General features: G+C 33.4%; 56 protein-coding genes (2 of these 56 only partly in view). 17 read left to right on the top strand and 39 right to left on the bottom strand.

Annotated elements, in window-relative coordinates:
* Both BB050_RS18465 and map read left to right on the top strand, forming a co-directional pair.
* Positions 1-688 carry the 3' portion of an SDR family NAD(P)-dependent oxidoreductase gene (locus BB050_RS18465; protein ID WP_066034623.1) on the top strand. The gene continues 50 nt to the left of window position 1, outside the view, so only the last 688 of its 738 coding nucleotides appear in the window; its start codon lies beyond the left edge, outside the window; its stop codon occupies positions 686-688.
* 147 nt (positions 689-835) lie between these two features.
* Entirely contained in the window at positions 836-1600 is a 765-nt protein-coding gene (gene map, locus BB050_RS18470) for a type I methionyl aminopeptidase (RefSeq protein WP_066034624.1), read from the top strand.
* A 49-nt stretch (positions 1601-1649) separates the two neighbouring features.
* Here the strand turns inward: map and BB050_RS18475 are convergent, their stop codons facing one another.
* Together BB050_RS18475 and BB050_RS18480 are read right to left on the bottom strand one after the other, a co-directional pair.
* Positions 1650-2069 carry a serine O-acetyltransferase gene (locus BB050_RS18475; RefSeq protein WP_236940362.1) on the bottom strand — a complete coding sequence of 140 codons (420 nt, stop codon included), beginning with the start codon at positions 2067-2069 and terminating at the stop codon, positions 1650-1652.
* Between the two features lie 163 nt (positions 2070-2232).
* Positions 2233-2631, bottom strand: a complete 399-nt coding sequence (locus BB050_RS18480) for a VOC family protein (protein WP_066034626.1) — start codon at positions 2629-2631, stop codon at positions 2233-2235.
* Positions 2632-2750: 119 nt separating this feature from the next.
* On the opposite strand from BB050_RS18480, the gene BB050_RS18485 reads away from it, so the two are divergent.
* Positions 2751-3101: a DUF2200 domain-containing protein gene (locus BB050_RS18485; RefSeq protein ID WP_066034627.1), complete on the top strand. Its 351-nt coding sequence runs from the start codon at positions 2751-2753 to the stop codon at positions 3099-3101.
* Between the two features lie 35 nt (positions 3102-3136).
* On the opposite strand, the gene BB050_RS18490 is transcribed toward BB050_RS18485, so the two are convergent.
* The 15 genes from BB050_RS18490 to BB050_RS18560 form a co-directional block, all read right to left on the bottom strand.
* A complete protein-coding gene (locus BB050_RS18490) occupies positions 3137-3694 on the bottom strand; it encodes a DUF4256 domain-containing protein (protein WP_066034628.1) in 558 nt (185 codons plus the stop codon).
* A 12-nt stretch (positions 3695-3706) separates the two neighbouring features.
* Positions 3707-4084, bottom strand: a complete 378-nt coding sequence (locus BB050_RS18495; protein ID WP_066034629.1) for a DoxX family protein — start codon at positions 4082-4084, stop codon at positions 3707-3709.
* A gap of 5 nt (positions 4085-4089) precedes the next feature.
* A complete protein-coding gene (locus BB050_RS18500) occupies positions 4090-4557 on the bottom strand; it encodes an SRPBCC domain-containing protein (protein WP_066034630.1) in 468 nt (155 codons plus the stop codon).
* Between the two features lie 3 nt (positions 4558-4560).
* Complete coding sequence (locus BB050_RS18505; protein WP_008464153.1) at positions 4561-4878, bottom strand: ArsR/SmtB family transcription factor; 318 nt, start codon at positions 4876-4878, stop codon at positions 4561-4563.
* A gap of 322 nt (positions 4879-5200) precedes the next feature.
* A complete protein-coding gene (locus BB050_RS18510; RefSeq protein WP_066034631.1) occupies positions 5201-6253 on the bottom strand; it encodes a linear amide C-N hydrolase in 1053 nt (350 codons plus the stop codon).
* A 146-nt stretch (positions 6254-6399) separates the two neighbouring features.
* Positions 6400-7986, bottom strand: coding sequence for a ribosomal protection-like ABC-F family protein (gene abc-f / locus BB050_RS18515; protein WP_066034632.1), 1587 nt, complete (start codon positions 7984-7986; stop codon positions 6400-6402).
* A gap of 205 nt (positions 7987-8191) precedes the next feature.
* Positions 8192-8563 (bottom strand): hypothetical protein, encoded by a 372-nt coding sequence (locus BB050_RS18520; RefSeq protein ID WP_236940363.1) that lies wholly within the window; start codon positions 8561-8563, stop codon positions 8192-8194.
* Positions 8564-8779: 216 nt separating this feature from the next.
* Positions 8780-9712: a transglutaminase-like domain-containing protein gene (locus BB050_RS18525; protein WP_066034633.1), complete on the bottom strand. Its 933-nt coding sequence runs from the start codon at positions 9710-9712 to the stop codon at positions 8780-8782.
* Positions 9713-9731: 19 nt separating this feature from the next.
* Positions 9732-10583 (bottom strand): substrate-binding domain-containing protein, encoded by an 852-nt coding sequence (locus tag BB050_RS18530; RefSeq protein WP_066034634.1) that lies wholly within the window; start codon positions 10581-10583, stop codon positions 9732-9734.
* 230 nt (positions 10584-10813) lie between these two features.
* The gene (locus BB050_RS18535) at positions 10814-11290 is read right to left on the bottom strand and encodes a DUF4265 domain-containing protein (RefSeq protein WP_008464147.1); all 477 of its coding nucleotides are present in this window, start codon (positions 11288-11290) and stop codon (positions 10814-10816) included.
* Entirely contained in the window at positions 11290-11682 is a 393-nt protein-coding gene (locus BB050_RS18540) for a VOC family protein (protein ID WP_066034635.1), read from the bottom strand. The genes BB050_RS18535 and BB050_RS18540 overlap by 1 nt, the downstream gene beginning before the upstream one ends.
* Before the next feature lie 3 nt (positions 11683-11685).
* Positions 11686-12126 (bottom strand): DinB family protein, encoded by a 441-nt coding sequence (locus BB050_RS18545; RefSeq protein ID WP_066034636.1) that lies wholly within the window; start codon positions 12124-12126, stop codon positions 11686-11688.
* Positions 12127-12137: 11 nt separating this feature from the next.
* The gene (locus BB050_RS18550) at positions 12138-13007 is read right to left on the bottom strand and encodes a nucleoside phosphorylase (protein ID WP_066034637.1); all 870 of its coding nucleotides are present in this window, start codon (positions 13005-13007) and stop codon (positions 12138-12140) included.
* Between the two features lie 123 nt (positions 13008-13130).
* The gene (locus BB050_RS18555; protein WP_008464140.1) at positions 13131-13463 is read right to left on the bottom strand and encodes a translation initiation factor; all 333 of its coding nucleotides are present in this window, start codon (positions 13461-13463) and stop codon (positions 13131-13133) included.
* Positions 13464-13575: 112 nt separating this feature from the next.
* Entirely contained in the window at positions 13576-14526 is a 951-nt protein-coding gene (locus BB050_RS18560; RefSeq protein ID WP_008464139.1) for an isopenicillin N synthase family dioxygenase, read from the bottom strand.
* 189 nt (positions 14527-14715) lie between these two features.
* Here BB050_RS18560 and BB050_RS18565 point away from each other — a divergent pair, with 189 nt between their 5' ends.
* Complete coding sequence (locus BB050_RS18565; protein ID WP_066034638.1) at positions 14716-16692, top strand: alpha-ketoacid dehydrogenase subunit alpha/beta; 1977 nt, start codon at positions 14716-14718, stop codon at positions 16690-16692.
* A gap of 65 nt (positions 16693-16757) precedes the next feature.
* Here the strand turns inward: BB050_RS18565 and BB050_RS18570 are convergent, their stop codons facing one another.
* A complete protein-coding gene (locus BB050_RS18570) occupies positions 16758-17159 on the bottom strand; it encodes a glyoxalase (protein WP_066034639.1) in 402 nt (133 codons plus the stop codon).
* An 82-nt stretch (positions 17160-17241) separates the two neighbouring features.
* Here BB050_RS18570 and BB050_RS18575 point away from each other — a divergent pair, with 82 nt between their 5' ends.
* Positions 17242-17655, top strand: coding sequence for a hypothetical protein (locus tag BB050_RS18575; protein WP_066034640.1), 414 nt, complete (start codon positions 17242-17244; stop codon positions 17653-17655).
* 163 nt (positions 17656-17818) lie between these two features.
* On the opposite strand, the gene BB050_RS18580 is transcribed toward BB050_RS18575, so the two are convergent.
* Positions 17819-19066, bottom strand: coding sequence for a mechanosensitive ion channel family protein (locus BB050_RS18580; protein ID WP_008464125.1), 1248 nt, complete (start codon positions 19064-19066; stop codon positions 17819-17821).
* A complete protein-coding gene (locus tag BB050_RS18585) occupies positions 19059-19352 on the bottom strand; it encodes a DUF3817 domain-containing protein (protein WP_008464118.1) in 294 nt (97 codons plus the stop codon). The genes BB050_RS18580 and BB050_RS18585 overlap by 8 nt, the downstream gene beginning before the upstream one ends.
* Before the next feature lie 140 nt (positions 19353-19492).
* Between BB050_RS18585 and BB050_RS18590 the strand changes: the two genes are divergently transcribed.
* From BB050_RS18590 to BB050_RS18605, 4 genes are all read left to right on the top strand, one after another.
* Complete coding sequence (locus tag BB050_RS18590) at positions 19493-20026, top strand: DUF6155 family protein (protein ID WP_066034641.1); 534 nt, start codon at positions 19493-19495, stop codon at positions 20024-20026.
* Between the two features lie 109 nt (positions 20027-20135).
* Positions 20136-21671, top strand: a complete 1536-nt coding sequence (locus tag BB050_RS18595) for a DEAD/DEAH box helicase (RefSeq protein WP_008464114.1) — start codon at positions 20136-20138, stop codon at positions 21669-21671.
* Between the two features lie 151 nt (positions 21672-21822).
* Positions 21823-23157: a DEAD/DEAH box helicase gene (locus BB050_RS18600; RefSeq protein WP_066034642.1), complete on the top strand. Its 1335-nt coding sequence runs from the start codon at positions 21823-21825 to the stop codon at positions 23155-23157.
* Between the two features lie 80 nt (positions 23158-23237).
* Complete coding sequence (locus tag BB050_RS18605; RefSeq protein WP_066034643.1) at positions 23238-24503, top strand: NAD(P)/FAD-dependent oxidoreductase; 1266 nt, start codon at positions 23238-23240, stop codon at positions 24501-24503.
* 133 nt (positions 24504-24636) lie between these two features.
* On the opposite strand, the gene BB050_RS18610 is transcribed toward BB050_RS18605, so the two are convergent.
* Positions 24637-25866: a multidrug effflux MFS transporter gene (locus BB050_RS18610; RefSeq protein ID WP_066034644.1), complete on the bottom strand. Its 1230-nt coding sequence runs from the start codon at positions 25864-25866 to the stop codon at positions 24637-24639.
* A 144-nt stretch (positions 25867-26010) separates the two neighbouring features.
* Here BB050_RS18610 and BB050_RS18615 point away from each other — a divergent pair, with 144 nt between their 5' ends.
* From BB050_RS18615 to BB050_RS18635, 5 genes are all read left to right on the top strand, one after another.
* The gene (locus tag BB050_RS18615; protein ID WP_008464106.1) at positions 26011-26427 is read left to right on the top strand and encodes a hypothetical protein; all 417 of its coding nucleotides are present in this window, start codon (positions 26011-26013) and stop codon (positions 26425-26427) included.
* Between the two features lie 87 nt (positions 26428-26514).
* Complete coding sequence (locus BB050_RS18620; RefSeq protein WP_066034645.1) at positions 26515-26898, top strand: hypothetical protein; 384 nt, start codon at positions 26515-26517, stop codon at positions 26896-26898.
* 705 nt (positions 26899-27603) lie between these two features.
* Positions 27604-29520, top strand: a complete 1917-nt coding sequence (locus BB050_RS18625; protein ID WP_008464104.1) for a DUF294 nucleotidyltransferase-like domain-containing protein — start codon at positions 27604-27606, stop codon at positions 29518-29520.
* 3 nt (positions 29521-29523) lie between these two features.
* Positions 29524-30120, top strand: coding sequence for a 3'-5' exonuclease (locus BB050_RS18630; RefSeq protein WP_008464103.1), 597 nt, complete (start codon positions 29524-29526; stop codon positions 30118-30120).
* Positions 30121-30311: 191 nt separating this feature from the next.
* Positions 30312-30698: a hypothetical protein gene (locus BB050_RS18635; RefSeq protein WP_066034646.1), complete on the top strand. Its 387-nt coding sequence runs from the start codon at positions 30312-30314 to the stop codon at positions 30696-30698.
* A 72-nt stretch (positions 30699-30770) separates the two neighbouring features.
* On the opposite strand, the gene acs is transcribed toward BB050_RS18635, so the two are convergent.
* The 7 genes from acs to BB050_RS18670 all read right to left on the bottom strand — a co-directional run bounded on the left by acs (position 30771) and on the right by BB050_RS18670 (position 41426).
* Positions 30771-32681, bottom strand: a complete 1911-nt coding sequence (acs, locus tag BB050_RS18640; RefSeq protein ID WP_008464101.1) for an acetate--CoA ligase — start codon at positions 32679-32681, stop codon at positions 30771-30773.
* Positions 32682-33173: 492 nt separating this feature from the next.
* The gene (gene ilvC / locus BB050_RS18645) at positions 33174-34643 is read right to left on the bottom strand and encodes a ketol-acid reductoisomerase (protein WP_008464100.1); all 1470 of its coding nucleotides are present in this window, start codon (positions 34641-34643) and stop codon (positions 33174-33176) included.
* Positions 34644-34703: 60 nt separating this feature from the next.
* Positions 34704-35225: an acetolactate synthase small subunit gene (gene ilvN, locus BB050_RS18650; RefSeq protein ID WP_008464099.1), complete on the bottom strand. Its 522-nt coding sequence runs from the start codon at positions 35223-35225 to the stop codon at positions 34704-34706.
* Positions 35226-35276: 51 nt separating this feature from the next.
* A complete protein-coding gene (gene ilvB / locus BB050_RS18655; protein ID WP_066034647.1) occupies positions 35277-36965 on the bottom strand; it encodes a biosynthetic-type acetolactate synthase large subunit in 1689 nt (562 codons plus the stop codon).
* A gap of 160 nt (positions 36966-37125) precedes the next feature.
* Positions 37126-38799, bottom strand: a complete 1674-nt coding sequence (ilvD, locus tag BB050_RS18660; protein WP_008464097.1) for a dihydroxy-acid dehydratase — start codon at positions 38797-38799, stop codon at positions 37126-37128.
* A gap of 268 nt (positions 38800-39067) precedes the next feature.
* A complete protein-coding gene (leuB, locus tag BB050_RS18665) occupies positions 39068-40186 on the bottom strand; it encodes a 3-isopropylmalate dehydrogenase (RefSeq protein WP_066034648.1) in 1119 nt (372 codons plus the stop codon).
* Between the two features lie 64 nt (positions 40187-40250).
* Positions 40251-41426, bottom strand: coding sequence for a 2-isopropylmalate synthase (locus BB050_RS18670; RefSeq protein ID WP_008464093.1), 1176 nt, complete (start codon positions 41424-41426; stop codon positions 40251-40253).
* Between the two features lie 155 nt (positions 41427-41581).
* Here BB050_RS18670 and BB050_RS18675 point away from each other — a divergent pair, with 155 nt between their 5' ends.
* On the top strand, positions 41582-43126 hold the full coding sequence (locus tag BB050_RS18675; protein ID WP_066034649.1) for a hypothetical protein: 1545 nt from the start codon (positions 41582-41584) through the stop codon (positions 43124-43126).
* 173 nt (positions 43127-43299) lie between these two features.
* Here the strand turns inward: BB050_RS18675 and BB050_RS18680 are convergent, their stop codons facing one another.
* Complete coding sequence (locus BB050_RS18680) at positions 43300-44955, bottom strand: M1 family metallopeptidase (RefSeq protein ID WP_066034650.1); 1656 nt, start codon at positions 44953-44955, stop codon at positions 43300-43302.
* A 162-nt stretch (positions 44956-45117) separates the two neighbouring features.
* Here BB050_RS18680 and BB050_RS18685 point away from each other — a divergent pair, with 162 nt between their 5' ends.
* Positions 45118-45819 carry a carbohydrate-binding family 9-like protein gene (locus tag BB050_RS18685; protein ID WP_066034651.1) on the top strand — a complete coding sequence of 234 codons (702 nt, stop codon included), beginning with the start codon at positions 45118-45120 and terminating at the stop codon, positions 45817-45819.
* An 89-nt stretch (positions 45820-45908) separates the two neighbouring features.
* On the opposite strand, the gene hisIE is transcribed toward BB050_RS18685, so the two are convergent.
* From hisIE to BB050_RS18735, 10 genes are all read right to left on the bottom strand, one after another.
* A complete protein-coding gene (gene hisIE / locus BB050_RS18690; protein WP_066034652.1) occupies positions 45909-46505 on the bottom strand; it encodes a bifunctional phosphoribosyl-AMP cyclohydrolase/phosphoribosyl-ATP diphosphatase HisIE in 597 nt (198 codons plus the stop codon).
* Between the two features lie 101 nt (positions 46506-46606).
* On the bottom strand, positions 46607-47362 hold the full coding sequence (hisF, locus tag BB050_RS18695) for an imidazole glycerol phosphate synthase subunit HisF (RefSeq protein WP_066034653.1): 756 nt from the start codon (positions 47360-47362) through the stop codon (positions 46607-46609).
* Positions 47363-47436: 74 nt separating this feature from the next.
* Positions 47437-48162 carry a 1-(5-phosphoribosyl)-5-[(5-phosphoribosylamino)methylideneamino]imidazole-4-carboxamide isomerase gene (gene hisA / locus BB050_RS18700; RefSeq protein ID WP_066034654.1) on the bottom strand — a complete coding sequence of 242 codons (726 nt, stop codon included), beginning with the start codon at positions 48160-48162 and terminating at the stop codon, positions 47437-47439.
* 85 nt (positions 48163-48247) lie between these two features.
* Positions 48248-48829 carry an imidazole glycerol phosphate synthase subunit HisH gene (gene hisH / locus BB050_RS18705; RefSeq protein WP_008464086.1) on the bottom strand — a complete coding sequence of 194 codons (582 nt, stop codon included), beginning with the start codon at positions 48827-48829 and terminating at the stop codon, positions 48248-48250.
* A gap of 150 nt (positions 48830-48979) precedes the next feature.
* Positions 48980-50116: a bifunctional histidinol-phosphatase/imidazoleglycerol-phosphate dehydratase HisB gene (hisB, locus tag BB050_RS18710; RefSeq protein WP_066034655.1), complete on the bottom strand. Its 1137-nt coding sequence runs from the start codon at positions 50114-50116 to the stop codon at positions 48980-48982.
* A gap of 54 nt (positions 50117-50170) precedes the next feature.
* Positions 50171-51217, bottom strand: a complete 1047-nt coding sequence (gene hisC, locus BB050_RS18715) for a histidinol-phosphate transaminase (RefSeq protein ID WP_066034656.1) — start codon at positions 51215-51217, stop codon at positions 50171-50173.
* Positions 51218-51314: 97 nt separating this feature from the next.
* Positions 51315-52598 carry a histidinol dehydrogenase gene (hisD, locus tag BB050_RS18720; protein WP_066034657.1) on the bottom strand — a complete coding sequence of 428 codons (1284 nt, stop codon included), beginning with the start codon at positions 52596-52598 and terminating at the stop codon, positions 51315-51317.
* Positions 52599-52752: 154 nt separating this feature from the next.
* On the bottom strand, positions 52753-53610 hold the full coding sequence (gene hisG / locus BB050_RS18725; RefSeq protein WP_008464079.1) for an ATP phosphoribosyltransferase: 858 nt from the start codon (positions 53608-53610) through the stop codon (positions 52753-52755).
* Positions 53611-53921: 311 nt separating this feature from the next.
* Complete coding sequence (locus BB050_RS18730) at positions 53922-55322, bottom strand: sensor histidine kinase (protein WP_066034658.1); 1401 nt, start codon at positions 55320-55322, stop codon at positions 53922-53924.
* A gap of 3 nt (positions 55323-55325) precedes the next feature.
* Complete coding sequence (locus BB050_RS18735; protein WP_008464075.1) at positions 55326-55988, bottom strand: response regulator transcription factor; 663 nt, start codon at positions 55986-55988, stop codon at positions 55326-55328.
* Between the two features lie 197 nt (positions 55989-56185).
* On the opposite strand from BB050_RS18735, the gene BB050_RS18740 reads away from it, so the two are divergent.
* On the top strand, positions 56186-57671 hold the 5' portion of the coding sequence (locus BB050_RS18740) for an LTA synthase family protein (RefSeq protein ID WP_066034659.1). 653 nt of this gene lie beyond the right edge of the window; only the first 1486 of its 2139 coding nucleotides appear in the window; it begins with the start codon at positions 56186-56188; its stop codon lies off the right edge, out of view.

Raw genomic sequence — 57671 nt, forward strand, 5'->3', positions numbered from 1 at the left:
AGCGAAACAGCTTTCAGAAAAAGGATTATTTGTTTATCTAGGAACAAGAGATCTTGCAAAAGGAGAAGAAGTTGTAAAAGAATTAAATGCGAAAGGATTTCAGAACATACAAGCTATTCAAATTGATGTTACAGATGCAGAAAGCGTTTTGGCTGCAAAAAACATCATTGAAAAAGAAAAAGGCAAATTGGATATTTTAATAAATAATGCTGGAATTTTAGGAGATATTCCGCAAAATCCTTCTACAACTTCTATAGAAGATATTCAACAAGTTTTTAATACCAATTTCTTTGGAGCAATAACAGTTACGCAGACTTTTATTGAACTATTGAAAAAATCAGACAGTCCAAGAATCAGTAACATTACATCTGGGCTTGGTTCTCTTACTTTACACAGTGATCCAACTTGGAAATATTATGCCATAAAAGCAATTTCGTATGTATCGTCTAAAACAGCTTTAAACGCATTTACAGTTACTTTAGCGCACGAATTGAAGGATCTTGCATTCAAAGTTAATTCAATTGACCCAGGTTACACGGCAACAGATTTTAATCATCATAGCGGTCCAGGAAGTGTTGAAAGCGCAGCAAGTTTCATTATAAAACATACTTTAGTTGATGAAAATGGACCAACTGGAAAATTCTTCAGCAACGATATTGAAGACGAAAGCGAAGAAAGTCCGTGGTAAAAAACTTTTAATACCGAATAAAAACTCCAAAGTCAAAAGATTTTGGAGTTTTTATTTTGGATTATGATTGTTTTTAAAACTTAAATTACGGTTAATAAAAAGTAAAAGCGGTAAATTAGCAGTCTGAAAATTTCTAAAACGAAAGTTATGTCTATTACTACAGAAGCAGAATTAGCCGGAATGAAAAAAGCCAGTGAGGCCGTTGCATTTACTTTAAAAGAAATGAGAAAATTTGCCAAAGCAGGTATGTCAACCAAAGAATTAGACGAATATGGCGGGCAGATATTGAAAAGTTTCGGAGCTAAATCTGCGCCTTATGAAACTTATGGTTTTCCGGGCTGGACTTGTATTAGCGTTGATAATGAATTCTGCCACGGTATTCCTTCTGAGAAAAGAATTCTTCAAGAAGGAGATTTGATCAATATCGATGTTTCTGCCGAATTAAACGGTTTCTGGTCTGATAATGGAGGCTCTTTTGTGATTGGAGAAGATATAAACGAACATCAAAAATTGATTGAAGCTTCTAAACAAATTTTGCATAAAGCAATTCACAACATAAAAGGCGGCGTCCGAATTTCTGACATCGGATTTTTAATTGAAACAGAAGCAAAGAAAAAAGGCTATAAAGTCATTAAAAACCTAACGGGACATGGAGTAGGGAGAAGCCTTCATGAAGCGCCTCATGAAATTGCCAACTACAGAGACCGTTTTAATGTGACGAGATTTAAAAAGAACTCGGTCGTAGCAATTGAAACTTTTATTTCAACGATTTCTACTTATGCAGAAACAATGAAAGATGGCTGGACAATGGTTGGAAATAAAGGCGGCTTTATGGCTCAGCACGAACATACAATTGTCGTGACAGAAGGCAAGCCGATAATTTTAACCGAAATGAATGAAATTTGGAATTAATGATTCCCAATACGCAAAAACTCCATTAGAAATAATGGAGTTTTGTTTTTTAGGAGGTTTTATTTTGCGCATTAAATGCTGCAACTAATTTTTTATTTGCTTCAATGATTTTCTGAGGATTAATCATATTTGAGTTAAATATGAAATCATAATTTTCATCTTTTGGCTTAAACTGATTCACACCAAAAGCCACACTATTTGCAGGTATATTTTTGGTTATAATAGCTCCCGCGCCAATAACCGAATTTTCCCCAATAACTATTGGCCCTAAAATTTTGGCGCCATCAGCAATAATCACATTTTTAGCAATAATAGGATTTCCGACATTCTCCCATTCGTCATTGATTTTATTGTACTTCAAATTGGCTCCAATTGAAACGTTTTGAAAAATAACCACATTCTCACAGATTTTAGACGCCACAATTGTACATCCGCGTCCGTGATGTGCAAACAAAACAGATTTAGCCATCTCTGCACAATTTATTTCGCAACAATATAATTTCTCCAATAAATTGCCCGCAATGAGTTTTAAAAAACTATTTTTTGAATGACAATTGATTCTAACTAATGTACTAAACATATTGTTTTTGAACGTTTAGCAATAACTCATAATTCATAACTTACAACTCAATTTAAGGTTCCCAAAGTTCAATTTTATTACCCTCCGTGTCCATAATGTGCACAAACTTGCCATATTCATAGGTTTCGATATCGTCGAGAACCGTAACTCCGTTTGCTTTCAGTTTTTCTACAAGGCCTTCAATATTCTGAACACGGTAGTTTATCATAAATTCTTTTTTAGATGGAGAAAAATATTCATCTCCTTTCTTAAAAGGGCACCATTGCGTAGATTCTATCTTTTCTGGATTTTCCAGATTTCTAGATTCAAAACTTGAAGAACCCCATTCATTGATTTCTAATCCTAAATTTTTAGCATACCATTCTTTAGTTTCTTTCGGATTATCCATAAAAAAGAAAACGCCGCCAAGTCCTGTCACTTTTGGCGTTGTGTCATTTGAATTGTTTTCCATAGGAGAGTTTTTTGAGGTTATTTTTCGAAAATCTAAGATATTAAATATTGCTTGTATTTTATTCTATTTGCTTTTGAATTATATTTACATAAACGTATTTAGACCTAAATCTAACTAAAATGAAAACGGAAAGAATCTACAAAATCTTATTTTCTAGCGTATATCCTTTATACATTCAAAAAGTCGAAAAAAAGGGAAGAACTAAAGAAGAATTAGATACGGTAATAAAATGGCTTACAGGATATAGCGACGAACAAATTAAAGAACAGATTGAAAATAAAGTGGACTTTCAAACATTCTTTGCTGAAGCTCCAGAAATCAATCCGAATGCTTCTAAAATTACGGGGGTGATCTGTGGTTATCGTGTAGAAGAGATTGAAGATCCATTGATTCAAAAAATGCGATATCTAGACAAACTAATTGATGAAATCGCCAAAGGAAGAAAAATGGAAAAGATTTTAAGAGAATAAAAAGTCCTTCAAAAATATTTGAAGGACTTTTAGTTTTAAACTCTTAATAAACCGCGAAAACCTCTCGCAGCATAATATGATTCTGCACCGTTATGATAAACAAAGACGGTATTATATCTAAAATCTGAAAAAATAGCACCGCCCAGTTTTCTAATTTCTGGCGGAGTTAAAATCCAGCTTGAAGTTTTGGCATCAAATTTTCCTAATTTTTGCAGCTCTTTATATTGCTCTTCGTTTAAGATTTCAATTCCCATTTGTTCCGCCATGTTTATAGCGCTGTCAGCTGGTTTATGCTCTTTTCTTTTTTCCAGAGCTTCATGATCATAACAAACACTTCTACGCCCTTTCGGACTTTCAGCAGAACAATCCACAAAAAGATATTCATCCGTTTTAGCATCATATCCAATTACGTCCGGCTCGCCTTCAGTTCTTTCCATTTCGTCAAGAGACCATAGTTTTAATGGATTAGCTTTTAGTTTAGCTTCAATTTTTGCCCAATCTAGATTTTCGTGACGGTTTTTATTCTTTTCAAAACGCTTTTCGAGTATGCTCAATAATTCGTCTTGTTCGTTTATGGTAAGTTGCTTTTTCATTTTATTAAGTTTTTAATTAGAACTGCATCTTCTTGTTTCTGGTCTGAAATACCAGGAAACAACTGTTAGAACAATTAGCAATATTGGTCCAAAAAGTGCTGACGCGTCATCTTTTATAGCCAAATGCGAAAACACAGCTCCAGACATTGCAAAAAAGAAACCTGCATAAGCCCATTCTTTCAGTAAACCAAATTTCGGAATCAGAATTGCGATTACTCCCAAAAGCTTCCAAACGCCCAAAAGAGCTAAAAAATAAAGCGGATATCCTAAATGCTGTATCATTTCTGCTTCTTCTTTGATAGGAATAAGCTGTACAATTCCTGTTGATGTCATTCCTAAAGCCAACCATAAAGTGGCAACCCAATAGATAATTTTATTTCTTTTGCTCATAATTTTTATTTTAGTTTAGTTACAATTTCTTCCAATCGGTTGTGTGCCATATTTAATCCTTGTGCAAATGGCAATTTTAACTGCGTTGTTCTATGTTCGATAGATTTGTAAATGATCTGCATAGTCAATTTGCTGGTATCATCTGTTAGATTTTCAAACTCTAAAAATTCCAATTGAGGCGCAAAATTGGCGTTATCCATTTCAAAAGTGCGCACTATTTTTTCATTCGGAACAAAATCATGAAAAACACCATTTGCTTTAAAAACTACATTCCCATTAGGATCGCTGGTTTCATATTCCCATCCACCATATTTTTTACTTTCCAGTTTCAAGACTTTTGTGCCCATCCATTGTGCTACAATTTCAGACTCGGTATGAGCTTTAAATAATAATTCAACTGGCAGATTAAATTCTCTAGTAATCACAAGATCTAGTCTGTCATCTTCGGCATGAATTTCTGTTTTCTTTTCCATGGTTTATTTTTTATAGTTTTTCATAATTGATTCTAACTTATTAAAACGATCGTCCCACATTTTTCTGAATGGTTCGATGAACTTGTCAATTTCTTTCATTTTTTCTGGGTTTAAATGATAATAAATTTCTCGTCCGTTTTGCGTTTGGTGCAATAGTTCACATTCGTTCAAAATCTGAATATGCTTTGAAATAGTCTGTCTTGACGAATTAAAATTCTCGGCAATTGCCCCAGGCGTCATAGCTTGAATGGCAACTAAACTTAAAATAGCTCTTCGGGTAGGATCGGCTATGGCTTGAAAAACATCTCTTCTAATTTCCATTATGCAGTTATTTGACTGCAAATATAATGAAGTCATTTGACTGCGCAATATTTTTTTTCATTTTTTTTCAAAAAGAAACCTTCAAACTTTTCAATTTGAAGGTTTTAAATATATTTTTTATCTAATTAACTCTTTAGGTGAAATGAAACAAAATTTAATTTAAACACATAGAAACATAGATCTTATATAGCCTCTGCTTAAGATCACAGAAAAAGCAAGCTTTAACACATAGTTCTATGTGTGATATTTTAAGTGAAACACCTTTTTTAACCCTTAAAAGCTATGTTTCTATGTGTTAAAAAGTCTCATCTAACCGGTTTAATCAATCTAATCCAGCAAACTGAAATGGCTTTGTTTCCTTAAAATTCAGAAGTGAATCGCCAGAATAATTCTCATTATTGGCCAAACTTAATTTTTTAATTTTTCCTTTTTCACTAAAATCAATCTTACTGAATTCAACCCAAATCACATTCGGATTCAAAACATTATCAAAATAATAAACCAGATTTTTTTGATCGGCCACCGTTCTCCAGCGGGTAGAGGAGATGTTAGGTTCTGTTTCTGAGGAAATTCCTAAAGGAACAGAACAATTTCTAATCACGCCAAAAACACTTGACAAGGCTGTTCTGATATTATCTGTCTTCGGAATTGCATCAATATAATAAGAAGCTCTTACAAAGCGATCTGCAGCACGATTAGTGCCTGGTAGCATAATTGTACCCGGAATCCCTTTCCAATACGCATTGATAGCCAATTGCTGCTCAAAAATAGGAGAATTGGTCATTGCCACATATTTTCTATCATGGTGAATAACCAACTTGCCGTTTATATATTCAAAAATAGCATTATCTCCAGTAGAATCAGAAATAGAAAGATGCACTGTAGCATAAATATTCGTTCCTGGAATATGTGAAGAGGTAATTACAAAATCATTCCTTCCAAGAGCCGCAACTGTTTCTGCAACAGTAGAAAAATTATCTAAAACATATTGAAGCCATAAAGAAACAGCCAGACCTTTTACTTTTCCATTTTTTTCAAACGGAGGATATTGCGATTCTACCAACCACAAAAGATTGCCTACAAGTCCTTTTTCGTTCATACCATCAGAAGAAGCAATGTCCCAAGAACTGGTAATAACGCTTCCGTATTTAGATTTCCATTTAATCGAACTGGTTCCAACTTCACCAGATCTTTCAATTCCACGGGGAAAAATCCATAAATTGGCGGGAATTTCACCTTTCCAATCCATCGATCGTGCAGTAATAATTGTTCCGTTTAAACCTTCGTAAACTATCCTTGTACATGGAAGTACAGTTTCAGTCATTAATAAAGTAAAAGCAAGTAGGGCGGGAAAAATTCTGTTTTTGGGTTTCATAAAATTTTAGATTTTAATTAAACGTTTAACTTGAATTTATCAGTTTTTACTGCAATTTACGGAATTTTTATTTTAATTATTTGAAAATGAAATTAATAGTAAAAGAAAAGCGCCAAGATAATTCTCAACGCTGATAGTTATTTATTTTAAAGCGAAATACTTTTCTCTATATTGATTTGCTCCAAAAAAGATTGATCATGCGAAATCACAATCAAAGTTCCTTTGTATTCATTGATTGCAGCAGTTAATATTTCAATATTTTGAATATCGAGATTATTTGTTGGCTCGTCCAGAATGATAATCTCAGGCGATTCGTTGCTAATAGTTAAACAGCACAACATTAAACGCATTCGTTCGCCTCCGCTTAGTGCATTGCAAGGTTTGTCCCAGTCATTTCTAGAAAACAGAAAGCGATTCAGTCTCATTTTTATTTCATGCTCCTCTAAACCGCAGTCATTAAAAACCTGAGCCTGTTCATAAATTGTAAGATTCTGAATCAATAATGAATAATCCTGATCTATATAAATTGCTTTTTTGGTTAATGAAGTTGCTTGTCCTTGCGTTGGATTTAATTCTCCTAGAATAATTTTGATCAAGGTTGTTTTTCCAGAACCATTCAAGCCTTTTATAGCAAGTCGTTCTCCAGAAAGAATTTCAAAATCGAGATTTTCTTTCCAAAGAAGTTTATCTCCATAAGTATAATTAATATCTGAAGCCTCAAAAAGAGTTTTTCCTTTAAGAAAAGAATTGTTTTCAAATCCAAATTTCATCTGATCTATAGTCGGAAGAGACGATCGTAACTGTCTTAAATCCTCAGAAATACCGCTAATTTTTTCAGCGTGAACGTCTTTGAGTTTAGAACTGCTGTTTTCCGCTTTATTTCGAAGCGTATTCATCATAATTCTGGCAACACCAGACTTTTCCTGTTTCTTTTTGCCTCTAGAATCCAATTTATTTTGGCGTTCAATAGTTTCTCTTTCTTTTTCTTTGGCTTTTTTCAATGCCTTTTCTTTGCTCTGAACATCTTGTTCTAAAGCATTGTTTTCAATTTTCTTCTGTTCACTATAAAAATCATAATTGCCGCCATAGACCGAAATTTCATTTTTTGTCATTTCTAAAGTCTTATTCAAAAGATTGAGCAGTTTTCTGTCGTGACTAACCACTAAAAGTGTACTAGAAGTAGATTTTATAAAATCATATAATAATGTTCTGCCAGCAAAATCTAAATGATTGCTAGGCTCGTCCAATAAAACTAAATCAGGTTCATGAATCATAATTCCGGCCAAGAAAACTTTTGTTTTCTGGCCTCCGCTTAAAGTTCCCATTTTTTGGTCCAAATCCAAATCATGAAGTTGCCAATAGGACAAAGCTTCATTACACCGTTCCTCGATTGTCCAATCGTCATTTAGAAGCTGAAGATTTTCTTCGGTTACAGTGCCTTCAAGTATTTCTTTAAATGAAGTTATTTTTTCCTTTATCTGCAAGGCTTCTGAAATAGTCAAGTCATTAAACTGTCCGAATAATTGCGGAACAAAATAAGGCTTCGAATTATGAATGATCTGCCCTGAAAAAGGCTGTAATTCACCTGCAATAATTTTTAATAAAGTAGATTTTCCAACACCATTATTTCCGACCAAAGCGGTTTTATCGTGATGATTTAGTGTAAAACTAATATTTTGAAACAGCATGTCTTTATTCTCATGCTGATATGAGATATTTTGAAGAATAAGCATAATTCCTTTCTTTTATAGATAAATAATCTAGCAGCCACAAAAGAGTGGTTGCCTACTACATTTTCCTGAAAGAAATTATTTTTCACATAGAGCCTGCTTATTTTAAAGAGATGCAAAGATATTTATTTTAGTCTTAAAAATCAAAAAACCATTCACTACAATTGTAAAGAATGGTTTTTTGAGTAGAATTACTAGTAATTCTTGTTTAAATTTTATCAAATGTTAGTTTGGCTTCTTTGGTGTCTAAAATTAACTTATCGTCTGTGATAGTGCTTTCACATACATAAGGTGTTCCAACTTCGTCTTTAATAACTAGTTTTTTGCCTTTTTGAGTTAAAGCATAAGTTCCGTCTGTGATTTCACGAAGCAGATATCCTGTTACATGCCCGTCTTCTGTAAAAGTAAGCATACCATTGGTTAAAATCGCATTTTTTGTAGAATCAGAAACAGCTTCTTTTGGTTCTACGGCAGTAACTTTCCATGAATTCACAAGCTTGTCTCTTTTACGATGGCATGAAACAATTAATACTACGATAGCAATGGCAATTACGAGGGTAAATAATTTAGAGTTTTTCATGATTTTGTGATTAAAAGTTAAACAGGAAAAAGTTACAAAAAAAAACAACATTAAAATATTCGAAATCAAATATTTATAAAGATTTTTTTTACTTCTTAAATTGAATTGCTTTTAATACTAAAGGCCTCTATTTTCGGTACTTTTACTGATAACCAGCTGTTTATAAATCAGCACTGGTAAAAGTCAAAATTAGTCTGATTGGCTTTCTAAGGCTAACTAATTTAAGGTTAAAGCCCCTAAAATTTCTTCATACATGAACGGTCCGCCTGGGTAAGTCGCGGTATAATCCAAATTCATCCAGACTTGCCCGCGTTCGTCTATATGATAATGCAGTTTTTTGCCGTAGCTTTCTTTTACAAAAAGCACGTTTTTAATCAAGTAATTGACTTTTTCTAAATCAATCATTGAACCAATTAATATTTCAGGATAAATATGTCCTTTCGTATGGATAAGACGCGGAGTTCCGCCAATGGAACGCACGGCTGCTGCCATCAAAATAGAGTGATCATCGCAATCGCCAGAGAAATATTCTAAAGATTCGCTGGCGGTTGCAATATAATCACCGTCTTTTGGATCGTTTACATAGTTCCACCTGCTGTTTATTTCTTTAAAAACAGCAAAACATTGAATTATAGTTCGATAATCTGAATACCCTCTAATGCCTTTAAAATGCTTTGAAGTTGCCATAATAGCAAAATTTCGCACTTTCGGATTCTGATATTCTATAGCATTGATAATCTTTGTTTTATTTGGAAAAGGAAGCAGTTTTGCCACAATAATATCCTGCGGATAGGGATTATCGGACATGGTGTAAATCATAGAATTATAATCTTCTGAGATTTCGTTAAAACCATAATTTCCAATCACAGATCCATAAAACAGAATCAATAAATAAACTGCAACGCACAGAATAATAATTGTTCTGAGATACATCAGAAGAAAAAATACAGCTGCAAAAACAAAAATAAAGATGAATATACGATCTAGATTGAATGCCCATTCCAAATCGATCAAATTTTGATGCAGTATGATGAAAATCGGAATCGTAATTAAAAGACTTAGAATCGAAATAATAATCCTGTCCCACGGTGATTTCACCTGTAGTTTAGATTTTAATCTCGGTAAGTCAATTTTAGGGAATTTCATCATACGAATCAAAAAGCAGTATTTACAATGCTTTTACTGTTTCTACAAAAATACTTTTTTTATCAATAATTCCCAGATCAAATAATTGATTTTGAATTTTATTAAAAGATTTTTCTGTCAAATTTTTCTGCGACCATTGGGTCAATTTCAGCCATTCCTTAATATCTTCTTCTTTTTGATTAAACAGTTTAGACAATTTCTTGTCTATCTCTGGAATCTCTTTAAAATCAACTGTTGTTTTGTTGATTATTTTAAGAATTGTTTCGACCGTTTTGGCATTCTTTTTTAAGAATTCGTCTCGTACCACAATAATAAATGATGGCCAAGGAGTAGGGCAGTCTTCAATACGTCTAAAAACACCTTTATCTACAAGCGGTTTCGTCATAAAACGTTCCCACATAAAATAATCAGCTTTTTTATTGGTCAGAGCATCTACAGCACCATCAATTGTATTAACAATCTCGAATTCAAGATCATCCATTTCCCAGCCTTGTTCATTTGCATTTACATAAGCCATTAATTGTGATCCCGAACCGACTCTGGAAATCGCAACTTTTTTATTCTTAAGATCTTTCAGCGTTTGAAAGTCTGATTTTGCATCGACGTGAATTCCCCAAATTAATGGAGATTGCACATAAACCTGAACAATCTTACTCGGATTACCAGCAGCAATATCTTTAAGAATTCCTTCGGTTAGAATAACAGCCAAATCTGTTTCTCCGTCACGAAGCATTTGACACATCTTCCCGGTTCCTTCGGGAACATTTGTCCATTGTAAATCGATGTTCTCTTCTTCAAATTCGCCATTTTCAATGCATAGGTGCCACGGCAAATTGAAGTGTTCCGGAACACCCGCAATTTTGACAGTTTTCATTTATTTTAAGTTTAAGTTAAGTTGCTTGGTATGCGTATGCGTAATCTTATGGTTAAATTTGGTTAGTTTATTTGTTATTCTTTTTTTACACATAGAAACATAATCTTTTAAGACGCTAAAAAAGGCGCTTCACTAATTTCGGTAAATAGCTATGTGTTAAAGCTTGCTTTTTCTAAAATCTTAAACATCTTCAATAAAAATCTATGTTTCTATGTGTTCAAATTTTAAGTTTAGTTTTTCAATAAATCTGCCCTATGTTTTTCTGAAAGGCAAGGCTCTGCAAATTCTATAATGTCTTGAGATTCGTATTCATTTAAAAGGCTTCTCACCAAAGAATAATCAACATCTTTGGCTATTTCTACGGCAAAAAAGGTTTCATTTAGCCCTTCAGATAAACAATTGATTGCTTTCAATTTTTCTCTGATAATTTCTTTGTCAAAACCTTTTTCTAGAATAGCAACCTGAACAATCGAATTTCCAGAATTCTGAATCGTTTTTCTATGCATAAAACGTTCTTCTGTTTCATCATATTCTGCATAAAAAATGTCATCTGTAGCAATCAAAGGCCCGAAAAAAGGGATATTATCCAGCCTGAAAAGACCTTTCTCCAGATCGATAATTTCTGCCCACATGGTTTCAGACACTACTTCATCCAGATAATCGCTATAGTATTTAAATAATATTTTTTTATGAGTTTCCTGTTCCATTATTCAATTTCGCTTATTACAGCTTTTAAGGGAGATATTACGATTCTATAGCCATCTGGATCCTGAATCATTTTTCCGTTTTCATTCCAGAAAGGATTCAGCGATGGTATAACTGCAATATTTTGCTGTGTTAATTTATTCACTAATTTATCGTAATCTGCAATAGTTTTTGGGTATAAGACCATAACATCGTCTTCATCAAAAGTATGTTTGGCTTCAACATCAGATTGGGTAAACTCAAAATGCCAGTCTAAACCTGGTTTTCCAATAAAAACGCCATCATAATTATTGTGATGTTCAAATCCGCCTAAACGTTCAAATCCGAGTACATCAACATAAAAATTTTCAATTTTTGCTAAATCATTCGTATGTCTGGCTACTCTCAAAAACATAATCTATGCTCTTATTTGATTAATATGATGTTCTAAATGTTCAACATAATCGGTCATTAAAAACCTCAAATCTATTTCAGATCCGTCGGCCAAAATGATTTTGTAATCTAAAGCTTTTTCATCAACAGACTTCATTAATCTCACCATCTGTTTGTTTATGGTAAACCATAGCTGAGTCAGCTCCTGGATATCTATTTTTTGGTACTGATTTAAATTTACTAAATCCATTTGATTATATGGTCTGTGGCGATATGGTTTTTCTGCATAATTAATCTCCGTAAAACGAACCAGATTATGAATTGCAGAATCTACCAAATGCCCTAAAATCTCTTTTTTAGACCATTTTCCAGGATTTTTTACTTCTAAAATTTCATTGTTTATTGTCGGAATATAATTGACATTTTCGTTCAATAATTCTTCAAATTTAAGAATAGCGTTTTGCATAAAATCTCTAATTAATTACCTGCTAATTTATTCAACGTATAAGCAATCAATTCGTCAACAGCTTTGTATGGATCTGCACTGAAAGTTCCAGAAGCACGATTGGCAATAATAGCATTCAACGATAAAGCATTGTGGCCTAAAAGAGCAGAAAGTCCGTAGATTGCTGCTGTTTCCATTTCTAAATTAGTGATTTTAGTTTCGTTAAAACTAAAATTATCCATTTTATTATTTAATTCCTCATCTTGAATATTCAGACGCAAAACTCTTCCTTGCGGACCATAAAATCCTCCAGCAGTTGCTGTAATTCCTTTAAAAATTCGATCAGATTCGATTAATTTTTCCAGTTTTTCAGAGCATTGCGTAACATACGGTTTTCCTTTTTTTGGATCCCAATTGGTATGTTTTACAAATGCATTTTCAATTTCTGTAATCGAAACGTCGTCGATTAAGTAGGAGCGAAGCATATTGTCTAATCCCAAACCAAATTTCGACATTACAAAACTGTCAACTGGAATGTCTTCTTGCAGAGAACCTGAAGTTCCAATTCTGATAATGTTCAAAGAGGTTAATTTTTCTTTTGGCTGACGCGTTTCTAAATCAATATTTACCAAAGCGTCTAATTCGTTTAGTACAATATCAATATTATCAGGTCCAATTCCTGTAGAAACTACAGAAATTCTTTTGCCTTTATAAATACCGGTTTGGGTTTTAAATTCTCTTTTTTGAGCAGAATATTCGATTGAATCGAAAAATTGAGTGATTTTTTCTACTCGGTTTTGGTCACCAACAAAAATAAAGTCGTGTGCTATATGTTCAGGACGAAGGTTTAAGTGGTAAACGCTTCCATCTGGATTTAATATCAATTCTGAAGATTGTATCATTTTTTTAAGTTGCTAAGGTTCTGAGATGCTATCCCGATAGTTATCGGGACTAAGTTAAATCTAAATTTCAAAAAGAAAATTCCAAATTCCAATCTTAAATCTAAATTCTGAAATCTAAAATCATTATCCACCTACACGTTTGGTTTTAAATCCTTTTTCTTTTAAGATTGCCATTATTTTATCTCGGTAATCGCCTTGGATTATAATCGAATCGTCTTTGAAAGTACCACCAACGCTTAATTTGGTTTTGATCTCTTTGGCTAAGATTTTAAAATCTTCATCAGAACCTTCATAACCTTCAATAATAGTGGTTGGTTTTCCTTTTCTTTTTTCAAATTTACAAATCATAGGTTCCTTCTGAACGTAAAGAACGTGTTCTTGCTCTTCAACTTGTTCAGGCTCATTTGATTCAACATGATCTGGAAACAGATTCTTTAATTGATCTTTTAAGTCCATATTTTTTTATTCTAAAAATAAATTTTCAAGCATAAAGATATCTAAAAATTAAATTCCAAACCCCAAGAAAAACTTGGAATTTGGAATTTTTATATCTAGAAAATATTTAAGCTTATTTTTTGATTAAGCCTAACTCTACTAAACGTTCGTATAAGAACTCTCCAGCTGTAATATCTTCGTATTTCTTTGGGTTTTCTTCATCAATGCAATTTTCAAGACAATCCAAACGCATATCGCTTACTGGGTGCATGAAAAACGGAATTGAATAACGTGAAGTTCCCCACAATTCTCTTGGCGGATTTACCACTTGGTGAATTGTAGATTTTAGTTTATTATTGGTGTGTCTAGACAACATATCACCAACATTGATTACCAATTCGTCATCTTCAGCAATGGCATCAATCCAATCGCCGTTGTGGTTTTGAACCTGTAATCCTTTTCCTTGAGCTCCCATCAACAATGTAATCAAGTTGATATCACCGTGAGCCGCCGCGCGAATGGCGTTTTCTGGCTCAGAAGTAATAGGAGGGTAGTGGATTGGCCTTAAAATTGAGTTTCCTTCTTTTGCGTATTCATCAAAATAAAACTCATCTAAACCTAAATGTAAAGCCAAAGCTCTTAAAACATAAACACCCGTTTTTTCCAATTTTTGGTACGCTTCTTTACCAACCGCATTAAAACGAGGCAATTCGGTAACTTCAACATTGTCTGGGTATTCAGAAGCCCATCTTGAATCTTTGTCAACGTATTGGCCAAAATGCCAAAATTCTTTTAAATCTCCTTCTTTGCGTCCTTTAGCATGTTCTTTTCCAAAAGAAACATAACCTCTTTGTCCGCCGATTCCAGGAATTTCATATTTATGCTTAGTTTCTATTGGCAAGGCGAAAAAGTTTCTAATTTCACCATAAAGTTCGTCTACCAATTGATCATCAAGAAAATGACCTTTTAAGGCTACGAAGCCAATGTTTTCAAATGCACTGCCGATTTCATTTACAAATTTTTGTTTACGTTTCGGGTCGTCCGAAAGGAAATCACGTAAGTCTACACTAGGAATGTTTTGCATACTTTACATTTTTTATTTTAAAGAAGAAAGGTGTCATAAGTACCTTTCGCTAACAAAGGTAGATAATATTTTAGAAAATAATCTTAAGCTCAGGCATTAAAAGCAGATTTCTGATTAAAATTTTATTTTATAATCTAATAAAACACCCGCAATTTGTTATATTTGAAACACTAAAAAACAAAAAATTACATGATCTTTTACCGCCAAAACCTGACTGACGCGCAATTACTAGATTTATATAAAAAAATATTAAAACCACGACTGATCGAAGAAAAGATGCTTATCTTGATTCGACAAGGAAAAGTTTCCAAATGGTTTTCTGGAATAGGACAAGAAGCCATTGCTGTTGGGGTAACAGCTGTTTTAGATCCGTCTGAATATGTGCTTCCAATGCACCGAAATCTTGGTGTTTTCACAACTAGAGAAATTCCGCTTCACCGTCTATTCTCGCAATGGCAAGGAAAAGCAAACGGTTTTACAAAAGGCCGAGATAGAAGTTTTCACTTCGGAACGCAAGAATATAATATCATTGGAATGATTTCGCATTTGGGACCTCAGTTAGGAATTGCTGACGGAATCGCTCTTGCGAATAAACTTCAAGACAATAAAAAAATTACCGCTGTTTTTACCGGAGAAGGCGCCACAAGTGAAGGCGATTTCCATGAAGCTCTAAATATTGCAGCTGTTTGGAAACTGCCTGTAATGTTTGTTATTGAAAATAATGGTTACGGACTTTCAACGCCAACCAACGAACAATATGCTTGTGAAAATCTTGCCGATAAAGGAATTGGCTACGGAATTGAAAGCTGGATTATTGACGGAAATAATATTGTAGAAATTTACAATAAACTGTCTCAGCTAAAGAAAGAAATGCAGGAAGATCCGCGTCCGATTTTATTGGAATTTAAAACTTTCAGAATGCGCGGGCATGAAGAGGCGAGTGGTACAAAATATGTTCCTCAGGATTTAATGGATCAATGGGAACTGAGAGATCCTGTTACGAATTACAGAAAATATTTGACCGAAAACGGAATTCTAACGGCTGAATTAGATGAACAATTTCATGCCCAAATAAAACAGGAAATCGATGAAAATTGGACGATAGCAAATGCCGAACCTGAAATTGAACCAACTTATAGCGGAGAATTAGATGATGTTTATGAAGAGTTTCAATATGAGGAATATAGTCCTAATTCTGAATCAGAAAATATTCGTTTTATAGATGCCATCAGAAATAGTTTAGAGCAGTCCATTTGGCGCCATAAAAACCTTGTGATTATGGGGCAAGATATTGCTGAATATGGAGGAGCTTTTAAAATTACAGAAGGCTTTGTTGATGCTTTTGGAAAAGATAGAGTACGCAACACGCCAATCTGCGAAAGCGCCGTAATTTCAACCGGAATGGGACTTTCTATAAATGGTTATAAAGCGATTGTAGAAATGCAATTTGCTGATTTTGTTTCATCTGGTTTTAATCCGATAGTAAATCTTTTGGCTAAATCTCATTATCGCTGGGGCGAAAAAGCCGATGTTGTCGTTCGCATGCCTTGCGGCGGAGGAACTCAGGCTGGACCATTTCACTCCCAAACCAATGAGGCTTGGTTTACTAAAACTCCAGGTTTAAAAGTTGTTTATCCCGCATTTCCTTATGATGCTAAAGGACTTTTGAATACTGCAATCAACGATCCGAATCCTGTTTTATTCTTCGAACATAAATTATTATACCGCAGTATTTATCAAGATGTTCCAAAGAACTATTATACTATTCCTTTAGGTAAAGCCGCTTTAGTAAAAGAAGGAAAATCGGTAACGATTATTGCATTTGGAGCAACTGTTCATTGGGCTTTAGACACTTTATCGCAACATCCAGAAATTGATGCTGATGTAATCGATTTAAGAACTTTACAGCCTTTAGACACTGAAACTATTTTTGCTTCGGTTAAAAAAACAGGAAGAGCTATAATCTACCAAGAAGACACTATGTTTGGCGGAATCGCAAGTGATATTTCGGCTTTAATTATGGAAAACTGCTTCGAATATCTAGATGCTCCTGTAAAACGTGTAGCAAGTTTAGATTCGCCAATTCCATTTACAAAAGCACTTGAAGATCAGTTTTTACCTAAAAGTAGATTTGAGGAAGTTTTGTTAGAGTTACTAAGATACTAAGACGCTGAGTTGCTAAGTTGCTAAGAAGAAAAACTTAGTATCTTAGCAACTTAGAAGCTCTAAAATTATTTCGCATTCACTTCAAACAATTGCACCTGATTTTTCAATCGGTCAATCAATAAATTCATCATTCTTTTATTTAAATCAGAAGAATTTTGGATGTAAGTATTGTATTCATCTACTGTAAAAAGCGCCATTACGATTCCTTTTAATGAATTTCTGAATTTAATATCTTTTTGAATGGAATTTTCTATGGTCTGAAGTTTCTTTTCAACCGAATAAGAATAAAAATCGGGTTTGTTTTTGTTTACGTAATTGATAAAAACGGCAATGAACAAGTCGTTTTGAAGTTTTAAAATCGGCCTGATGGTCTGGTTTTGAAAGATCTCATCGGCTGAAGATTGAGCACTTACGGTTCCTAAAGTTTCGCCTCTGAATTCTTTTAAAAAAGTGTCTCTATCTTCCATGGGGTTTTGTTTTTAGTTTTCTTTAAAGTTAAAGAAATAATCCCACAGTAAAAACCTATTTTTGTTTTTCTAAAAATAAATTATGCGATTATTTCTGTTTCTATGCTTATTATTAGCTTCTTGCAATTCTAAAGAAGATAAAGAAAAATATAACCGTCAATTATATCGCGCTGTAAATAATAAAGATACAGCTGTTTTGGACATTCACATAAATGACAAACGTTTTTATGGACGCTACGAAATTTCACATTACGGAACCGGAAAAGATTCTGGCGATGTCAGAGGTGATTTGCGTGGCGATACGCTGAGAGGCGATTTTCATTATATTTCTTTTGGTGGCGGATGGAAAAGAGTCCCTTTGGCGCTTTTAAAGAAAGATGGCAAACTTTATTTAGGAAAAGGAGTTATCGGAACGTATTTCAATCTTCCGTGTTATGTTCCAGAAGTTCCTATTGAATATAAAAACCCTGAGTTTCTTTTTGAAAGGATAGAGTAGGGATTATTAAAATTCCAAACTGAAATGGCATGTGTGTTTTACCGCAAAGCACGCAAAGTCTTTTTGATATACTAAACCTATAAAAACGCAAAGTTCGCAAAGCTTTGTGAAAAAAAACCTTGCGAACCTTGCGTAAATCTTTGCGAACTTTGCGGTTAAAAATCTAACCAATACTCGACGGTAATTCAAAAATTTCAAGATCAAAATATCTTACTGACGCCATTACGTGGTCGAAAATATCGGCCATAATATATTCGTAATTTGCCCAGCGTTTGTCGCTTGAGAAAACATAAATCTCCAACGGAACTCCATGCGCCGTCGATTGCAACTGTCGGCATATGATATGCATATTTTTATTTAATCCGGGATGATCAGTCAAATATTGAATGATGTATTTTCTAAACAATCCTAAATTGGTCATGTTTCGGCCATTTAGCGAAAGCGTTTTATCAATTCCTCTAAGATCATTGTATCGGTCAATTTCCGCTTGACGGCTGTCAATATATGATGTTATCAACTGTACTTTTCGCAATTGACGCAAATCTTCATCATTTAAAAAACGAATGGTGCTGCTTTTAATCAAAATATGTCTTTTGATGCGTCTCCCTTCAGATTTCTGCATTCCGCGCCAGTTCTGAAAAGAATCTGAACTTAAAGCATAGGTTGGAATTGTGGTTATGGTGTTATCAAAATTTCGAACTTTTACAGTTGTCAAATTGATTTCGATAACATCTCCGTCAGCTCCAAATTTATCCATTGTAATCCAGTCGCCAATACGAACCATATCGTTTATGGCAACCTGAACACTAGAAACAAATCCAAGAATCGTATCTCTGAAAATCAAGATGATAATTGCCGAAAGTGTTCCTAGAATAGTTAAAAGTTCACCTTTCTTAATTCCGAATAAAGTCGAAATAATCATGGCAACTCCAAAAATCCAAAGCACGATCATAATAACCTGAACAAAGCTGTCAATTGGTTTGTCGCTGTATTCTGGTTTTTGTTTTAAATAATCACGTAACGAATTAAAAACAGTTCTAACAATCCATAATCCGAGTAATACAATATAGATGCCGACTATTTTTCCAAACATGGATTCCCAATATTCGTATTTATCCAGAATAACGGGAACGGCTTTGTAAATAAAGAAAAACGGAATTAAATAAGCGGTATATCTAGTGGTTTTATTTTGAATTAAATAATCGTCAAACTTTGTCTTAGTTCGCTGAGCGAAAATAGCGGTCAAAGTGACTAAAATAAATTTGGCAGCGTAATAAATTACATAAGCCAATGCTATTAAAATAGCGATGTTAAAGATCAAGCTGGTATAAGACGCCACATTGCGACTCATTCCCCAATCTCTAAAAACGGGATATAAAAAATTAAATATTTTCTCCAAAAACTTATGCATTTGCTTTAGTTTCTAAATATTTTTTCTCAATGTAAAAAGTTCCAAACGGAATAAGAGAAGCCACTAGAATGATTGCAAAAGTTTTTAAATCCCAATTCATTGATTTTTTCAATAAAAAAGCTAAAAGAATGTATCCGATAAATAAAACACCGTGTGTCATTCCTAACGGACGTAATAATGTATGGTAAAGTTCAGGATTATTGTTTTTGATAATTAACATATTAGCAAATAATACTAAATAAGAGATTCCCTCTAAAATGGCAGTAACTTTGAAAATCTTGAGCATGTATATATTTTTTAAGTTTTATGCCAGCAAAATTAAGGATTCTGGATTGATTTTAGAATTTAAAACTCACAAATTAAATCAATCCGATGGGCTGAAAATTGGAATTTGGAATTTAAAATTTTGAAAATTATCTTTACTCTATGAGTAAAAGAGATTTAAAAAAATATTTAGGCGAATTATCAAAAGAGCAGTTGGAAGAACAATTGATAGAATTGTACGAGAAATTTGCTCCCGTAAAAGTGTATTATGACTTTGTTTTTAACCCGAAAGAAGACAAATTACTTCAGGAGGCAAAAGTCAAAATCTCGCACGAATATTTCCCAATCAAAAAACCTGGAGCAAAATGGCGTCCGAAAGCCAAAATGAGAAGATCTGTTGCTCAAAAACTAATTAAACATTTTATTATGTTGGGCGTAGACTCGTATGTAGTGGCTGACATTATGCTTTATAATATTGAAATTGCGCAAACGTTTTCTTCGCAGAATTTCATCAAACAGGAATTATTTTACAAAAGCATCTTTAATTCTTTTGAGCAGGCGGTAAATTATATTGTTTCAAACGGAATTTTTACTGATTTTAAATTGCGAATTAATGCTATTTTGGAGGAAACTTTAAATCAAAAATGGAAAAATAGATACGATTTTGAGGCAATTTTAGAGAAAATCGACTACTAAAACCCTTTCTCATAAAAAATCTTTATTCAAAAAAAATATTTATTTTACGTTAAAAGAGGATGAATAACTGTTTTTTCGATGTATTTTTGCAAAAATCCAAAAATAAACAATGTCTCAAACTTTAGAAATACAAAGAGAAGATAAAAAAGAACTGTATGCATACCAAAAAGGCGATATTGACGCTATTTTTGACCGTTTAGATAATGCTCCTCCGAAACACCACTTACTGTATCAGCTTCCAACTGGAGGAGGAAAAACAGTAATATTTTCTGAAATCGTACGCCGCTATTTGTCTAATAATGATAAAAAAGTGGTGGTTTTGACGCACCGTATTGAACTTTGTAAACAAACTTCGAAAATGTTGACAGGTTTTGGCGTTACAAACAAAATAATCAATAGTAAAGTTAAGGAATTGCCAGACCAGAATGATTTTTCATGTTTTGTGGCAATGGTTGAAACTTTAAAAAACCGTATTAATGATGAAAAACTTCATCTAGATAATATTGGTTTGGTTATTATTGATGAGGCACACTACAACTCATTTAGAAAATTATTAAACTCATTTAAAAATGCTTTTATCCTTGGAGTAACAGCAACACCTTTGAGTTCGAATATAAAATTGCCTATGCACCAAAGCTACCACGAACTTATTGTTGGTGATACAATTGGTTCATTAATCGAAAAAGGATTCTTGGCAAAAGCAACAACTTACAGCTACGATGTTGGTTTGACTTCGTTAAAAGTGGGTATCAATGGTGATTATACCGTAAAATCTTCAGACGATTTGTACACCAATACTTTGATGCAGGAAAAACTGCTTCATGCGTATACAGAACGTTCTTTAGGAAAGAAAACCTTGATTTTCAACAATGGTATTCATACTTCTTTATATGTATATGAAACTTTTAGAGAAGCAGGTTACGATATCAGACACTTAGATAACACAAGTAGTTCTGAAGAGCGTAAAGACATTCTGCAATGGTTTAAAAAGACTCCAGATGCCATTTTGACTTCTGTCGGAATTTTGACAACTGGTTTTGACGAACCAACTGTAGAGACGATTATTTTGAATAGAGCAACAAAATCATTGACTTTGTATTTCCAAATGATTGGTCGAGGTTCTCGTAAATTGCCTGGAAAAGATGAGTTTACAGTTATCGATTTAGGAAACAACGCCGCACGTTTCGGTTTATGGAGCGATCCTGTAAACTGGCAGCATATTTTTAAATCTCCAGAATTTTACTTGGAAAATCTTCGCGATGACCACGAAATTGAAATGTTCTTTAAATACAGCATGCCACCAGAATTGCGCGCGAAATTTAGCAAAACTGCCGATGTTAGTTTTGATGTAGATGAAGAACACAAATTAATCATCAAACAGAATCTTCGTTCTAAAGTAGTTTTGGATAAATCTCTAGATCAGCATGCTTCGATGTGTGTTGATAATACTGAAACGCTTCAAGAAGCAAAAATGCTTGCGAGAGAATTAGAAGATGATATTGAAGATCGTATCAAACGTTATTCTAAATGTTTAAGCCAATGCAGTAAAAACTACCGCGAATGGCTAGTTGACGATTACAAACAAAGATTAACTTTATTAATCGGTAAAAAGTATCGTGAGAAAATCATGAACGAACCAGATTGATAATTTCAATTAATACAAAAAATTATATGATCTTTGTCAAAGTTTAAAACTTTGGCAAAGATTTTTATTTTCAAGTCATTCCAAAAAAACATTCAAATATTGAGTAATCTGCATCAAATCTAAAATCAGAACTCAAAAATCTAAAATAATTATGTCTAAACCATTCTCAACATTAGGAATTTCAGCTCCAATTTTAAAAGCTTTAAGCGAATTAAACATTGTTGAACCTACAGAAATTCAACAAAAAACAATTCCGTTATTTTTGAGCGAAACCCATGATATTGTTGGTTTAGCCAAAACAGGAACAGGAAAAACGGCCGCTTTCGGATTGCCTTTATTGCAATTGGTCAATACAGAATCGACAATAATTCAAGCTGTAATTTTGGTTCCGACCAGAGAATTAGGCCAGCAGATTTTTAGAAACTTAGAAACTTTTTCAAAATATATTCCCAATATATCTATAGCTCAAATTTGCGGAGGAACTCCAATAAAACCGCAAATTGAACGATTAAAAGAAGGCGCTCAAATTGTAGTGGCAACTCCAGGACGTTTAATCGATTTGATTCAACGAAAAGCAATCGATTTAAAACAAACTGAATATTTGATTTTGGATGAAGCTGACGAAATGGTAGCGATTCTTAAAGAAAGTTTAGACCAAATTATTGCTGAAATTCCAAAAAAACACCGCACTTTATTATTCTCGGCAACACTTCCTGGAACGATAAAACAGCTGATTCAGAATTATTTGCATAAAAATGTAATTCAGATAAGTGCCAACATGGAAACTGTTGGAAACGAAGGTATTGATCACGAATATATTGTGGTTGATCCGATTGAAAAACTAGAAGTTTTAATGCATTTCTTGAATTCTAGAGACGGTGAAAGAGGTATTATTTTCTGTAAAACGAAAGCTGCTGTTAACAAATTAGCCAAAAATCTAGCGATAAATAAATTTTCTTCAGGTGCGCTTCACGGAAGTTTGACACAAGGTATTCGTGACCGAATTATGGAACAATTTCGTGAAGGACATATCAATATTTTGGTTGCAACAGATTTGGCAGCAAGAGGAATCGATGTAAAAGAAATTTCATATGTAATTAACTACCATTTGCCTGACACTTACGAAAATTACGTTCACCGAAGCGGAAGAACCGCAAGGGCAGGAGCAAAAGGACTTTCGTTGACCGTTTTACAGCAAGAAGAAGTTTTTGAAATTGCTGATTTTGAAAGAGAATTGGGAATTCAATTTTCAGAATTCAAAAAACCTTCTGCAGCAAGTGTCGAAGAAAATAATATGCTTTTGTGGGCGAGACAAATCTTTAAAACAAAACCAAATCACGAGCTTTCTTCAGATTTAAAAACGAAAGTAAAAACTGTTTTTCATCATTTGACTAAAGACGAACTTATCGAGAAATTAATGGCAAGTTATGTCCTACAGAACAAAATCGATATAGTTGATAAAACCGTTAAAAAATTCAAAAAGTAATAAATATGACAATTGTCATTGCATATTAAAGTTGTATATTTATAAGGAATAATTTTATAATCCTACTTAATACAACATATATGAAAATAGTCATTATTGGAGGTGGATTTGCAGGAATCAATCTGGCAAAAGAGCTTGTAAATCAGCCTCAAATACAAGTAACTCTTGTAGACAAGAATAATTATAATTTTTTTCCACCACTTATATATCAGGTTGCTACGGCATTTTTAGAGCCATCAAGCATTAGCTATCCGTTCAGAAAATTCTTTGCTGGCAAGAAAAATCTGCAGTTTCGTTTAGGCGAATTATTATCAGTTTCTCCTGCCGAAAAGAAAATCACTCTAAGTAACGGAGAACTAGAATACGATTACCTTGTTTTTGCAACTGGAGCAGAGACGAGTTATTTTGGTATGGAAAACGTGATGAAAAACGCTATCCCGATGAAAACCTTAAATGATGCCATCGTAATGCGTAATACATTGCTTAAAAACCTTGAAAAAGCTGCCATTTGTAAGGATATGCGAAAAAGACGTAAATTACTTACAATTGTTGTGGCAGGAGGGGGGCCAACAGGAGTAGAGGTTTCTGGAATGTTTGCCGAAATGAGGAAAAATATTCTTTTGAAAGAATACCCAGAATTAGATACCTCTGCCAGCAATGTTTATTTGGTTGATGGTGGCGATGCACTTTTGGCGCCAATGAGCAAAGATTCTCAAAAAGATACTTTAGAGGCTTTGACAAAACTTGGGGTTGTGGTTAAATTAAACACTAAAGTTGTGGATTACGTTGACGACACTGTAGTTTTTGAAAATGGAGAAACCATCAAGACCAAAAACTTAATTTGGGCTGCTGGGGTTTCTGCTAAAATTTTCGAAGGAATTCCAAAAGAAAGTTACGGACGCGGCCGACGTATGGCAACTGATGAATTTAACAAAGTGATTGGCGTAGATAATATTTATGCCATTGGTGACACTGCAATTTTAGCAGGAGATAAAAATTTCCCTGATGGTCATCCACAGGTTGCACAAGTAGCTATTCAGCAAGGTTTAAATCTGGCTAAAAACTTCAAAGCCATGGTTGCCAATAAGCCCCTTAAACCTTTTGCTTACAAGGACAAAGGATCGATGGCCATTATCGGAAAAGCAAAAGCTGTTGTAGATTTGCCAAGTCCAAAATGGCATTTTAAAGGCTTCTTTGCTTGGATTATCTGGCTGTTTATTCACTTAATTTCGCTTATCACTTACAGAAACAGATTAAATACATTCTGGAACTGGATGGTAGCCTATTTTGCAAAAGATCAATCGCTTAGAATGATTATTAGACCAGATAAAAAGACACAGAATTAGAGTTTTAAATTCCCCTTTTTTTAAAATTCCGAATTCCAATCTATAGAAAAGCCAAAATCAAAAGATTTTGGCTTTTTATATTTAAATTATTGAAGTTTTAGTTTTGGAATTTGTTTTTTGGGATTTAAAATCTTTAGTGGCCAATCATAACATCATCACTATCTGATAGTTCAAGTTTCTCTTTTATAAATCGTTTGCCGATATTTAAAATTATAAATGCGGTTATAGTTGTAGTCGTCATAATCGCGACCATTGGCGTTACAGAATCTTTCACAAAAACACCAACTGCAAACGAAGCCAAAGCACCGATTCCAAGCTGAATGGCACCCATTAATGCAGAAGCACTTCCGGTATTCTTAGCAAAAGGAGCCAACGTTAATCCCGCAGTATTTGGATTTGAGATCCCTAAGCAAGCCAAAAACAAAAATAGCATTCCAATAGTTTGATACAATCCTAAAAGGTCATTTAAAGCCAAAATCAGGAATATTATACTTATAACAGATTGAGAAATCAAAGCTCCAAAAATCATCTGTTCGCTCGAAAATCTCTTTAATAGCATAGAATTCAACTGACTTGAACCAATAAAACTAACAGACATAAGTGCGAAAATCCATCCATAAGTTTTAGCATCGACTTTATAAATATCCATAAAAACTAGTGGAGAAGCCGCCACATAAGAAAATAATCCTGAAAAAGCTACAGCACCTGTAAATGCATACGTATAAAATTGAGGTTCTTTTATTACCAGAAGAAAATTAGACAGAATCGGTTTTGGTTTTAATGAAATAGAAGTGTCTGGTTTGTAAGTGTTTGGAAGTCCAAATTGTGAAGCAGACAAAATCAAGATTCCCATACACATTAGTATAAAAAAGACCGCGTGCCAGCCCAGGTCTTCAGTAACATAACCGCCAATGGTTGGCGCGAGCATTGGAGAAAGTCCGACAACAAGCATTAAAAGCGAAAACACCTTGGGAATATCTTTTACAGGAAATAAATCACGAACCATAGCTACTGAAGCTACGGTTGCGGCACAGCTACCAATAGCTTGAACAAAACGAAGCATTATAAAAGCATCAATATCAGCAACATAAATACATCCCAAAGACGCAAGAATGTAGACCAAAAGTCCAACAAATAGAGGTTTTTTACGTCCGAAACGATCTAATAAAGGGCCATAAAGTAATTGTCCGGCCGAAATTCCGATGAAATAACTGGATAAGCTCATCGAAACTTTAGCAACCGTAGTATTTAAATCTTTTGCAATTCCCGAAAAACCAGGCAGGTACATATCGATTGAAAAAGGACCAAGAGCAGTTAAAGAGCCCAATATCAGAATGAGCTGAATATATTTTTTTGTTGTCATTATCTTAAAAAGTGGCTTATAATTTTTTGCAAAGGTAAAGATTTCATACCTTGTAGTATAACTTGAAAAAGTTTATAACAATAAATTAAAGTAATTGCCAACATTATTTAGTGTAACTATTTATTAATCTTTAAATTAGAAATTATGAAAAAGTACCTTTTACTAGCTGCAATTTTATGCACATCAATTACGTTTGCACAGACCATTACATCTAAACAAGAAGAAGCTAGTATTGAACAATACGAACTCTTAAAAAAAGTAAACCAATATTATCCGGATATTACCTTAAGCAAATCGGTGACGAATTTTTACGCTGACGGTAAAATTATCGATTCGCAACAGGATTTTGACTTAAGAGGCACAAAATTTTCAAGTTATAAATTAGGCATTGAGCCAGGAAACAAAAAAGTGAAATTTGATTATACATCTAGTGAGGCTGGTCATGTGTACGGCGACGTTACTATTTTTAACGGAAATGCTTTGCGAACTACGTTTAACGAAAAAACAAATCAAGTTGACGTATCACTAAATGGAAAATCGGTTTATTTGAAAAAATTATAGATTTGAGAAAACTTTAGAAAAAGCATCGCAAACTTGTGATGCTTTTTTGATTTATATTTGGTTCAGATTTTAATAACACAAACTACAATGAAAAAATTTCTTTTCCTGGCATTTTTAATTTCCATGCAAGCATTCTCGCAGCAAAACAAATTCTCAGGAACTTGGGGAAGCCAAAAATGCAAAGACTGCAAGAAAGAATATAGTTTTACGATTACGATAGCTCAGTCAAATTATAAGATTTTTGGAACTGCGGAAGTTACTAGCGAACACAAAGATTTAAATTCAGGAATTTTAGAAGTTACCGGACATGTTTATCCGCATGGCGACAAAGCACAAATAAAACTCAAAGATAAAAACGGAGTTACAGCTAGCGCAGTTTTGTTTGTAAACGATGCCGTAATTCAGTTCAATAAAAATGGCGGAGGTGATGTTGTTCCAAAAGAGATGATTTTAAATAAATTATATGAATAAGCTCTTTCTCGGAGCTATTTCATTTTGAACTATAATTTATATTATGTAAAATAGAATATTTTAGAAACCGCCCTATATATGCGCTGTATGCATTTCTTTTGAAAATGCTTTCAAATATCGAAAATTTCACTTCCTTACTTCTGGCGTATATTTGATGAATAATTTTTTTATAAAAGAATTAAAAATTAAAATTCGTATAAATATGCTGTATGGTTTTTGTTTTAAAAATTCTTCAAATATTGAAAATTTGGATTATCTTGATTTAAGAAAATTCTATTGATTATTAGAACAAATTTCTCAAAATTCAAATCGATCATAAATCTGTTATATGAATTTTAAAATAAAACATTTTCAAATATTGAAAAATTAGCTTGATGAATTTATTGGTTTGATTTATCAGACTGAATGTTTTCTTTCAAATGCAAACCGGCCATAAATGCGCTATATGATTTTAAAATCAAAAAAATTTGAAATATTGCAAAATTATGAAACTTGATTCGAATTGTTTATTTTTCGTCTAAATCAAACATCATTTTCAGAATCATAATATTTAAAATTTCAAAACATTAAAACTTTTACAGGTCTTATTGCCATTATCTTTTAACATTTCTTTAAAATAATTAGTTTCTCCTAAAGAACCTTTCGTTGTAAGACTTTATTTTACTATTTTTACATTCGATACTTTAAAAATAAATTATCACACATATGAATACAGTTGCTGAACATATTGCAGATTTTTTAAAAGAATACAAACCGTTTGATAACCTGACTTTCCAGGAATTATCAGATATTGCCACGAATATTCGTGTCATCAATTTAGAAAAGCATGCGGTATTATTTCAAAATAACGATCCGCTTCATGAAAGTTTTTATGTTGTAGCTTCTGGTGTCATTAATCTTACGACTATTGCAGACGCCGAAGAAACCATTATAAATAAATGTCACGAAGGCGATATTTTTGGTTTACGTCCGTTTTTTGCAAAAAACAACTACATGATGACCGCTAAGGCACGTGAGGAAAGCATTATTTATGCTATTCCGATCGCTGTATTTAGACCATTTGTTGCCAATAATTCTGATGTATTGAACTTTCTTTTGGAGAGTTTTGCTGTAAATTCACGTCACACCAAAGACAGCGTGGGTTCTAACGGCAAACTAATTTCTGATAGCGATTACATTGATCAGCAGACAGAAATGCAATATATTCAGTCACTTAACTATAATAATTCGCCTCTAACAACTCAGGCCACATCTATCATTAAGGATGTTGCACTTTTAATGACTGATTCTATGGTAGATAATATCATAATCTGCGGCGAGAAAAATCATCCAATTGGAATTGTTACCAATGCTGATTTGTCTTCAAAAATTGCAACTGGACGCTATCCTATTACTGAAACCATTGATAAGATTATGTCTTCTCCGGTTGTTACAGTTTTAGAAAATGTGTCTTTGGCTGAAGCGCAATTGTTAATGCTAAAACATAATGTAACTCACCTATGCGTTACTAAAGACGGTACAAGCAAATCTGTTGTAAAAGGAATTATTTCTGAACACGATCTTATTGTTGCTCAAGCTAGTAACCCAGGTGTATTAATTAAAGAAATTAAGCGTTCTCAACTTCCAAAAGACTTAAAACAAATACGCGATCGTCTATCAGATTTGATTCAGAATTCGATTCAAAAAAATATCCCAATCTCACATGTTAGCAATATAGCAAGCGAGATTAACTTAGCTATCATTAAAAGGGCGGTCGAATTATCAATTTTAGACTTAGGCTCCCCTCCTGCACGTTTTGCATGGTTAAGTATTGGTAGTCAAGGGCGTAAAGAACAATTATTGCTTACAGATCAGGATAGCATTTTAATTTTTGAGGACGTTACTCCAGAGAAATACAGAGAGGTAAAAGATTATTTCTTAAGACTGGCTAAACGCGCTACTTCTATACTGGAAAAAGTGGGCTATGATTATTGTCCAAATGGGCACATGGCAAGCAACATGCTTTGGTGTAAATCATTGAGCGACTGGACAAAACAGTACAACAGTTGGATGAATACTCCAGGTGAAAACAGCAATGATTTGAGCAGTATTTTCTTTGATTACGAAATTGTTTTTGGAGAGCCAAAAATTGAAGAAGCGATAGAAAGCGTGATTTTCAAAAATGCAGTAAATAATACTTTGTTCTTCGACTTTTTAGGAAATGATGCCTTAAAGAAAAATTCTCCTTTGAGTTTCTTCAAGAAATTTATAACGGAAGAAGATGGACCACATAAAGATAAATTTGATATCAAGACAAGAGCTTTGATGCCGCTAATTGATGGTGCACGTTTATTAATATTAAATGCCAACATAAAAGGAATTCAAAATACGTATCTAAGATTCAAACAATTAGCAATTACAGATTCTAAAAATGCCGAAATATACTTAAGCTGTGCGGAAGCATTCTTGACACTTTCCAAATTTAGAACTGTTGAAGGATTAAAAAATGACGACTCTGGCCAATATATTAATTTAAGAGAAATGTCAAAATCTGACAAAGAGAAATTAAAAAATGCATTGTCCCCAATGAAAGACCTGGAGGAACTGATTAAGAGTAAATTTCAATTGACACAATTCTCATAAAACATGCTAGACTGGCTAAAAAATATCAATAAAGACTATCCAGATTTCTGGAAAGATTATTTAACTAAATTCGAAACTAAACCTAATAAGTTTGTTGTATTGTCAACTGAAACTTCTGGCTTAAATCCGGATAAAGATGTTATATTATCACTTGGAGCCTTTTCAGTTATTGATAACAGCATTGTTATTAAAGAAAATTTTGAAACCGTTTTATTACAATATAAATACCTTCAAGACAACGGACTTTCAAATGAATTTATCATTGAAAGCAAAATGATGAAAATGCCTGAACCTGATGCACTTGAAGCTTTTGTGAATTTTATAGGAAATTCTATTCTGGTTGGACATCATATCAATTTTGATATCGAAATGTTGAATGCATCTTTGGAACGTTTAAACTGTGGAAGACTAAAAAACGAGGCTTTAGATGTAGATGTAATGTATAGAAAATTGACTGATATAAATGACAAGCAATTTTCTCTTGACGATTTGTGTGGAATTTATAAAATTCCGAAAAGTGATAGAAATTCTTCTTCGGAAGATGCCTATAGAATTGGACTCCTATTCTTGAAATTAAAATCTAGATTGGGAATTAAATAAATTAAAAATAATCAATTCTGTATGATATAAAAATGCCTCTTAAATTTTAAGAGGCATTTTATTTGTTTAAGCTTTAACACAAAATTATAAGCTCATATATTTTTCAAATTAAGTAAAACTGTAATTTTATATCAAATTATATTTCCAAAAAACAAACAAAAACACAGTCTATTTTTTAATTAAAAAAATCTATGAAAAAGCTTATGTTGCCATTGCTGTTTTTTGTTTCAGCAATTTTTGCCCAAAATCAAGACCCTTCTTCTAAACGAATTTTAGGAAACTGGTATTCTAAAACAAACCTAAGTATCAAATGGACTTTTACGCAAGACGGGCGAGTTTACAATTATAACCAAGACAGAATGGCTGTAATGTATAAATATACCATTTCACATAGTTGCCAAAATTTTACGGATGATACAGAAGAATTTATAACTTTAATGGACAAAGATGGTAATCAATTCTGTTTTAAAATAAATGGAATAAATGAAAACAAAAATGGAATTCTGTCTCTCACTAATTTAAGCAACATGCAGCAACTTATTTTTGTAAACGATGCAAATTCAAAAGTTGCTCAATAATATATTTTTAAAAATTCTTTAAAAAAAAACGCCTCTTAATTTAGAGGCGTTTTTTTTTGTTTATGTTTCAAATTAAGAAATTCTTTCTTTCATAATTTCTTCAACTACTTCTGGATTTAGTAAAGTCGTTGTATCTCCAAAATTAGAAAAATCTCCTTCTGCTATTTTACGCAGTATTCTACGCATAATTTTTCCTGAACGAGTTTTTGGCAAACCAGAAACGAATTGAATCTTGTCTAATTTAGCAATTGGTCCAATGTGATCTGCAATATATTGATTAATCTCCTTAGCCAGATTTTCTTTGTTTCTAACTTCTCCTGTTTCTTTCAGAATTACAAAACCATATAAAGCATTTCCTTTAATATCGTGAGGGAATCCAACAATAGCAGATTCTGCAACAGCTGGATGTTCGTTGATCGCATCTTCAATTGGCGCAGTTCCTAAGTTATGTCCAGAAACAATTACTACATCATCTACTCTACCGGTGATTCTGTAATAACCCACTTCATCTCTTAATGCTCCGTCTCCAGTAAAATATTTTCCAGGGAAAGCAGAGAAATAAGTCTCTTTGTAACGATCGTGATTACCCCAAATAGTTCTGGCAATTCCTGGCCACGGGAATTTAATACACAAACTTCCAACTACTTGATTTCCTTCAATTTCATTGCGTTTTTCATCCATCAAAACTGGCTGAATTCCAGGCAATGGTAAAGTTGCATACGTTGGTTTTGTTGGTGTTACAAAAGCAATCGGCGATATCATGATTCCTCCTGTTTCTGTCTGCCACCAAGTATCTACAACTGGACATCTCTTATCACCAACGTGGTCATTAAACCAGTGCCAAGCTTCCTCATTAATTGGTTCTCCAACAGATCCAATAACTTTAAGAGATTTAAGAGGATATTTTTGAATATAGTCTAAACTTTCTTTTGCCAACGAACGGATTGCAGTTGGTGCAGTATAGAATTGTGTAATTTTATGTTTTTCGATAATATCCCAAAAACGGCTAAAATCTGGATAAGAAGGCACTCCTTCAAAAATTACAGTTGTAGCGCCATTCAATAATGGCCCGTACAATATATAAGAGTGACCTGTAATCCATCCGATATCTGCAGTACACCAGAAAATATCATTGTCTTCGTAATTGAAAACGTTTTTAAAAGTATACGCTGTATATACCATGTAACCTGCAGTAGTATGAACCATTCCTTTTGGTTTTCCTGTTGATCCTGAAGTATATAAAATAAATAAAGGATCTTCGGCATCCATAATTTCAGCAACGCTATTATCCAAAGCTGCGTCTAATAATGGTTGCAACCAAATGTCACGGCCCTCTTTCATTTTCACATCAGTATTAGTTCTTTTTGCAACTAAAACTTTTGTTACAGAAGGACAAGTTTCTAAAGCTTCATCAACAATTCCTTTAAGGTCAATTGTTTTATTTCCTCTATAACCTCCGTCAGATGTAATCACCATTTTACACTCGCAATCGTTGATTCTTGCAGAAACTGCAGAAGCAGAAAATCCAGCAAAAACTACTGAGTGAATTGCTCCAATTCTAGCACAAGCTAAAACAGCAACAGCCAATTCTGGAATCATTGGCAAATAAATGCAAACTCTGTCCCCTTTGCGAACACCTTGCTCGCGAAGAACGTTTGCCATTTTTGAAACTCTCTCGTATAATTCATTATACGATATATGTAAAGCCTCTTCAGAAGGATCGTTCGGTTCAAAAATAATTGCCGTCTTCTCTCCTCTTTTGCTTAAATGTCTATCAATACAGTTTTTGGTAATGTTAACTTTAGCATCTGTAAACCATTTTACTTCAGCCTCAGCCATATTAAAATCAACAACCTTTTCCCATTGCTGGTACCATGTGAAATTCTCCTCTGCTATTTTTCCCCAAAATTTTCTTGGCTCTCTTATTGACTTATTGTAATGTTTAAAGTATTGTTCTAAATTTTCAATTTTGTAATAGCTCATCGTTTGTTGAATTTTTTTATAAATGTATTAAATCTGAACGTATCCGTGAAATAATTTAATTCATAAATTTTATCAAAAAAAAACATTTATTTAATAAAATATGATAATTATCTGAAATTATTTTAAAACTTTATTTTTTATTATTACTTAAGGGCAAAAAAGGCATAATAAACAGATATTATGCCTTTTTTAATTTAACAAATTTCAATAACAATTAATTTTGTAAATGCGTTGCAAAATTTTTCTCTATTTTGAAAATAGCAGCATCCTTATTAATTAAAACAGAAATTTCAACAAGTATATTTTTTTTCAAAATATACCCCATTTTAGGGATCCGCTTCACTTAACTTGCTTATTATCTGAAGTTAAGTGAATGCAATATGCATCTATATCTATTATCTTAATAAGTGCTTACTAATTCAAAATATTACAAATCATTGATACAGTGCAAATTCCGCAGAATCGGATTCTGCGGAAATTCCCAATTTTTTATTATCCAATTTTTTTCATTGCTGTCATAGACTCTCTCAACCAAGCTCCTACTTCTTCGATAGGATGCTGACGGATTGCTTTGTTTACAGCAATTAATACGGTATTGTCTACTCCGTTTGAAGTAGAAAATGGTTTACCTATAATATTAGTTTCAACTTTTTTCATGAATTCAGTCAATAATGGCTTACACGCATGATCAAATAAGTAACATCCGTACTCAGCAGTATCAGAAATTACACGGTTCATTTCGAATAATTTCTTTCTTGCAATTGTGTTTGCAATTAATGGCAATTCATGTAATGACTCATAATAAGCAGATTCTTCGATGATTCCAGCCTCTGTCATTGTTTCGAAAGCTAATTCAACACCAGCTTTTACCATTGCAATCATCAATACTCCATTATCAAAATATTCTTGCTCAGAGATTGGAGCTTCTTGTGGAGCCGTTTTTTCGAAGTTAGTTTCTCCTGTTGCAGCTCTCCATTTCAATAAATTTACATCGTCATTTGCCCAGTCAATCATCATAGTTCTAGAGAATTCCCCAGAAATGATATCGTCTTGGTGTTTTTGGAATAACGGACGCATGATATCTTTCAATTCTTCAGCCAATTCGTAAGCCTCAATTTTTGAAGGATTGTTTAAACGATCCATCATATTTGTAATACCACCATGTTTCAAAGCTTCAGTGATAGTTTCCCATCCGTATTGGATTAATTTAGATGCATAAGCAGGATCGATTCCTTTTTCAACCATTTTATCAAAACATAAAATAGATCCTGTTTGCAATAATCCGCAAAGAATTGTTTGCTCACCCATTAAGTCTGATTTTACTTCAGCCACGAAAGATGATCTTAAAACTCCAGCTCTGTGTCCTCCAGTTGCTACAGCATAAGCTTTTGCTTGATCTAAACCAAATCCATTCGGATCGTTCTCTGGGTGAACAGCGATAAGAGTTGGAACTCCAAATCCTCTTTTGTATTCTTCACGTACCTCAGAACCTGGACATTTAGGAGCACACATAATAACAGTGATGTCTTTACGAATCTGCATTCCTTCTTCCACAATGTTAAATCCGTGAGAATAAGCCAAAGTAGAACCTTGTTTCATTAATGGCATAATAGCAGTTACCACAGCAGTGTGTTGTTTGTCTGGTGTAAGGTTGCAAACTAAATCTGCAGTAGGAATCAATTCTTCGTAAGTTCCTACTTTGAAACCATTTTCAGTTGCATTTTTATAAGAAGCTCTTTTTTCTGCAATTGCATCTGCACGCAATGCGTAAGAAATGTCTAAACCAGAATCTCTCATGTTTAAACCTTGATTCAAACCTTGTGCTCCACAACCAACAATTACAACTTTTTTTCCAGCCAATGCTGCAATTCCGTCTGCAAATTCTGATTGCTCCATAAATTCGCAAACTCCTAATTGTTCTAATTGTAATCTAAGTGGTAATGTATTGAAATAATTTGCCATTTTTGTTTTAATATTTAATGAAATGAAATTTAATATTGATTATATATAACTAAGATTTTATTATTTAAAAGTTTCTAGCAATGAAGAAATTTCCATTTTTTGCTTAGAAACTGATATTCTTCCCGAACGCACAAACTGCATAATTCCGTATGGTTTGAACTTTTGGTATAATTCTTCAATTTCAGAACGTCTTCCTGATTTTGAAATCACAAAGAAATCTCGAGAAACCGTCACAATCGTAGACTGGCTTTCTTTAATGATATTCTGAATCTGTTTCTCGTCAAACAACAAGCTTGAAGCGATTTTAAACAAAGCATTTTCTAAGAAAATAGTCTCTTCATCTGTATGATAAAATGCTTTTATAACTTCAATTTGTTTTTCGATCTGGCCTACAATATTCTGAACCCATTTTTCTGTCGTGTTTACAACAATGATAAATCTTGAAACATTCTCTATCTCTGATTCTGAAACATTTAGACTTAATATATTAATGTGACGCTTTAAGAATATTCCAGATATTCTATTCAACAGTCCCACATTATTTTCTGAGTATACCGATATGGTAAATGTTTTATCTTCCATGATGTTTTTTTAGTTTTATTTTCCCGATAGCTATCGGGATTGAAACTTTTCTTAACTTAATCTAATTTCTGATACACAAGCTCCTGTTGGAATCATTGGGAAAACGTTGTTTTCTTTTTCAACTACAACTTCTAAGAAATATGAATCTTTTGACGCCAGCATCTCAGCGACAGCCGCATCTAAATCTTCACGTTGTGTAACTTTTTTAGATTTGATATGATATCCTTCAGCAATGGCAATGAAATTTGGATTGATCATTTTTGTTGAAGCATATCTGTTATCAAAGAATAATTCTTGCCATTGGCGAACCATTCCTAAGAATTCGTTGTTTAAAACCACAATTTTTACTGGAACTTCTGTTTGAAAAATTGTTCCTAGTTCCTGAATTGTCATCTGGAAACCTCCATCACCAATAATAGCTACTACTTCGCGATCTGGTTTTCCCATTTTTGCTCCAATCGCAGCAGGCAATGCGAATCCCATTGTTCCTAAACCGCCAGAAGTAATATTACTTTTTGTTGAATTGAATTTAGCGTAACGGCAAGCAAACATCTGGTGCTGACCAACATCTGAAACGATAATAGCATCACCTTTTGAGTGTTTGTTGATCATTTCGATTGTTTCTCCCATCGAAATTCCTTTGCCGTTTGTTGGATTTAATTCTTCTTTTATTACAGAATCATATTCAACTTTACTTAATTCTTTAAACTCATTGTGCCACAAATCATGAGATTTAGCATCAAGAAGCGGTAATAAAGCAGCTAAAGATTCTTTTACATCTCCTAAAACAGCAATATCCGTCTTAACGTTTTTATCAATCTCAGCAGGATCGATTTCGAAGTGAATTACTTTTGCTTGTTTTGCATAAGTGTTTAATTTACCTGTAACACGGTCGTCAAAACGCATTCCGAAAGCAATTAAAACATCACATTCGTTTGTTAGCAAATTTGGCGCATAATTTCCGTGCATTCCAAGCATACCAACGTTCAAAGGATGATCTGTTGGTAAAGCTGACAATCCTAAGATTGTCCAAGCTGCTGGAATTCCAGATTTTTCAATCACTGCTTTAAACTCAGCTTCTGCCTGACCTAAAATAATCCCTTGACCAAAAACAATAAGCGGTTTTTTTGCACTATTAATTAAAGCTGCAGCTTCGGCAACTTTGTCTAAATTTAATTTTGGAACAGGAACATAACTTCTAATTCCTGTGCATTTTTCATAACTAAATTCGAACTCATCAAATTGAGCATTTTTAGTAATATCAACCAAAACTGGCCCTGGACGTCCAGAACGAGCAATGTAAAATGCTTTTGCAATAATTTCAGGAATTTGAGAAGCTTCGGTTACTTGGAAATTCCATTTTGTAACCGGAGTTGAAATTCCGATAATATCGGTTTCCTGAAATGCATCAGATCCCAATAAATGTCTTCCAACTTGCCCCGTAATACACACTAAAGGAGTTGAATCGATTTGAGCATCTGCGATACCAGTTACTAAATTTGTAGCTCCTGGTCCAGAAGTAGCAATGGCCACCCCTACTTTTCCTGTAGCCCTTGCATAACCTTGAGCTGCATGCGTTGCACCTTGTTCATGACGCACTAAAACGTGGTGCAACTGATCTTGAAATTTATATAATTCGTCGTAAACCGGCATTATAGCTCCACCTGGATAACCATAAATCAAATCTACTCCTTCTGCTAATAAACATCTTATAACGGCTTCTGCCCCTGATATTTTCATAGTATATTGTTTTTCCAATATCAAATTTCAATTTGAAAATTCAATGGCAGTATCAAAAATCAATTTCATCTTTAACTTTAAGTTTATTTTTGAAATTTTTAATTTTTATTGCTATTGCTTTTTGTTATTGTAATTGATATTGATTTTTGATTTTTTATAATTATTTATCGGTTACACATCCTGTTGATGCACTCGAAACCGACTTAGCGTATTTAAGTAAAACCCCTCTGTCAACTTTTAAAGCCGGCTGAACCCAAGCCGCTTTTCTTGCTGCAAATTCTTCGTCAGATATCTTCAGGTCGATTGTATTTTTCACAGCATCAATGGCGATTAAGTCACCATCCTTTACTAGTGCAATACCACCACCGTCATATGCTTCTGGTGTAACGTGTCCTACCACGAAACCGTGCGAACCGCCCGAGAATCTACCGTCTGTAATTAGCGCACAACTGCTTCCTAATCCAGCACCAATAATAGCAGATGTAGGCTTCAGCATTTCAGGCATTCCCGGACCACCTTTTGGTCCACAACCCCTGATGACGACTACATTACCTGGTTTAATTTTTCCAGCTTGAAGACCTGGAATTACTTCAAATTCACCTTCAAATACAACAGCTGGCCCTTCGAAATATTCTCCTTCTTTTCCGCTGATTTTTGCTACAGCACCTTCAGTAGCAAGATTTCCGTATAATACCTGAATATTTCCTGTTGGTTTTAATGCTTTTTGAATTTCATGAATTACTTCTTGTCCGTCTTGTAAATCTGGAGTTGAAGCTAAGTTTTCTGCAACTGTTTTTCCTGTAACTGTTAAACAGTCCCCATGAATAAGCCCAACTTTCAATAAGTATTTCATAACTGCTGGAATACCTCCTACTTCGTGAATGTCTTCCATCATGTATTTACCGCTTGGCTTCATGTCTGCCAATACTGGTGTTCTATCGTTAATTGCTTGGAAATCATCTAATGTAATTGTGATTCCAACTGAGTGAGCCATTGCAATTAAGTGCATAACAGCATTTGTAGAACCACCTAAAACAGCTACAATTGTGATAGCGTTTTCAAAAGCCTTACGAGTCATAATGTCTCTTGGCTTAATATCTTTTTCTAATAATATTTTGATTGCTTTTCCAGCTTCAAGACATTCGTCTCTTTTTTCCTGGCTTAAAGCAGGATTTGAAGAACTGTAAGGCAAACTCATTCCTAATGCTTCAATAGCAGAAGACATTGTATTTGCAGTATACATTCCACCGCAAGCACCAGCTCCTGGACAAGCATTTTGAATAACACCTTTAAAATCTTCTGGAGTAATTTCGCCTTTTACTTTTTTTCCTAAAGCTTCAAAAGCAGAAACGATATTTAGAGATTCTCCTTTCCATTTTCCAGAATGGATAGAACCTCCGTAAACCATAAGAGATGGGCGGTTTAACCTTCCCATTGCAATTAAGGCACCTGGCATATTTTTATCGCATCCAGGAATTGCAATTAAACTATCATACCATTGCGCTCCCACAACTGTTTCAATAGAATCTGCGATTACATCACGAGAAACGAGTGAGTAACGCATACCTTCAGTTCCGTTAGAAATACCGTCACTGACACCAATGGTATTAAAAATAAGTCCGACAAGATCTGCATCCCAGACACCTTTTTTAACATCTTGTGCTAAATCATTAAGGTGCATGTTACAAGTGTTACCATCGTAACCCATGCTCACAATTCCAACTTGTGCTTTTTTTAAATCTTCTTCAGTTAAACCAATTCCGTACAACATCGCTTGCGCCGCTGGCTGTGTTTGATCTTGTGTGATGGTCTTGCTGTACTTATTTAATTCCATTATAGTTTTATTTTTTTTAATTTTTTGTTCAAAAAAAAACCTTCCAGTATTTGGAAGGTTTGTAATATAGTCTTTCAATTATATTTATAACATTCCCGATGCAGATGTGTGAATCACATTGACAACAACGACAGAAGTAATAATAATTGAGATTTGCATCATTTATTTTTTAGTGTCACAAAAGTAAATAAACTTCTGGAAGTAAAAAAATAAAATCTCAACATTTACAATACTTCTTGTGATTATATTCAAGTTTTAACAAAAAATATTAAACAATTGTAGATTGCCCAATACTTACATTGTCATTATTGAAATAAAGCAAATCATCTTTGCTGAAAATAAAATTAGAAACAAACTCTCCAACTTCATTTGTTCCAAATTTTGAGTCTGGTTTCAAATCAACTGTAACTACTTTGTATTCAATTGCTTTTTCAACCGCTTTATAGATTACATGAGCTTCTTTAGTTAATCCAAAGTGCTCTAGCAAAAGTGCTGCTGCCAAAATCGAAGCAATCGGATTGGCAATGTTTTTGCCTTTTGCCTGCGGATATGATCCGTGAATTGGTTCAAACAAAGCATTTTTTTCACCTAAAGATACCGATGGCAATAAGCCAATTGAACCCGTAATTACGCTAGCTTCATCAGATAAAATATCTCCGAACAAGTTTTCAGTCAAAATCACATCAAATTGTTTCGGATTTAAGATTAACTGCATTGCTGCATTATCCACAAATAAGAAATCAAGTTTAACATCTGAATACTCTTCGCTCACCTTCTGAACTACTTTTCTCCACAATCTTGAAGTTTCCAAAACATTTGCTTTGTCTACCATTGTTAGCTTTTTACGTCTTTTTTGCGCCGATTTAAAAGCTAAATGTGCAATTCTTGTAATTTCTTCTTCTGAATATTCACATAAATCCGAAGCATGTGTTCCTTCATCATTAAGTGTTTTAGTTCCAAAATAAGCTCCACCAGTTAATTCTCTAAAAATGGTAAAATCAGCTCCTTCAATAATTTCTCTTTTTAAAGGAGAAGATTCGATTAAGGCTTTATAAGGTTTTATAGGACGAATATTAGCAAACAATCCTAATTCTTTTCGCAATTTTAATAATCCTTGCTCTGGGCGAACCTTTGCATTTGGATTGTTATCATATTTAGGATCTCCAATTGCACCAAGCAAAACCGCATCTGTATTTAAGCACAGATTCAAAGTCTGCTCCGGCAAAGGGCTTCCCGTTTTATCGATAGCAACCGCTCCCATCAGTGCTTCTTCAAAAACAAATTCATGATTATACACTTCGCCAATGGCGTACAAAGCTTTTTTAGCCTGTAATATTACTTCAGGTCCAATTCCATCTCCTGGTAAAACTGCAATTTTTAAATTCATAATCTCTCGCTCTTTATGTCTTTAAATCCTTATTGTTCCTTAAACTCTTATTTTTATACTTATTTTAGTTTCTTATTAAATCTCCTTCTATTTTAGAAGCTTCTATAATTTGGTGGATATCTGCGTCTACAACTTCTTTTTTAATATCAGCGAATTTCAAGAATTCGATGTAAACGATATCCAATTGTGTTTTTGTCAATTCGTAACCTACTTTTTTAGCACGGTAAGCTAAAGCAGCTCTTCCGCTTCTTGCTGTTAAAATGATTGAAGATTCATTCACTCCCACATCTAGCGGATCCATGATCTCGTAAGTTGCTCTATTTTTAATTACGCCATCTTGGTGAATTCCAGAACTGTGTGCAAAAGCATTTGCTCCAACAATTGCTTTATTTGGCTGTACAATCATTCCCATACTTTCAGAAACTAAACGGCTCATTTCGTTCAATTCTCTTGTATTAATGTTTGTATCTAAATTTAAGTAAGGGTGCTGTTTGAAAATCATTACCACTTCTTCAAGCGCCGTGTTTCCAGCTCTTTCGCCTATACCATTAATAGTACATTCAATTTGTCTTGCTCCATTTATAGCTCCTGCAATTGAGTTTGCAGTTGCCATTCCTAAATCATTATGACAGTGGCATGAAAGGATAACGTTTTCGATTCCTTTTACGTTTTCTTTTAAGTATTTAATTTTTGCTCCGTATTCTTCTGGAAGACAATATCCAGTAGTATCAGGAATATTCAATACTGTAGCTCCAGATTTGATAACTTCTTCACAAACTTTTGCAAGAAAAGCATTGTCTGTTCTACCGGCATCTTCAGCGTAGAATTCAACATCTTCTACATAAGATTTAGCGTGTGATACAGCAAATTTTGCTCTTGCAATAATATCTTCAGGCGTAGTATTTAATTTGTGGAGTATGTGAGATTCCGAAGTTCCGATTCCAGTATGGATTCTAGGTTTCTTAGCATGCTTTAAAGCAGCTGCAGCAACATCAATGTCGTTTTTTACGGCTCTTGTTAGTCCGCAGACGGTTGCATTTTCTACAATTTTACAAATCTCAGAGACCGATAAAAAATCGCCCGGACTTGACACAGGAAAGCCTGCTTCGATAATGTCAACTCCCATTTTGTCTAGTCGTTCTGCGATAACTAATTTCTGTTTAGTATCTAACTTACATCCTGGAACTTGTTCACCATCTCGCAATGTGGTGTCAAAAATTTGAACTTTCTCTCTATTCATATTCATTTATTTAATGTAATTTCACATCTTGATAACAAATATATATTGTACTATTACAGTATGAAATTCATTTTAATGAAATTATACTGTTTATAAAACAACTTATACTATATTAACTAACTTATAATCAGTAAGTTATATTATTATTTTTTACAATGGCTAACCATCAAAAAGATTTCTTATTTGTTCTAATCAAATCACTTTCGAAATCAGAAAAAAGGCAGTTTAAAATTTTTGCAAGCCGATTAGAAACGAGTTCAAATACAAAATTTATCGAATTATTCAACATTTTAGATAAATCTGAAGTTTACGATGAAAAACTCATTTTGAAAAGTGGTGTTATCCAAAAAGTGCAGTTATCTAACTTAAAATCATACTTATACAAACAAATCCTGGTTAGTATAAGGCTAAATATTCCTAGTCAGAATATTCGTTATCAGCTTCGAGAGCAAATGGATTTTGCTGTTATTCTTTATAATAAAGGATTATACAAGCAGAGCTTGAAAATATTGGATAAAACCAAACAGCAAGCTTTAGAGAATGATGAAAAATATATGGCGTATGAAATTGTTGAATTCGAAAAACTAATTGAATCGCAATACATCACCCGAAGTATTCAAGGTCGTGCTGACGAATTGGTAGTTCAGGCCAAAGAATTGAATTATAGAAATACGATTTCAAGCAAATTATCCAATTTATCTCTTCAGCTGTACGGAATCATGCTGAAAACAGGTTATGTAAAAAATGATGAAGAGTACAGATATATTGACGATTACTTTAATAAGCACATTTCCAAGCTTGATGAGAGTAAATTTGGTTTCCGAGAAAAGTATTGGTTTTACAATGCCAACCTTTGGAGAAGCTTTCTAGTTCAAGATTTTTTAGCGAGTTATAAATTTGCTTATAAATGGGTTCAGCTTTTCTATGATAATCCAAATATGATTTATCTGAATCCTGTTTTCTTCTTAAAAGGAAATCATTATTTCTTAGAATCGCTTTATATGTTAAAATATAAATCGAATTTCAAGAAATATCTAAATCTTCTGGAAGAAACAATCGCTGATCCTAAATTTCCTGTAAACGATAATCTTGCCTCACTGTCTTTCTTATATGTCTATAACAATAAATTGAATCTGCATATATTAGAAGGAACATTTGCAGAAAGCGAATATTTAATTCCAGAAATTTTAAATAAACTGAAATTGCATAGTGAACATCTTGACGAGCATCACGAGATGTTGTTTTTCTATAAAATTGCTTCTATTTATTTTGGTAACGAAAAATACAATGAGTGCATCAATTATTTAGACAAAATCATCAACAATAAAAACTTGACAATGCGCGAAGATTTAATGTGTTTTGCGAGATTATTGTCGCTTATTGCGCATTATGAGCTTGGGAAGGATTATTATTTAGAAAATCATTTGAAAAGCACCTATAAGTTCTTATTGAAAATGAACGACTTGCATGAAGTTCAAAAAGAAATCATCAAGTTTTTAAGAAACCTAAACAACTTCTACCCTGCCGATATCAAAAAGGAATTCAAGAAAATGCACAGTCGTTTCGTTGAGCTTGAAAAGAATACATATGAAAAAAGGGCTTTCTTATATTTAGATATCATTTCGTGGCTCGAAAGCAAAATTGAAAATAGGAAAATTGCTGATATTATTAAGGAGAAAGCGAAATTGAATAATCGTTAAATCTTTTAATTTCCAATAAAAAAGCCTTGAATTTCAAGGCTTTTTTGTCTTACGACGAAAGAGAAATGACAAAACTATACCCAAAACCAAACCATCAGGTTTAATAATAAAAAATCCCAAACTCCACATAAAATTGGAATTTGGGATTTTAAAAATTGAAATTTGTCGAATTTTTATTCGACTATATTAGAAGTAGTAACATAGAAGTTTTTGTCTACTTCCAGTTTTCTGTCTTCGTTATCTGTTTTTATAGACTGCCATTCTGCTGTTGGTTTTAACCAAGTTTCTACTCCATTAATTTTAACTTTTACTGGCATATCAAATTTAGAAACACAATTAGTCCAATGGTAACCAAAAGTTCCGTTTTTAAACATATATTCAAAAACCGGAATTTGGGTTGTGGTTAAATATTGTGCAAAAACTCTATTGAAATTAATTCCAGATTGTTCGTTAATATAATCTTGAATCTGTTTTCCTGTAACGGTTTGATGATAAAAAGTCTTATTCATGCCTCTTAAAATCGATTTCCATTTAGCATCATCATTAATTATTTGACGAATTGTATGAAGCATATTGGCTCCTTTTGGATACATATCTCCAGATCCTTCATTATTTACATCATAATGCCCGATGATTGGCTTGTCATTTTCAATATTCTGTCTGCATCCAATAACATATTCAGCACCAGCTTCTTTACCATAATAATACTCTACAAAAAGGCTCTCAGAATAATTGGTAAAACTCTCATGAACCCACATATCTGCAATATCTTTGTAGGTAATATTGTTAGCGTACCATTCGTGTCCAGATTCATGAATGATGATAAAATCAAATTTTAGTCCCCAACCTGTTCCACTTAAGTCACGTCCTAAATAACCTTGTTTATATTGGTTTCCATAAGTTACAGAACTTTGGTGCTCCATTCCTAAATAAGGCACTTCTACCAATTTATAGCTGTCTTCGTAAAAAGGATATGGTCCAAACCAGCTTTCAAAAGCTTTCAACATTTTTGGAGCATCTTTGAAATGTTCTTTAGCTAAAGCTAAATTATCTTTAAGAACATAATAATTACAATCTAAATTTCCTTTTTCCCCTTTAAATACTTCAGAGAAATTTACATAGTCACCAATATTGATGTTTACACCGTAATTATTAATTGGATTAGAAACATACCAATTGAAAGTTTTAGTTCCGTCTTTTTCTTTTTTAACGCTTTTCAGTCTTCCGTTAGAAACCTCCGTTAAATCTCCTGGCACATTCACGCTGATAAGCATATTTTCTACTTCATCATACATATGATCTTTGCAAGGCCACCAAACACTAGCGCCTAAACCCTGACAAGATGTAGCAATAAAATCTTTTCCGTTTTTATCTTTTTTCCAAGAAAAACCTCCATCCCATGGCGCTCTTACAGCTTCTTTCGGTTTTCCTTCATAATAAACTACAATCTCCTTAGTATCACCAACTTTTTGTTTTTCATTTAAAGTAATAAAAAACGCATTTCCATCTCTTTCAAATTTTAATTCTTTTCCGTTCTGCGTTACCTTGGTAATATTCATTGGCTGCTGCAAATCGATCTGCATACGGTTATTTTCTGTCAAAACAGTATAACGAACAGTATTCGAACCTGAAATTGATTTTTCTTTTGGATTTACCTTTACATTAAGTTGATAATATTTTAAATCCCACCAAGCTCTTTCTTTTGTAATGCTTCCGCGTAAAGTGTCCTGATGTGTAAAAACGGTTTCTGACTTATTTAAAAGTCCCTGAGCATTGGCCGCAAAACCAACTAAAAAGGCAATAAATGCCCCACAAAAGTGTTTTTTCATTATTTATAAATTTGAAATAAATAAGGCTGTCAAACCTGTTTTAATCTTCAACAAATGTAAACATTCATATCAAACTTTTTAAATTTTTATCATTTTAACAATCAAAAACAATAGATAAACTCATTTTCTTTATTTTAGCGATTCAATTATATTTAGTGTTTTATGAAATTGCAATACATTACTATTGTTTCGCTTTTATTCTGCCAATTATCCGTTTATTCTCAGACATTTCCTGTTCATAAAACAAATGACAAAATTAATATTGATGGTGATTTATCAGAGTGGAAAACTCCTTTTCTTGGTCCGTTTGCAATTCATAACACAGGCGAAAAAGCTTCCCAGCAAACTTTTGTTTCTCTTTCGTGGAATAGCAAAAACTTATATTTAGCTTACAAATGCACTGATTCTAAAATCATTGGAGCACCACAAACAAAAGATTCTCAAATATTCAACACCGATGATTTAGCTGAAATTTTTCTAGATCCAGATGGAGATGGCCAGAATTATATTGAAATTGGAGTGAATGCATTTTCTACAAATTACGATTTGGTTTTAAAATGCATTTCGCCAGAATGTGGAGGATGGAATACGGCAATGGATTTCGATATTAAAGGCTTAGAATCTGTAAGCAAAATAAATTCTGATGGCTATACAGTAGAAATCAAAATCCCTTTTTCTAGCCTCAAAAAAATTGAAAATGGCGGTTTTAAAAAACCGAAAACTGGGACAAAATGGCGAGGAAATGCTTTTAGAATTGATTACGGTGAAACCACTGAATACATTGCTTTACAGCCTTATAAAACTTCAGTTTTTGGATTTCATCAGCCGCAAGAATTTGCGGTTTTTGAGTTTGTGGAGCAATAACTTTGTTTCAAGTTTCAAGTTTCAAGTTTCATGTTCTGTGAGCAACTTGAAACTTGAAACTTGAAACTTGAAACTTGAAACAAAATATTTTACTTTTGACGTTTTTTCAAAACTTCAATAACATCATTCAATTTAAAACCCTTTGCTTGAAGTAGAATTAAATAATGAAACAATAAGTCAGCGCTTTCACTAAGGAATAAATCGTCATTATCGTCTTTCGCTTCGATAACGACTTCTACAGCTTCCTCACCTACTTTTTGCGCTATTTTATTTACTCCTTTTGCAAACAAAGAAGCGACATAACTCTGTTCAGAATCAGCATTTTCTCTACGAGTTTTAATTGTATTTTCTAATTGTGAAATAAAACCGTAATTAGCATCATTTGGCTCCTGCCAACAGGTATCTGCACCCGTGTGACACGTTGGCCCAACAGGTTTTGCCTGAATTAAAAGCGTATCGCCATCACAGTCATTTTTAATACTTACTAAATTTAAAAAGTTGCCACTCTCCTCGCCCTTTGTCCAAAGTCTTTGCTTTGAACGACTAAAGAAAGTTACTTTTTGCGTTTCTATTGTTTTTTGAAGCGATTCTTCGTTCATATAACCCAACATCAAAACATTTTTTGTTTCTGAATCCTGAATTATCGCCGGAATTAATCCGTGTGCGCTTTTGATATCGATTTCCATTTTAATTTTAGATTTTAGTCCCGATAGCTATCGGGAAGATTTTAGATTAATTTCTAAACTCGAATTATTGGAATTTGGAATTTAAAAATTGGAATTTTTTCTCAAATTCTCACTTCTATATTATTATTTCTTAATTCTTGTTTCAACGCCTTGATTTCAATTTCTTTAAAGTGGAAAACACTCGCTGCTAAAGCCGCATCTGCTTTTCCTTTTTGAAACGAATCTAAGAAATGCTGAATGTTTCCAGCTCCTCCAGAAGCAATAATCGGAATATTTACTAATTCTGAAAGTTTAGCCAAAGCTTCGTTTGCAAACCCGTTTTTGGTTCCGTCATTATCCATTGAAGTGAATAAAATTTCTCCTGCACCACGTTCTGCCACTTCAACAGCCCAATCGAAAAGATTTAATTCTGTTGGCACTTTTCCGCCAACTAAATGCACGATCCATTGTCCGTCAATTTGTTTGGCATCGATAGCCACTACAACGCATTGGCTTCCAAATTTCTGAGCCAAATCATTAATCAATTGTGGATTTTTAACTGCTGACGAATTGATTGAAACTTTATCAGCTCCGTTATTCAGCAGAATATCAACATCTTCAACAGATGAAATTCCACCGCCAACTGTAAACGGAATATTGATTTTTTCTGCAACGCTTCGCACCATATTGACAAGTGTTTTACGTCTTTCTTCGGTTGCCGAAATATCCAGAAAAACCAATTCGTCTGCGCCTTCAGCTGAATAAATCGCAGCCAATTCTACAGGATCTCCAGCGTCTCGCAAGTCAACGAAATTAACGCCTTTTACGGTTCTTCCGTTTTTTATATCTAAACAAGGTATGATTCTTTTTGCTAACATTTTTTATTTTAGTTGTTGGTTATTGGTTGATTGTTGTTGGTTAATGCGATAAACTATCAACCGACAACTAATAACTATAAACCAATTATATAGTTTTCTAACTGTTTCAAAGCAATTCTTCCCTCGTAAATCGCTTTTCCGATAATAGTTCCTTCACAGCCTAATTCTGCTAGTTTTGGCAATTCGTCGAAAGTCGAAATTCCTCCTGAGGCGATTAATTTTACACCTTCCGCTTCTGCTAAAATCTTTTTATACAAATCAAAACTTGGACCTTGAAGCATTCCGTCTTTGGCAATATCTGTACAGATAACGTACTGAATTCCTTTCGATTGATAATCTTGAATGAATGGAATCAAATCTTCATTTGATTCTTCTAACCAACCTGAGACAGCAATTTTTTCGTCTTTAGCATCAGCTCCCAGAATGATTTTCTCAGTTCCATATTGTGAAATCCATTTTTCGAAGATCGTTCTGTTTTTTACGGCAATGCTTCCGCCAGTAATTTGATTAGCACCGCTTTCAAAAGCAATTCTCAAATCATCATCCGATTTCAATCCGCCTCCAAAATCAATTTTTAAGCTGGTTTGTGTAGCGATTTGTTCTAAAATCTTATAATTGACAATTCTGCTTGATTTTGCACCGTCTAAATCTACCAAATGCAGATATTCGATTCCGTGCGCTTCAAATGATTTTGCCACTTCAAGCGGATTCTCGTTGTAAATTATCTTCGTATCATAATCACCTTTGGACAAACGAACGCATTTTCCATCAATGATATCTATGGCTGGTATTATTCTCATTTTTATTATTTTAGATTTCTGATTTTAGATTTTAAATTCTAAAAATTGAAATTGATTTTTGATATTTTGATTGATATTGAAGTTTTTACATCTTCAAAAAGTTTCCGAGAATCTTTTCTCCTACATCACCGCTTTTTTCTGGGTGAAATTGTGTTCCGTAAAAATTATCTTTTTGTAATGCCGATGCATATTCTACATCATAATTAGTTTTAGCCACAGCGTATTGGCAATTTGGAGCGTAAAAACTGTGAACCAAATACATAAATTCATTTTCAGAAACATCCTTAAACAAATCAGTTTTTAAATCATAAATCTGATTCCAGCCCATTTGAGGCACTTTTACGTTGTTTGAAAATTTCAAAACATCAACATCAAAAATCCCTAAACCTTCGGTATTTCCTTCTTCGGTCTTATTGCACATCAATTGCATTCCAAGACAGATTCCCAAAACTGGCTGTTTTAATTGAGGAATCAAACTGTTCAAACCGCTTTCGCGAAGTTTAGCCATAGCTGAACTCGCCTCGCCAACGCCAGGAAAAATCACTTTATCTGCCGATTTAATTTCCTCTGGATTATTACTCAGAACAGCTTTAAAACCCAATCTTTCAATAGCAAACATAATGCTCTGAATATTCCCTGCTCCGTAATTTATAATTACTATTTTCAAAATTATTTTTAGATTTTAGATTTTAGATTTTAGATTTCTCTTCAACTTAAAATCATTAATACTATTTTACTTAACCGCTAGGTTCGCAAAGATTTACGCTAAGAACGCGAAAAAACTTGTGTGCTTTGCGTACTTTGCGGTTAAACTTTTTTACAACATACCTTTAGTACTTGGCAAAATCATTTTTTCTGTATCCCTTTTTACGGCTACTTTTATGGCTTTTGCGAAAGCTTTAAAAATAGCTTCAATTTTGTGATGCTCGTTAATTCCTTCTGCTTTTATATTTAAGTTGGCTTTTGCGCCGTCTGTAAATGATTTAAAGAAATGATAAAACATTTCTGTTGGCATTTTACCTACCATTTCGCGTTTGAATTCAGTTTCCCAAACAAGCCAGTTTCTTCCGCCAAAATCAATTGCTGCTTGTGCTAAACAATCATCCATTGGCAAACAGAAACCATAACGTTCTATTCCTAATTTATTTCCTAACGCTTTCGCGAAAACTTCTCCTAAGGCAATTGCTGTATCTTCAATTGTATGGTGCTCATCGACTTCTAAATCGCCTTTTACTGTGATTTCTAAGTCCATTTGACCATGACGTGAGATTTGGTCTAACATGTGGTCGAAAAATGCAATTCCGGTATCGATTTTACTTTTTCCTGTTCCGTCAAGATTTAGATTAATGTAAATATCTGTTTCGTTTGTTTTACGAGTAATAGAAGCTGAGCGCGCTTCTAATTTTAAAAACTCATAGATTTTCTTCCAATCCATTGTCTGTAAAACGATTGTTTCATTCAATTCTTCACGTTTAGATGAAATTTCATTGCTTCCAATTCCATCCGTATCGTTCATGAAAATCGCTTTTGCACCAAGATTTTTAGCCAATTCAACATCAGTCAAACGATCACCTAAAACAAAAGAATTCGCCAAATCATATTCTGGATTATTCAAATATTTAGTCAGCATTCCGGTTCTTGGTTTGCGAGTTGGCGCATTTTCTTCTGGAAAAGTTCTGTCAACGAAGATTTCATCAAAAACAACTCCTTCGTTTTCAAATGCTTTTAGAATAAAATTCTGCGTTGGCCAAAATGTATCTTCTGGAAAACTATCAGTTCCTAAGCCGTCCTGATTCGTTACCATTGCCAATTCGTAATCTAATTCAGCAGCAATTTTAGCCAAATATTGAAATGCTTTTGGATAAAACTCCAGTTTATCTAGGCTATCTAGTTGATAATTTTCAGGTTCTAAAACAATCGTCCCGTCACGATCGATAAAAAGTACTTTTTTCATGGTTTATAGTTTGAGACCTAACAGGTTTTAAAAACCTGTTAGGTCTGTCATAGTTTATAACAATTTCAATTCTCTAATTACAACCGCATTTTCTTCTTTTGTTCCTATTGTAAAACGAAGACAATTTTCACATAAAGGTTGTGTTGTTCTGTTTCTGATAACAATTCCTTTTTCGATTAACTGATTATATCTTTTGTTAGCGTCATCTACTTTTGCCAAGATAAAATTGGCTTCTGTTGGATACACTTTCTCAACAAAATTTACTTCAAGCAATACTTTAAGCAACTCTTCTCTTTGCTCAATAATAGAAGCTATTTCTTGTTTAATTTTATCAGAATCTTTTAAACGTTCTTTAGCTCTTTGCTGCGTTAATTCGTTTACGTTGTAAGGCGGTTTGATTTTGTTTAAAATTGAAATCACTTCCTCTGAAGCGTAGCAAATTCCTAAACGTATTCCAGCTAAACCATACGCTTTGGAAAGAGTTTGAGTAATCACTAAATTCGGGTATTCGTCGATTTCTGTCAGCCAGCTTTCTTTATCTGAAAAATCAATATAGGCTTCATCAATTACCACTAAACCATTGAAGTTTTGAAGCAATTTCACTACGCTTTCATCAGAGAAAGAATTTCCTGTTGGATTGTTCGGCGAACATAAAAAAATGATTTTCGTGTTTTCGTCAACTGCTTCTAAAATCTTTTCAACCTGTGGCTGAAAATCGGTTGAAAGCAAAATTTCTCTATTTTCTACTGCATTGATGTTTGCCAAAACTCCGTACATTCCATATGTAGGCGGAAGCGAAATAATATTGTCTTTGTTTGGTTCGCAGAAAGCTCTAAAAAGCAAATCTAAAACTTCATCACTTCCGTTTCCTAACAAAATCTGACTTTGCTTTACTAAATTATTCTTGGCCAAAATCGCTTTAACCGAATTCTGCTGTGGGTCTGGATAACGATTTACACCATTCTGATACGGATTTTCATTGGCATCCAAAAAAATCATTTCTGCTGTATCAAAATCTTCAAACTCATCTCTCGCAGAAGAATAGGGTTTTAACGATTTTACGTTTTCTCTTGTTATTGTGTTTATATCGAATATGTTCATTTGTTGTTGTTTTTTGGACTATTAGAAACAAGAAACAAGAGAAAAGACTTCTTATCTTACCCACTCAATATCTTTCTTCTTGCTTCTTTTCTCTTTCTTATTCTAAACTCTTTAATCTCAGCGTCACAGCATTCTTATGCGCTTGTAACCCTTCGGCTTCAGCCATTAATTCTATAGCTTTTCCAATGTTTTGAATTCCTTTTTCAGAGATTTTCTGAAATGTCATTGATTTCATAAAACTGTCTAGATTTACACCGCTGTAATTCTTCGCATAACCATTTGTTGGCAATGTGTGATTGGTTCCTGAAGCGTAATCTCCAGCACTTTCAGGCGTATAATTCCCTATGAAGACAGAACCTGCATTTACAATTCCGTTGCAATAGAAATCATCATATTCTGAGCAGATTATAAAGTGTTCTGGGCCATATTCATTGATTAAATCTAAAGCAATCTGATCATTTTCGACATAAATCAATTTTGAATTTTCAATTGCTTTTTCTGCTATAGCTTTTCTAGGAAGAACTTCCAATTGTGATTGAACTTCTTTTTCTACTTCTGCAATTAGCTTTTTTGAAGTCGAAACTAAAATTACCTGACTGTCAGTTCCGTGTTCTGCTTGAGATAATAAATCTGAAGCTACAAAAGCTGGAACCGCAGTATCATCAGCAACAATTAACAGTTCTGAAGGCCCTGCAGGCATATCAATTGCAACGCCAAATTGAGTTGCTAATTGTTTCGCAACCGTTACAAACTGATTTCCAGGTCCGAAGATTTTATACACTTTCGGAATTGATTTTGTTCCAAAAGTCATTCCTGCAATAGCTTGGATTCCGCCAACTTTTAGAATTTTAGTTACGCCACATAAATTCGCTGCGTATAAAATTGCCGGATTAATTTTTCCTTTTTTGTCTGGCGGAGAACATAACACAATTTCTTTACAGCCAGCAATCTCAGCAGGAACAGCCAACATTAAAACAGTCGAAAACAAAGGCGCTGTTCCTCCTGGAATGTATAAGCCTATTTGCTGAATTGGTCTTTTTTCCTGCCAACAGTTTACTCCTTCAATAGTTTCAACAGAAACACGATCTGTTTTTTGAGCATTGTGAAATTTATAAATATTGTCTTTCGCTAATTCAATAGCTTCTTTCAGCTCGTTCGGAATCAAGCTAATCGCTTCTTCAATTTCTGCTTGCGAAACTTCATAATTGTCTTGAGAAATTCCGTCAAAAATCGAAGTGTATTTTGCAACGGCTTCATCTCCTTTTCTTTGAACTTCTTTAAAGATTTCTTTTACCGTAAGTTCGATATCGTCTACAGTTTTAGTCGGTCTTTTTAATATTTCTGACCAGATTTCTGGTTTTGGATTATCTATTTTATTCATGCCTTTATTTTTTTAACCGCAAAGGGCGCAAGGTTTTATTATTCTCTTTGTCTTGAAAAAACGCTAAGTTCGCAAAGCTGCATCCGCAACTTGGAATTTGGACCCGAGCGATAGCGAATAGGCGAAGCAATTTTCATATTGGAATTTCTATTTTTTATAGTACCATTTTCTCAATTGGACAAACTAAAATTCCTTCTGCTCCTACTTCTTTAAGCTGATCTATTACATCCCAAAAAGTATCTTTGTCGATTACTGAGTGAACACTGCTCCAACCTTCTTGCGCTAGCGGAAGAACCGTTAAACTTCTTAAAACCGGAAGAATTTTTCCAACTGCTTCAATTTTGTCATTTGGAACGTTCATTAGGATATATTTTGAATTTCTAGCTCTTAAAACAGCTTGAATTCTGAATTTTAAAGTATCAATGTGTTTCTGGATTTCTGGAGAAACTTTTGGCGAAACAGCCAGAACTGCTTCACTTTTCAAAATAACTTCAACTTCTTTTAAGTTGTTTTTGAATAAAGTGCTTCCGCTTGAAACAATGTCTACGATTGCATCTGCAAGACCAATATTTGGAGCAATTTCTACAGAACCAGAGATTTGGTGAATATCTACAGTCAGACCAAATTTATTAAAATATTCGGTAACTGTATTTGGATAAGAGGTAGCAATTCGAAGATTTGCCAAATCTTGTACCGAATTGTATTCGAAGGTTTTAGGAACTGCAACAGAAACTTTGCATTTTGAAAATCCTAATTTCTGAACCACTTCGATTCCTTTTCCTTTTTCCACCAAAAGATTATCGCCAACTATAGCTAAATCTACCACTCCATCGATTAAATATTGAGGAATATCTGAATTTCTAAGATATAAAACTTCAAGAGGAAAATTTGAAGCCTCGGCTTTTAACTGGTCGATTCCGTTGTTGATTGAAATACCGCAGTCCTTTAAGATTTGAATGCTGTCTTCGTTTAAACGTCCAGATTTTTGAATTGCAATTTTTAAAGTACTCATTTTTTTAGTTGTTTGTTGAATTAATAGTTTGAGTACAAAGAGAGCTTGAATTAAAAAACCCGTTTGATGTACTCAAACGGGTTTTAAAATATGATGATTTACATGCATACCATTAACACATCGCTTGAGAGCAATAATGTAAATGATGATGATGTAATTGAATTGAAATCATGATTTGTTTTGTTTTTTACTTCTTTGATTCGTTTGCAAATATACTAGATAAAATAATTAAAAAGCAATTTTTATTTTAACTTAACGATAGTTTATTGTTAAAAATCGTTTTGAAGGGCATTTTAGTTAATGATTTTAAATTACTTTAACGAATTATCATATTCATCAAAAACCAATAAAACTCGCGTGCCTATACCAATTTCGCTTTCAATTTTAAATTTAATTTTAAGCAGATCTGTCATTCGTTTTACAATAAACAAACCAAGCCCAGTTCCTTTTATTTCTGAATGATTTAAAGAATCTGATCTGAAGAAAGGATTTAAAATAGATTCCAAATCTTTTTTTGCGATTCCAATTCCTTGATCTGAAATATTGCAGATAATTTTCTCGTTTTCTCTGGATAAGGAAATTCGAACTTCACTGTCGGGTTTTGAGTATTTTATGGCATTTGAGATGATATTTCGAAGAATTGTTACCGCTAAGTAATTATCGGAATAAATATAAAACTCTTCTGAAGCGTCTAAAATCACATTTACTTTTCCTACTTTAATTTTCTCTGTATTTAATTTCAGTACATCTAAAACGACAGCATTTAAATAAACTTTTTCTTTAAGAATATTCTGTTTTTGATTCTCAAATCGAGCCATCATAAGCAACTGATCAACAAGAGAATTCAAATGGTCTACCTCATTAATACAATAATTAATTTTTTCTTCGTATTCTTTGTTGTCACGGGGTTTACGTATAAGCACTTCAAGTGTTCCTTTAATAACAGTTAGAGGCGTTCTCAATTCATGAGAAGCATCAGAAGTGAATTGTTTTTCGCGCTCTATTGCGTCTTCAATTCGATTTAATAAATTATTAATAGTCTTAGAAAGCACAAATAATTCGTCTCTTGTTTTTGGAAGTGGAATACGTGCTTTCAGATTGTCTTTTGTAATAATCTTAGAAGTCTGAATAATATTATTTATCGGCTTTATGCTTCTTCCAGCATAAAATCTTGCTAAGAAAAAAAGAATTAAAAGAATGATTGGAAAAGTAATTAATAAGGTATCCATCAAATTATCCAATACTTTTGAAGAATCTGAAAGTGACATGGCAATAATCAAATATCCAACTTTTTTGGAGTGCACGTGAAGCGGAACTTGGATTTGGCGAATTTTATTGTCCAATAATTGTGCATCAAAAAGCTGAAAATGATCTTTATTCTCATGAAAAACGAGTTTTTCATTTTTTAAGTTCGGAGACTTTTCTATTATTTTTTTATTTAAATCTAAAAACTGGACAAATACAGGATTTACATCAACAGAATTATGCTCTCTTTCTTCCCATTCTTCCGCATCCATAAAAACGACCCTACCTTTTTCAATTTTAATTTCCCTAAGATGATCTTGAACTTCTATGTTTAAATTTTCATCTATATGATTGTAAACAGTCAGTTTTACAATAAAATAAATAGCAGAAAAAACCGCTAAAACCAAAAGTCCAGTTCCTACGATATAATTTAGTGCTATTCTGTCTTTAAAAGATAATGATGTCATTTGTTAATCATTAGCAATATATCCAATGCCTCGGATGGTTTTAATATAGTCTTCCTCGATTTTAAGGTTCAGTTTTTTTCTAATGGCATTCATGAAAACATCAATAACACCTGTATCGTACTCAAAATTAATTTCCCAGACGTCTCGCAAAATCTGGTTTCTGGTACAGACTTTTCCTTTATGCTGTATTAAATAAGCTAGTAATTCAAACTCGCGTTGGGTCAGCGAAATTTCTTCATCTCCTTTCAATACAATATGTCTGGACAAGTCCATCGTAATATTTCCGAGAGTTAGGGTTTCAGTTTGTTTTTTATTTCTAAAGTGAACTTTAATTCGCTCAACCAATTCTTCAAAACTAAAAGGCTTTTTGATATAATCGTTTGCGCCAGCTTTCAGCCCTTCAATAGTTTCTTGGACTGTGTCTTTTGCAGTTAAAAAAATAATTGGAGTAAAATGATCTTTAACTCTAATAGCTTTGCACAAATCTAGGCCGTTTATTTTTGGCAACATCCAATCTAAAAGAATCAAATCAAATTTTTGTTCCTGAACCAGTTCAAAACCTTTAGAACCATCAGCAGCTGTAGTAATTTGATACCCTTCTTCTTGCAAACCTTGTTTTAGAAATTGAACAATTCCTACTTCGTCTTCAACTATTAAAATATGCATTTATCGTATCTGATTAAATTTGAATTTCATTTTATCAATTCAAAGATAGATAATTTAGCTCTCAGAAATAATCCTTATCATTAATAAAAAAGGCAATCAACTTCTTAAGCAAACATTAAGTCAATGTTAAGTAAGGTAAAAGTGGAACTTAATCTGGCGTTAATCATTCGAAATTAATTTTGTAAAAAATAAGTCCGATGAATTTTTACAAAAAACTTTCGCCTTTCTATAACCTTGCTCTACTGTATTTTATTGTAAGTTTTACGCTTAGAATGGTATTGCTTTTTCATCCCATTACACAAAGTTCTTTTACTTTTGCAGAGAGTATAAAAATATTCTCACTTGGCTTACTATCAGATACTTTTGTGTTCGTATTAGCTTCAGGCTTTTTGTGGCTTTATCTAATTTTTATTTCAAACTCTAAATATAACAAGCCTTACGGTTATATTATACTAGCAGGCTTTATAGGACTTCTAATCTATGTAGCTTCTGGAAAAAGCATTTTTGACGAATACGGTGGCGCTTTGCCAAAAATCGTTTTGATTTTTGTTTCTTTAAAAACACTTTTGTTTTCGCTTTTCCTTTTCCTTCCAAAACACAGAGATAAAATCAGATTTTGGCTTTTTGCTTTTGTGATTTTTCTATATGTTTTATTGATTCTTCAAAATGCAATCAGCGAATTTTTCTTCTGGAACGAATTTGGAGTAAAATACAATTTCATTGCTGTTAACTATCTCATTTACACTAATGAAGTTATCGGAAACATTATGCAGTCGTATCCTGTAATCCCGATATTTTCTGCTTTATTCATTGTTACAGCAATTATCACTTATTGTATTATCAAGAAATCAAGAAATTATATAGATGAGATTCCGAGTTTTAATGAAAAAATAAAAATTACATCGCTTTATGCTGTTTTATTTATTGCTTCATTGTTGGCTGTTCCTGGATTAGCCAAAACTGAAAACTCTAAAAATGTCTTTGTTAATGAACTGCAATCAAATGGAATCTACAAATTCTATTTGGCTTTTCAGAATAACAAATTGGATTATTTTAAATTCTACAAAACAATTCCGAACGAAAAAGCATTTGCTTTGTTAAAACAGGATTTACCTGCTATTTCTGGTAAAAACACTTTACACGAAATAAAAGAGGATTCTCTCGAACAGCATAAAAATGTGGTATTAATTACTATTGAAAGCTTAAGCGCCGATTTTATGAAAATGTATGGAAACGAGCAAAATATTACGCCATTTTTAGACAGTCTTGCACAAAAAAGTTTACTCTTTACAAATGTGTATGCAGCAGGAAATCGCACAGTTCGTGGACTTGAGGCCGTAACTTTATGCCTTCCTCCTACAGCTGGCGAAAGTGTGGTTAAAAGAGAAGACAACAAAAACAAGTTCTCGACTGGATCTGTATTCCTTAAAAAAGGGTACAATGTGAAATTCATGTACGGTGGAGATGCTTTTTTTGACAATATGCAGGATTTTTATACTGGAAACGGCTATCAAATTATTGACAAATCGAGTTTTGCTGAAAATGAAGTTACTTTTTCGAACGTGTGGGGAGTTTGCGATGAAGACATGTATAACAAAGCAATCAAAGTTATGAATGCTGAGGCTAAACAAAATAAGCCTTTCTTCAATCATATCATGACTGTTAGCAACCATAGACCTTTTA

The organism is Flavobacterium anhuiense (genome assembly GCF_001705175.1).
GTDB lineage: Bacteria > Bacteroidota > Bacteroidia > Flavobacteriales > Flavobacteriaceae > Flavobacterium > Flavobacterium anhuiense.

Excerpts from the sequence above, each read along its gene's own strand:
- ilvC (WP_008464100.1), bottom strand. The coding sequence starts at position 34,643 with ATGGCAAATTATTTCAATACATTACCACTTAGATTACAATTAGAACAA.
- BB050_RS18485 (WP_066034627.1), top strand. The coding sequence starts at position 2,751 with ATGAAAACGGAAAGAATCTACAAAATCTTATTTTCTAGCGTATATCCT.
- hisG (WP_008464079.1), bottom strand. The coding sequence starts at position 53,610 with ATGAGTACTTTAAAAATTGCAATTCAAAAATCTGGACGTTTAAACGAA.
- BB050_RS18475 (WP_236940362.1), bottom strand. The coding sequence starts at position 2,069 with ATGGCTAAATCTGTTTTGTTTGCACATCACGGACGCGGATGTACAATT.
- ilvD (WP_008464097.1), bottom strand. The coding sequence starts at position 38,799 with ATGGAATTAAATAAGTACAGCAAGACCATCACACAAGATCAAACACAG.
- BB050_RS18685 (WP_066034651.1), top strand. The coding sequence starts at position 45,118 with ATGAAATTGCAATACATTACTATTGTTTCGCTTTTATTCTGCCAATTA.
- BB050_RS18525 (WP_066034633.1), bottom strand. The coding sequence starts at position 9,712 with ATGATGAAATTCCCTAAAATTGACTTACCGAGATTAAAATCTAAACTA.
- hisF (WP_066034653.1), bottom strand. The coding sequence starts at position 47,362 with ATGTTAGCAAAAAGAATCATACCTTGTTTAGATATAAAAAACGGAAGA.
- BB050_RS18545 (WP_066034636.1), bottom strand. The coding sequence starts at position 12,126 with ATGCAAAACGCTATTCTTAAATTTGAAGAATTATTGAACGAAAATGTC.
- hisD (WP_066034657.1), bottom strand. The coding sequence starts at position 52,598 with ATGAATAAAATAGATAATCCAAAACCAGAAATCTGGTCAGAAATATTA.
- BB050_RS18480 (WP_066034626.1), bottom strand. The coding sequence starts at position 2,631 with ATGGAAAACAATTCAAATGACACAACGCCAAAAGTGACAGGACTTGGC.
- BB050_RS18575 (WP_066034640.1), top strand. The coding sequence starts at position 17,242 with ATGCGATTATTTCTGTTTCTATGCTTATTATTAGCTTCTTGCAATTCT.
- BB050_RS18550 (WP_066034637.1), bottom strand. The coding sequence starts at position 13,007 with ATGATACAATCTTCAGAATTGATATTAAATCCAGATGGAAGCGTTTAC.
- BB050_RS18735 (WP_008464075.1), bottom strand. The coding sequence starts at position 55,988 with ATGCATATTTTAATAGTTGAAGACGAAGTAGGAATTGTTCAATTTCTA.
- leuB (WP_066034648.1), bottom strand. The coding sequence starts at position 40,186 with ATGAATTTAAAAATTGCAGTTTTACCAGGAGATGGAATTGGACCTGAA.
- BB050_RS18490 (WP_066034628.1), bottom strand. The coding sequence starts at position 3,694 with ATGAAAAAGCAACTTACCATAAACGAACAAGACGAATTATTGAGCATA.
- map (WP_066034624.1), top strand. The coding sequence starts at position 836 with ATGTCTATTACTACAGAAGCAGAATTAGCCGGAATGAAAAAAGCCAGT.
- BB050_RS18680 (WP_066034650.1), bottom strand. The coding sequence starts at position 44,955 with ATGAAAAAACACTTTTGTGGGGCATTTATTGCCTTTTTAGTTGGTTTT.
- BB050_RS18530 (WP_066034634.1), bottom strand. The coding sequence starts at position 10,583 with ATGAAAACTGTCAAAATTGCGGGTGTTCCGGAACACTTCAATTTGCCG.
- abc-f (WP_066034632.1), bottom strand. The coding sequence starts at position 7,986 with ATGCTTATTCTTCAAAATATCTCATATCAGCATGAGAATAAAGACATG.
- acs (WP_008464101.1), bottom strand. The coding sequence starts at position 32,681 with ATGAGCTATTACAAAATTGAAAATTTAGAACAATACTTTAAACATTAC.
- ilvB (WP_066034647.1), bottom strand. The coding sequence starts at position 36,965 with ATGAAAATATCAGGGGCAGAAGCCGTTATAAGATGTTTATTAGCAGAA.
- BB050_RS18670 (WP_008464093.1), bottom strand. The coding sequence starts at position 41,426 with ATGAATAGAGAGAAAGTTCAAATTTTTGACACCACATTGCGAGATGGT.
- BB050_RS18510 (WP_066034631.1), bottom strand. The coding sequence starts at position 6,253 with ATGAAACCCAAAAACAGAATTTTTCCCGCCCTACTTGCTTTTACTTTA.
- hisC (WP_066034656.1), bottom strand. The coding sequence starts at position 51,217 with ATGAACATATTCGATATAAACACAATAACAAGAGAAAACGTAAAATCG.
- BB050_RS18675 (WP_066034649.1), top strand. The coding sequence starts at position 41,582 with ATGGCTAACCATCAAAAAGATTTCTTATTTGTTCTAATCAAATCACTT.
- BB050_RS18580 (WP_008464125.1), bottom strand. The coding sequence starts at position 19,066 with ATGCATAAGTTTTTGGAGAAAATATTTAATTTTTTATATCCCGTTTTT.
- BB050_RS18570 (WP_066034639.1), bottom strand. The coding sequence starts at position 17,159 with ATGGAAGATAGAGACACTTTTTTAAAAGAATTCAGAGGCGAAACTTTA.
- BB050_RS18495 (WP_066034629.1), bottom strand. The coding sequence starts at position 4,084 with ATGAGCAAAAGAAATAAAATTATCTATTGGGTTGCCACTTTATGGTTG.
- BB050_RS18615 (WP_008464106.1), top strand. The coding sequence starts at position 26,011 with ATGAAAAAGTACCTTTTACTAGCTGCAATTTTATGCACATCAATTACG.
- BB050_RS18630 (WP_008464103.1), top strand. The coding sequence starts at position 29,524 with ATGCTAGACTGGCTAAAAAATATCAATAAAGACTATCCAGATTTCTGG.
- BB050_RS18595 (WP_008464114.1), top strand. The coding sequence starts at position 20,136 with ATGTCTCAAACTTTAGAAATACAAAGAGAAGATAAAAAAGAACTGTAT.
- BB050_RS18625 (WP_008464104.1), top strand. The coding sequence starts at position 27,604 with ATGAATACAGTTGCTGAACATATTGCAGATTTTTTAAAAGAATACAAA.
- BB050_RS18555 (WP_008464140.1), bottom strand. The coding sequence starts at position 13,463 with ATGGACTTAAAAGATCAATTAAAGAATCTGTTTCCAGATCATGTTGAA.
- hisIE (WP_066034652.1), bottom strand. The coding sequence starts at position 46,505 with ATGGAAATCGATATCAAAAGCGCACACGGATTAATTCCGGCGATAATT.
- BB050_RS18560 (WP_008464139.1), bottom strand. The coding sequence starts at position 14,526 with ATGCAAAACATTCCTAGTGTAGACTTACGTGATTTCCTTTCGGACGAC.
- BB050_RS18730 (WP_066034658.1), bottom strand. The coding sequence starts at position 55,322 with ATGACATCATTATCTTTTAAAGACAGAATAGCACTAAATTATATCGTA.
- BB050_RS18600 (WP_066034642.1), top strand. The coding sequence starts at position 21,823 with ATGTCTAAACCATTCTCAACATTAGGAATTTCAGCTCCAATTTTAAAA.
- BB050_RS18520 (WP_236940363.1), bottom strand. The coding sequence starts at position 8,563 with ATGAAAAACTCTAAATTATTTACCCTCGTAATTGCCATTGCTATCGTA.
- BB050_RS18535 (WP_008464147.1), bottom strand. The coding sequence starts at position 11,290 with ATGGAACAGGAAACTCATAAAAAAATATTATTTAAATACTATAGCGAT.
- hisA (WP_066034654.1), bottom strand. The coding sequence starts at position 48,162 with ATGAGAATAATACCAGCCATAGATATCATTGATGGAAAATGCGTTCGT.
- ilvN (WP_008464099.1), bottom strand. The coding sequence starts at position 35,225 with ATGGAAGATAAAACATTTACCATATCGGTATACTCAGAAAATAATGTG.
- BB050_RS18620 (WP_066034645.1), top strand. The coding sequence starts at position 26,515 with ATGAAAAAATTTCTTTTCCTGGCATTTTTAATTTCCATGCAAGCATTC.
- BB050_RS18540 (WP_066034635.1), bottom strand. The coding sequence starts at position 11,682 with ATGTTTTTGAGAGTAGCCAGACATACGAATGATTTAGCAAAAATTGAA.
- BB050_RS18610 (WP_066034644.1), bottom strand. The coding sequence starts at position 25,866 with ATGACAACAAAAAAATATATTCAGCTCATTCTGATATTGGGCTCTTTA.
- BB050_RS18585 (WP_008464118.1), bottom strand. The coding sequence starts at position 19,352 with ATGCTCAAGATTTTCAAAGTTACTGCCATTTTAGAGGGAATCTCTTAT.
- BB050_RS18605 (WP_066034643.1), top strand. The coding sequence starts at position 23,238 with ATGAAAATAGTCATTATTGGAGGTGGATTTGCAGGAATCAATCTGGCA.
- hisB (WP_066034655.1), bottom strand. The coding sequence starts at position 50,116 with ATGAAAAAAGTACTTTTTATCGATCGTGACGGGACGATTGTTTTAGAA.
- BB050_RS18590 (WP_066034641.1), top strand. The coding sequence starts at position 19,493 with ATGAGTAAAAGAGATTTAAAAAAATATTTAGGCGAATTATCAAAAGAG.
- BB050_RS18505 (WP_008464153.1), bottom strand. The coding sequence starts at position 4,878 with ATGGAAATTAGAAGAGATGTTTTTCAAGCCATAGCCGATCCTACCCGA.
- BB050_RS18500 (WP_066034630.1), bottom strand. The coding sequence starts at position 4,557 with ATGGAAAAGAAAACAGAAATTCATGCCGAAGATGACAGACTAGATCTT.
- BB050_RS18565 (WP_066034638.1), top strand. The coding sequence starts at position 14,716 with ATGATCTTTTACCGCCAAAACCTGACTGACGCGCAATTACTAGATTTA.
- BB050_RS18635 (WP_066034646.1), top strand. The coding sequence starts at position 30,312 with ATGAAAAAGCTTATGTTGCCATTGCTGTTTTTTGTTTCAGCAATTTTT.